General features: G+C 56.9%; 40 protein-coding genes (2 of these 40 cut by a window edge). 27 read left to right on the plus strand and 13 right to left on the minus strand.

Annotated elements, in window-relative coordinates; translation table 11 throughout:
* From OQE62_RS08200 to OQE62_RS08260, 13 genes are all read left to right on the plus strand, one after another.
* On the plus strand, nt 1–558 hold the 3' portion of the coding sequence (locus OQE62_RS08200) for an endo-1,4-beta-xylanase (RefSeq protein ID WP_265721532.1). It extends 2,520 nt beyond the left edge of the window; 558 of the gene's 3,078 nt are visible here — the last part of the coding sequence; its start codon lies beyond the left edge, outside the window; its stop codon occupies nt 556–558.
* Nucleotides 559–611: 53 nt separating this feature from the next.
* Nucleotides 612–2,210: a cellulose binding domain-containing protein gene (locus tag OQE62_RS08205; protein ID WP_265721533.1), complete on the plus strand. Its 1,599-nt coding sequence runs from the start codon at nt 612–614 to the stop codon at nt 2,208–2,210.
* A 161-nt stretch (nt 2,211–2,371) separates the two neighbouring features.
* Nucleotides 2,372–3,325 carry an alpha/beta hydrolase gene (locus OQE62_RS08210; protein WP_265721534.1) on the plus strand — a complete coding sequence of 318 codons (954 nt, stop codon included), beginning with the start codon at nt 2,372–2,374 and terminating at the stop codon, nt 3,323–3,325.
* 101 nt (nt 3,326–3,426) lie between these two features.
* Complete coding sequence (locus OQE62_RS08215; RefSeq protein WP_265721535.1) at nt 3,427–5,034, plus strand: glycoside hydrolase family 43 protein; 1,608 nt, start codon at nt 3,427–3,429, stop codon at nt 5,032–5,034.
* A gap of 159 nt (nt 5,035–5,193) precedes the next feature.
* Complete coding sequence (locus OQE62_RS08220) at nt 5,194–6,933, plus strand: IlvD/Edd family dehydratase (protein WP_265721536.1); 1,740 nt, start codon at nt 5,194–5,196, stop codon at nt 6,931–6,933.
* Between the two features lie 97 nt (nt 6,934–7,030).
* On the plus strand, nt 7,031–7,810 hold the full coding sequence (locus OQE62_RS08225; RefSeq protein ID WP_265721537.1) for an SDR family NAD(P)-dependent oxidoreductase: 780 nt from the start codon (nt 7,031–7,033) through the stop codon (nt 7,808–7,810).
* Nucleotides 7,811–7,976: 166 nt separating this feature from the next.
* Nucleotides 7,977–9,569 carry an aldehyde dehydrogenase (NADP(+)) gene (locus tag OQE62_RS08230; RefSeq protein WP_265721538.1) on the plus strand — a complete coding sequence of 531 codons (1,593 nt, stop codon included), beginning with the start codon at nt 7,977–7,979 and terminating at the stop codon, nt 9,567–9,569.
* Nucleotides 9,559–10,620, plus strand: coding sequence for an aldose epimerase family protein (locus tag OQE62_RS08235; RefSeq protein ID WP_265721539.1), 1,062 nt, complete (start codon nt 9,559–9,561; stop codon nt 10,618–10,620). The genes OQE62_RS08230 and OQE62_RS08235 overlap by 11 nt, the downstream gene beginning before the upstream one ends.
* A 200-nt stretch (nt 10,621–10,820) precedes the next feature.
* A complete protein-coding gene (locus tag OQE62_RS08240; protein ID WP_265721540.1) occupies nt 10,821–11,768 on the plus strand; it encodes an ABC transporter substrate-binding protein in 948 nt (315 codons plus the stop codon).
* 1 nt (nt 11,769) lies between these two features.
* On the plus strand, nt 11,770–13,260 hold the full coding sequence (locus OQE62_RS08245; protein ID WP_265721541.1) for a sugar ABC transporter ATP-binding protein: 1,491 nt from the start codon (nt 11,770–11,772) through the stop codon (nt 13,258–13,260).
* Nucleotides 13,261–13,471: 211 nt separating this feature from the next.
* On the plus strand, nt 13,472–14,563 hold the full coding sequence (locus tag OQE62_RS08250) for an ABC transporter permease (RefSeq protein WP_265721542.1): 1,092 nt from the start codon (nt 13,472–13,474) through the stop codon (nt 14,561–14,563).
* A complete protein-coding gene (yjfF, locus tag OQE62_RS08255) occupies nt 14,563–15,531 on the plus strand; it encodes a galactofuranose ABC transporter, permease protein YjfF (protein WP_265721543.1) in 969 nt (322 codons plus the stop codon). The genes OQE62_RS08250 and yjfF overlap by 1 nt, the downstream gene beginning before the upstream one ends.
* Nucleotides 15,524–16,447 (plus strand): SMP-30/gluconolactonase/LRE family protein, encoded by a 924-nt coding sequence (locus OQE62_RS08260; RefSeq protein WP_265721544.1) that lies wholly within the window; start codon nt 15,524–15,526, stop codon nt 16,445–16,447. Before yjfF ends, OQE62_RS08260 begins: the two co-directional genes overlap by 8 nt.
* A 148-nt stretch (nt 16,448–16,595) precedes the next feature.
* Here OQE62_RS08260 and OQE62_RS08265 read toward each other — a convergent pair whose 3' ends face one another.
* A complete protein-coding gene (locus tag OQE62_RS08265) occupies nt 16,596–18,635 on the minus strand; it encodes a bifunctional 2',3'-cyclic-nucleotide 2'-phosphodiesterase/3'-nucleotidase (protein WP_265721545.1) in 2,040 nt (679 codons plus the stop codon).
* A gap of 71 nt (nt 18,636–18,706) precedes the next feature.
* Complete coding sequence (locus OQE62_RS08270) at nt 18,707–20,569, minus strand: hypothetical protein (protein ID WP_265721546.1); 1,863 nt, start codon at nt 20,567–20,569, stop codon at nt 18,707–18,709.
* Between the two features lie 290 nt (nt 20,570–20,859).
* Here OQE62_RS08270 and OQE62_RS08275 point away from each other — a divergent pair, with 290 nt between their 5' ends.
* The 3 genes from OQE62_RS08275 to OQE62_RS08285 all read left to right on the plus strand — a co-directional run bounded on the left by OQE62_RS08275 (nt 20,860) and on the right by OQE62_RS08285 (nt 25,829).
* Entirely contained in the window at nt 20,860–22,263 is a 1,404-nt protein-coding gene (locus OQE62_RS08275) for a family 43 glycosylhydrolase (RefSeq protein ID WP_265721547.1), read from the plus strand.
* A 321-nt stretch (nt 22,264–22,584) separates the two neighbouring features.
* The gene (gene ligB / locus OQE62_RS08280) at nt 22,585–24,324 is read left to right on the plus strand and encodes an NAD-dependent DNA ligase LigB (protein ID WP_265721548.1); all 1,740 of its coding nucleotides are present in this window, start codon (nt 22,585–22,587) and stop codon (nt 24,322–24,324) included.
* A 59-nt stretch (nt 24,325–24,383) separates the two neighbouring features.
* A complete protein-coding gene (locus OQE62_RS08285) occupies nt 24,384–25,829 on the plus strand; it encodes a hypothetical protein (RefSeq protein ID WP_265721549.1) in 1,446 nt (481 codons plus the stop codon).
* Between the two features lie 131 nt (nt 25,830–25,960).
* On the opposite strand, the gene OQE62_RS08290 is transcribed toward OQE62_RS08285, so the two are convergent.
* Nucleotides 25,961–26,863 (minus strand): NmrA family NAD(P)-binding protein, encoded by a 903-nt coding sequence (locus OQE62_RS08290; protein WP_265721550.1) that lies wholly within the window; start codon nt 26,861–26,863, stop codon nt 25,961–25,963.
* Between the two features lie 97 nt (nt 26,864–26,960).
* Here OQE62_RS08290 and OQE62_RS08295 point away from each other — a divergent pair, with 97 nt between their 5' ends.
* The 6 genes from OQE62_RS08295 to OQE62_RS08320 all read left to right on the plus strand — a co-directional run bounded on the left by OQE62_RS08295 (nt 26,961) and on the right by OQE62_RS08320 (nt 31,775).
* On the plus strand, nt 26,961–27,839 hold the full coding sequence (locus OQE62_RS08295; RefSeq protein WP_265721581.1) for a LysR family transcriptional regulator: 879 nt from the start codon (nt 26,961–26,963) through the stop codon (nt 27,837–27,839).
* Nucleotides 27,840–28,244: 405 nt separating this feature from the next.
* Nucleotides 28,245–28,622 (plus strand): Tse2 family ADP-ribosyltransferase toxin, encoded by a 378-nt coding sequence (locus OQE62_RS08300; RefSeq protein ID WP_265721551.1) that lies wholly within the window; start codon nt 28,245–28,247, stop codon nt 28,620–28,622.
* Entirely contained in the window at nt 28,619–28,852 is a 234-nt protein-coding gene (locus OQE62_RS08305; RefSeq protein ID WP_265721552.1) for a hypothetical protein, read from the plus strand. Before OQE62_RS08300 ends, OQE62_RS08305 begins: the two co-directional genes overlap by 4 nt.
* 266 nt (nt 28,853–29,118) lie before the next feature.
* Nucleotides 29,119–29,691 (plus strand): hypothetical protein, encoded by a 573-nt coding sequence (locus OQE62_RS08310; protein WP_265721553.1) that lies wholly within the window; start codon nt 29,119–29,121, stop codon nt 29,689–29,691.
* 39 nt (nt 29,692–29,730) lie between these two features.
* The gene (locus OQE62_RS08315; protein ID WP_265721554.1) at nt 29,731–30,465 is read left to right on the plus strand and encodes a response regulator; all 735 of its coding nucleotides are present in this window, start codon (nt 29,731–29,733) and stop codon (nt 30,463–30,465) included.
* Nucleotides 30,466–30,740: 275 nt separating this feature from the next.
* Nucleotides 30,741–31,775, plus strand: a complete 1,035-nt coding sequence (locus tag OQE62_RS08320; protein WP_265721555.1) for an IS481 family transposase — start codon at nt 30,741–30,743, stop codon at nt 31,773–31,775.
* Nucleotides 31,776–31,976: 201 nt separating this feature from the next.
* On the opposite strand, the gene OQE62_RS08325 is transcribed toward OQE62_RS08320, so the two are convergent.
* The 8 genes from OQE62_RS08325 to OQE62_RS08360 form a co-directional block, all read right to left on the minus strand.
* A complete protein-coding gene (locus OQE62_RS08325; protein ID WP_265721556.1) occupies nt 31,977–34,181 on the minus strand; it encodes a hypothetical protein in 2,205 nt (734 codons plus the stop codon).
* A 587-nt stretch (nt 34,182–34,768) separates the two neighbouring features.
* Nucleotides 34,769–36,403, minus strand: coding sequence for a TIGR04141 family sporadically distributed protein (locus tag OQE62_RS08330; protein ID WP_265721557.1), 1,635 nt, complete (start codon nt 36,401–36,403; stop codon nt 34,769–34,771).
* A gap of 1,115 nt (nt 36,404–37,518) precedes the next feature.
* Nucleotides 37,519–38,763, minus strand: a complete 1,245-nt coding sequence (locus OQE62_RS08335) for a hypothetical protein (RefSeq protein ID WP_265721558.1) — start codon at nt 38,761–38,763, stop codon at nt 37,519–37,521.
* Between the two features lie 66 nt (nt 38,764–38,829).
* On the minus strand, nt 38,830–39,471 hold the full coding sequence (locus OQE62_RS08340) for a Shedu anti-phage system protein SduA domain-containing protein (RefSeq protein ID WP_265721559.1): 642 nt from the start codon (nt 39,469–39,471) through the stop codon (nt 38,830–38,832).
* 256 nt (nt 39,472–39,727) lie between these two features.
* Nucleotides 39,728–41,170 (minus strand): argonaute/piwi family protein, encoded by a 1,443-nt coding sequence (locus tag OQE62_RS08345; protein WP_265721560.1) that lies wholly within the window; start codon nt 41,168–41,170, stop codon nt 39,728–39,730.
* Complete coding sequence (locus OQE62_RS08350) at nt 41,160–42,581, minus strand: SMEK domain-containing protein (protein WP_265721561.1); 1,422 nt, start codon at nt 42,579–42,581, stop codon at nt 41,160–41,162. The genes OQE62_RS08345 and OQE62_RS08350 overlap by 11 nt, the downstream gene beginning before the upstream one ends.
* A gap of 533 nt (nt 42,582–43,114) precedes the next feature.
* Nucleotides 43,115–43,774, minus strand: a complete 660-nt coding sequence (locus OQE62_RS08355; protein ID WP_265721562.1) for an NAD(P)H-binding protein — start codon at nt 43,772–43,774, stop codon at nt 43,115–43,117.
* A 209-nt stretch (nt 43,775–43,983) separates the two neighbouring features.
* Complete coding sequence (locus OQE62_RS08360; RefSeq protein ID WP_265721563.1) at nt 43,984–44,382, minus strand: RidA family protein; 399 nt, start codon at nt 44,380–44,382, stop codon at nt 43,984–43,986.
* Between the two features lie 182 nt (nt 44,383–44,564).
* Between OQE62_RS08360 and OQE62_RS08365 the strand changes: the two genes are divergently transcribed.
* From OQE62_RS08365 to OQE62_RS08385, 5 genes are all read left to right on the plus strand, one after another.
* The gene (locus OQE62_RS08365; protein WP_265721564.1) at nt 44,565–45,164 is read left to right on the plus strand and encodes a TetR/AcrR family transcriptional regulator; all 600 of its coding nucleotides are present in this window, start codon (nt 44,565–44,567) and stop codon (nt 45,162–45,164) included.
* Between the two features lie 121 nt (nt 45,165–45,285).
* The gene (locus OQE62_RS08370) at nt 45,286–46,368 is read left to right on the plus strand and encodes an efflux RND transporter periplasmic adaptor subunit (RefSeq protein WP_265721565.1); all 1,083 of its coding nucleotides are present in this window, start codon (nt 45,286–45,288) and stop codon (nt 46,366–46,368) included.
* Nucleotides 46,361–49,501, plus strand: a complete 3,141-nt coding sequence (locus OQE62_RS08375; protein WP_265721566.1) for an efflux RND transporter permease subunit — start codon at nt 46,361–46,363, stop codon at nt 49,499–49,501. The genes OQE62_RS08370 and OQE62_RS08375 overlap by 8 nt, the downstream gene beginning before the upstream one ends.
* A 421-nt stretch (nt 49,502–49,922) precedes the next feature.
* Entirely contained in the window at nt 49,923–50,849 is a 927-nt protein-coding gene (locus OQE62_RS08380) for an ROK family protein (protein ID WP_265721567.1), read from the plus strand.
* 231 nt (nt 50,850–51,080) lie between these two features.
* Nucleotides 51,081–52,694: a carbohydrate-binding protein gene (locus OQE62_RS08385; RefSeq protein WP_265721568.1), complete on the plus strand. Its 1,614-nt coding sequence runs from the start codon at nt 51,081–51,083 to the stop codon at nt 52,692–52,694.
* Nucleotides 52,695–52,740: 46 nt separating this feature from the next.
* Here the strand turns inward: OQE62_RS08385 and OQE62_RS08390 are convergent, their stop codons facing one another.
* The gene (locus tag OQE62_RS08390) at nt 52,741–55,563 is read right to left on the minus strand and encodes a TonB-dependent receptor (protein WP_265721569.1); all 2,823 of its coding nucleotides are present in this window, start codon (nt 55,561–55,563) and stop codon (nt 52,741–52,743) included.
* A gap of 347 nt (nt 55,564–55,910) precedes the next feature.
* A protein-coding gene (locus OQE62_RS08395) for a glycoside hydrolase family 127 protein (RefSeq protein WP_265721570.1) crosses the window boundary here: on the minus strand, nt 55,911–57,671 show its 3' portion. Its footprint extends 624 nt past the window's final position; the window shows 1,761 of its 2,385 coding nt (coding positions 625–2,385); its start codon lies off the right edge, out of view; the stop codon is at nt 55,911–55,913.

Here is a 57,671-nt window from a genome sequence, read left to right on the forward strand (position 1 = left end):
GATTACTGTGCGCGCTACCCGGACACCCAGATGATCGACGTAGTCAACGAGGCCACTCCAGGCCACGCGCCAGCCGGTTATGCGCAAAGCGCCTTCGGCAATGACTGGATCATCCGTTCCTTCGAACTCGCCAGGCAGTATTGCCCGGATGCCATTCTGATCCTGAACGATTACAACGTGTTGAGCTGGAATACCCAGGAGTTTATCGACATGGCCAGGCCGGCGGTCGAAGCCGGTGTGGTGGACGCCATCGGCCTGCAGGCGCACGGCCTGGAAGACTGGTCCCTGAATGATGTCCAGAGCAAGCTCGATGCGGTGGCCGCGCTCGGCCTGCCGATATACATCTCTGAGTACGACGTCGATCACGCCGACGACCAGATCCAGTTGCAGATCATGCAGGAGCAATTCCCGATGTTTTTCAGCCATCCGTCAGTGGCGGGAATTACGCTGTGGGGTTATGTGGTCGGCGGGACCTGGGTTCCCAACAGCGGCCTTATCCGGAGTGACGGTTCGCACCGCCCTGCCATGACCTGGTTGATGAACTTCCTGGAACGATAGGTCTCCAGGTGATTATCGGGCCTGAGGGCCCACCATAATAGGAGAACGATCTGATGAAAATCTTATCCAGATTTGTCCTGTTGCTGGCCGGTGTTCTATCGGCGGGGCAGGCATTTGCTTCGTATAGTTGTTCCGTGGTTTCGAATGTCTGGGACAGTGCTTACCAGTTGGATGTAACGGTGACCAATGACGGCCCGGGCTCCATCGACGACTGGACAGTGCAGCTCACTTTCGACGAACCGGCCAATGTCACCGGCAGTTGGAATGTGATCGAGAGCGGCGGCAGTACCGCCACACCCTCGTTCAGCAATTGCTGTGACTGGAACGGCAACCTGGCCGAGGGGCAGAGCGCCACTTTCGGTTTGCAGGGAACCCATGACGGCAGCTTCGAACCGCCCGTCTGTATTGGCAACGGCGGACCGGATGGTGGCAGTTCGTCTTCCAGTTCTTCGGGTTCGAGCGGCTCTTCTTCCAGCAGTTCTTCGAGCTCGAGTAATTCTTCCTCCAGCGGCGGCGGCAACAGCATCGGCGTGCGCGCGCGTGGCACCACCGGTTCTGAGTCGATCACGCTGAGCGTGGGTGGCACCGACGTGCAGAGCTGGACGCTGGGCACCGGCTTTATGGATTTCAGCAGCAGCACCAGCCTGGAAGGCGATATCCTGGTCGAATTTACCAACGACAACGATGGTGATGCCGATGTTCAGGTCGACTACATTGTCGTCAATGGCATCGTCCGCGAGGCCGAAGACCAGAGCGAAAACACCGGCGCCTGGGACGATGAATGTGGTGGCGGTTCGAACACCGAATGGCTGCACTGCAACGGTTACATCAACTTCGGCCCCGTCTCCGGCGGCAGCTCGTCCTCAAGCAGCTCGTCCTCGAGCAGTTCGTCGTCGAGCAGTTCGTCGTCCAGTTCCGGCGGCAACGGATCGGCGGGTTGTGGTTTCGCCCCGAGCCTGGACAGCGGTCGGCACAGCCTCAACGTCGGGGGATTGGACCGGGAATATATCATCGATATCCCGGATAACTACGACGTGAACAATCCATACCGGCTGGTCTTCGCATGGCACTGGCGTGGCGGAAGTGCCGACAACGTTGCCAACGATTCCTATTACAACCTGAAGGGATTGTCGAACGGTACGGCGATTTTTGTGGCTCCCAACCGCGCCGAGGGCACCGACGGCTGGACGAACACCAACGGCCGCGACATGGACTTCCTGCGGGCAATGCTCGACCAGTTCAACAATTCGTTGTGCATTGACCAGGACCGGGTTTTCTCCGCCGGCTGGAGTTACGGTGGAATGATGTCATTTGCCGTGGGCCGCGAGATGGCCGAAACCTTCCGTGCCATTGCCCCGGCATCCGGTGCACTCTGGACGCCGTACAACGACAGCGGCCTGCCGATGGCGGCGTTGATAACCCACGGGACCAGTGACAATGTGGTCGGGTTCGGCAGCGGGGAGGAGGCGAGAGACCTTTATATATCGGCCAATAATTGCTCCAGCACCACTGTTCCCACGGATCCGTCACCTTGTGTGGAGTATCAAAACTGCGACGCGGGCCACCCCGTGGTTTGGTGCCCGTTTAATGGAGGTCATACGACGCCGTCCTTTTACTCCAGCGCCGTCTGGGATTTCTTCAGTCGGTTCTGAATCCAGGCCGGTCTCACGGGATGTGTGACCGGAGGGGCGCCCACCGCGCAGTGGTTCGTGCGGTGGGCGCCCGAAATTTTCCGTCTCTGTTTCGAAAATGGTCTTTGTGAGGCGGTCGATAAGTTCCAACGATCAATAACACAATAATTACTGGTGTATTTATGAAGCTGACCAGAAAAGCCTCTCTCGCATTGTCATTCCTGTTCACCGCAACTGCGTTCATGTTTACCGCATCCGCCACGGCGCAGGACGGCACCATCTACCCGCTTGAGGCCCCCGAGGAGCCGAATGCCATTCCACTGGGCACCGGTGGTGTCGACGAGCAGGCTGCCCCCGAGACCTGGTTCCGCCAGTGGGGAGATCCGATGGCGCGGAACATCTCAACAGCAACCCTTACTCCCTTCCTGCCCGAAGCGGACAAGGCGAACGGCGCGGCAGTCATAGTGGCGCCTGGCGGTGGTTTCCGGTGGCTGTCGGTGAAGAACGAGGGCTGGGAAGTTGCAGACGCTCTGGCGGAGCGGGGTATCGCCGCTTTCGTGCTCAAATACCGCCTCCAGCCAACTCCGGAATCGCTCGACGGTTTCAGGGAGTCGATGGAGCAGCTCTTCGCCGAGGCGGGCGCGTCTCCCGATGCGGAAAAAAATGGCGAAAAACCGTCGAGCCCGCCGCGCTGGGATCTGTCCAATCAACTCGAGGATGCCGAGGCCGCCTATGCCCTGATCAACGAGCGGGCCAGTGAATGGGGCGTGGATACAGATCGCCTGGGAATGATCGGCTTTTCTGCCGGTGCCGGTTTAACCATGCACTCGACACTCAATTCCGAGGTCATGGATCTCGCCTTTATCGGCCCCATCTATGGTGGCATGGGCCCGGTCGAGGTGCCCACGGATGCACCGCCCATGTTCAATGTTATCGCCGCCGATGATTTCCTCTTCCGCGGCCAGTTCGGCGCAATCGAATCCTGGTTCGAGGCGGGCCGGCCGGTCGAGTTTCACCTCTACCAGAATGGCGGCCACGGTTTCGGTCTCGGAAATCCGGACCGCACCAGCAATCGCTGGTTTGATGCCTTTATGCATTGGCTGCAAGTGAACGATTTTCTCGCCGCCAGTTCGTGACCCTGTATCGATCGATGAAAAGTAAAAGATCTGTAAAGGCCGGACGGTATGTCCGGCCGCTGCTTGGTGTTTCGGCAGCGATAGCCCTATCGCTCGGTTTAATGGCATGCGGGGCGGAAAGTTCAGGCAAGCGGGCAGCAGCTCCAGGTGACACGCACGAGAGGGCCGAAGATGGGCCCGGGCCCATCGAGGCGCGCAACCCCATCATATGGGCGGATGTGCCCGACGTATCGGTAATCCGCGTCGACGATACCTATTACATGAGCAGTACCACCATGCATATGAATCCGGGGCTGCCGATCATGAAGTCCCGGGACCTGGTGAATTGGGAGCTGCTGGGCTACGCCTACGACACACTGGTGGACAACGACCAGATGAACCTGAACGGGGGGCAGAACGCCTATGGCAAGGGTTCCTGGGCCAGCAGCCTGCGTTACCATGAAGGACAGTTCCATGTGTCCACTTTCTCCGCGACTTCCGGCAAAACCCATGTGTACAGAACGGGCGATATCCAGAGCGGGAACTGGCTGGAAACCGCATTCGAGCCGGACCTGCACGACCATTCCCTGTTCTTTGACGACGGCCGTGTTTATATGGTCTATGGCAGTGACGAGATCCGGTTGGTTGAACTGGAGTCCGATTTCTCCGGAATAAAAGCCGGTGGTGTCAATCAGGTGATCATCGACGATGCCAGCAAGCCGGCCGGAGAAGATATCATGCTGCCGGCCGAGGGGTCGCAGTTGTACAAGATCGATGGCCGCTATTACCTGATGAACATCACCTGGCCGCGACAGGGCATGCGCACGGTGGTGATCCATCGCGCCGACCGGCTCACCGGCCCGTACGAGGGCAGGGTGGCACTGCAATATCAGGGCATCGCCCAGGGTGGCCTGATCGAGACGCCGGAGGGTGACTGGTACGCGATGCTCTTCGGCGACCGCGGCGCGGTGGGCCGCATTCCCTATCTGGTGCCGGTAAGCTGGGAAGACGGGTGGCCGATGCTGGGTCGGGAAGGCGTCGTCCCCGAAACCCTCGACGTTTCGCTGGATGGAAAGCCGGTGGAAAATGCGAATGTTGCCGGCATCGTCACTTCGGATGAGTTCGACCGGCCTGAGCTGCCCCTTGCCTGGCAGTGGAATCACAATCCGGCCCCGGAATACTGGTCTCTCACCGACCGGCCCGGCTACCTGCGCCTGACCAATGGCCGTGTGGATCCGGACCTGCTGCAAACCCGCAATACCCTGACCCAGCGCACTTTCGGCCCGGAGAGCTCCGCCTCGGTGCGTGTCGACGTGTCGGCGATGCGCGCCGGAGATGTCGCCGGCCTGGCGCTGCTGCAGAAGCACTACGGCTATGTCGGCGTCAGGCGGGAGGGCGGAAAGCGTTTTGTCACCATGGTCAGCGCGGAAGGTGAGGTGCCGCGGGAGCTGGGCCGGGTGCCCCTGGAGGGGGAGACGGTATACCTGAAGGCGCAGGCCGATTTTCGTCAGGGGGCAGATACCGCCAAATTCTATTACCGCCCGGAAGGCGGGCAATGGAGCCCGATCGGCGGGCCCCTGGCAATGGAATACACTCTGCCGCACTTCATGGGCTACCGCTTTGGCCTGTTCAGCTTTGCCACCCGCGAGGCGGGCGGCGTGGCCGACTTTGACTACTTCAGGCTGGGGGATCCACTGCCTTTCCGGCGGGGACCGGTATTGCAGCAGTAGTTGCGGTCGCCGCTCCCGACTCCGTGGCGCCACTCAGGCTCCCCCTCCAGGGGGGCTACCGCTATCCCGGATCGCTCCCTATTTCGCGGGGGGGTGCTTGTCCTGCAAATTAATAAGTCATACAATAATAGTTATGAGAAAATAAGTGGGGTTCTAATAATGGCCAGTGATGATAAGAAAAAGACAGTCCTGCGGTCGGCCAATTGGTTCGGAACGCGTGACAAGAACGGGTTCATGTACCGCAGTTGGATGAAAAACCAGGGGATTCCCGATCACCACTTCGAAGGCAGGCCGGTCATCGGTATCTGCAATACCTGGTCCGAGCTGACCCCCTGTAACGCCCATTTCCGAAAGATTGCCGAGCATGTCAAGAACGGCATCCGCGAGGCCGGCGGCGTGCCGGTGGAGTTCCCGGTCTTTTCCAACGGCGAGTCCAATCTCCGCCCCACGGCCATGCTGACCCGCAACCTGGCGTCCATGGATACCGAAGAGGCCATCCGCGGCAACCCGATCGACGGCGTCGTATTGCTGGTGGGCTGCGACAAGACCACGCCGGCACTGCTGATGGGCGCCGCCAGCTGCAACCTGCCCACCATGGTGGTCACCGGCGGCCCCATGCTGAACGGCGATCACAAGGGTAAAGAGGTGGGCTCCGGCACTCTCGTGTGGCAGATGCACGAGGAGTACAAGGCCGGCAATATCTCCCTGCACGAATTCCTCAGCGCGGAGGGCAGCATGTCCCGTTCCGCGGGTACCTGCAACACCATGGGTACCGCCTCCACCATGGCCTGCATGGCGGAATCCCTCGGCACCAGCCTGCCGCACAATGCCGCCATCCCGGCGGTGGATTCGCGCCGCTACACCCTGGCGCACATGTCCGGCATGCGCATCGTGGACATGGTGCACGAGGACCTGACCCTGTCGAAGGTGCTGACCAAAGAGGCCTTCCACAACGCCATCCGCACCAATGCGGCCATCGGCGGTTCCACCAACGCGGTGATTCACCTGAAGGCCATCGCCGGCCGCATCGGCGTGGACCTGGACCTGGAAGACTGGTCGAAGGGCCGCGAGGTACCCACGCTGGTGAACCTGCAGCCCTCCGGCGAATACCTGATGGAAGAGTTCTTCTACTCCGGCGGCCTGCCCGCGGTGCTGCGCCGCCTGGGCGAGGCGGACAAGCTCAACCGGGACTGCCTGACCGTGAATGGCCAGTCCCTCTGGGAGAATGTGCAGGATGCTCCCTGTTACAACGACGACGTTATTCGCACCATGGACAATCCGCTGGTGGCCAGCGGCGGCATCTGTATCCTGAAAGGCAACCTGGCCCCGCGCGGCGCGGTGCTGAAACCTTCCGCGGCCAGCCCGGAGCTGATGAACCACCGCGGCCGCGCCGTGGTGTTCGAGGATTTCGATCACTACAAGCAGCGCATCGCCGACCCGGACCTGGATATCGACGAAACCTGCGTGATGGTGATGAAGAACTGCGGTCCCAAGGGTTACCCGGGCATGGCCGAAGTGGGCAATATGGGCTTGCCGCCGAAGCTGCTGAAAAAGGGTATCAAGGATATGGTGCGCATCTCCGATGCCCGCATGAGCGGCACCGCCTTCGGCACGGTGGTGCTGCACGTGGTGCCCGAGGCCATGGAACTGGGTCCGCTGGCCGCGGTACAGGACGGCGATATGGTGCACCTGGATGCGGATAACGGCATCCTGAACCTGGAGATCTCCGACGAGGAACTGGCCTCGCGCCTGGAGTCACTGAAACGCGACCATGTGATTGCCTCCACCGGTGGCTACCTGGAGATGTACCGAGAGCGTGTATTACAGGCGGACGAGGGCTGTGATTTCGATTTCCTCGTCGGCTGTCGCGGCGCCGAAGTGCCGCGGCACTCGCACTGACCGGACTCCGCCCCGTACTGTAGGAGCCTGCCGGGCAGGCTCCTACAAGGGTTTGCGGCAACCAATAAGCAGTCAATAAAGAACACAAGAGCGAGCGATGAACCTGACCAACCAATACCCCAGCCTGAATGGCAAAACCGTATTCGTGTCCGGCGGCGGCTCCGGTATCGGCGCCAGCCTGGTAGAGGCCTTTTTCCAGCAGGGGGCGAAGGTGGCCTTCGTGGATATCCAGCGAGAAGCCTCCCAGGCACTGGTGGAACGCCTGCGCGGCGAGCGGCCGGAGGACTCCGCGGCACAGGTGAGTTTCTACTACTGCGATCTCACCGATATCGAAAGCCTGCGCGCCACCATCTCCCAGGCCGCTGAAGAGCTGGGTCCCATCTCGGTGCTGGTCAACAACGCCGCCAACGACCTGCGCCACGACTTCCGCGAGGTAACGCCGGAAGAGTGGGACAGGCACACCGCCGTCAATATGCGCCACCAGTTCTTTGCTGCCCAGGCGGTGTATCCCTATATGAAAGAGCTCGGTGGTGGTTCCATCATCAATTTCGGTTCCATGAGCTGGCACGCGGCCCAGGGCGGCATGCCCGGCTACACCAGTTCCAAGGCCGCCATCGAGGGCCTGACCCGCGGCCTGGCGCGGGATATGGGGCCGGACAGCATCCGCGTGAACACCCTGGTGCCCGGCTGGGTCATGACCGAAAAGCAGCTGCGCCTCTGGGTCGACGACAGTGCCCGCGAGGACATCGCCAAGGGGCAGTGCATGAAGGGCGAGCTACTACCGGAGCATGTGGCCGCCATGGCCCTGTTCCTCGCCTCCGACGACAGCCGCATGTGCTCGGCGCAGAACTTTATCGTCGACGGCGGCTGGATCTGATACGAGTGACATAACGCGATGGTAGCGTTAACATTCCGGGGCCGGCCGGAGCGTCCTTCCGGTCCCGGTTGTGACCCGCATTTTCCACAGGGAGCCTGGGAAAGTGCGGCCCGATACCTGCAATTTTTATGTACCTCCAAGGTAACGAACACGAAGGAGACTCAACATGCCGCTTACAGGCAAACAACTGATCGCCGGTAAATGGCTCGACGGCCGCGCCGACACCTTTCGGGGTGTCGATCCCGCCAAGGGCGAAAACCTCGAACCGGAGTTCACCTGCGCGGACGAATTCCAGGTGACCGAAGCGGTCAACGCCGCCAGCGAGTGCTTTACCGAATTCGCCAACACCTCGCCACAGAAGCGCGCCGAGTTTCTGAACACCTGCGCCGACGAAATCATGGCCCTGGGTGACGAACTGCTGGAGCGTGTCTCCGCCGAGACCGGCTACCCGCGCGCCCGCGCCGAGGGTGAGCGCGGCCGCACCTGCGGCCAACTGCGCATGTTCGCCGACTGGATCGTGAAGGGCGAATACCTGGATGCCCGCATCGACACCGCGCTGCCGGATCGCCAGCCGATGCCGCGCCCGGACCTGCGCAGCTTCAACCAGGCCCTGGGCCCGGTGGGCGTCTTCGGTGCCAGCAACTTCCCGCTGGCCTTCTCCGTCGCCGGCGGTGACACCGCCGCCGCCTTTGCCGCCGGTTGCCCGGTGATCGTCAAGGCGCACAACTCGCACCCGGGCACCAGCGAACTGGTGGCCCAGGCACTGGCCAAAGCGGTCGAGAAATGCGAGCTGCCGGGTGGCGTCTTCTCGCTGATTCTCGGTTCCGGCAAGCGCGTCGGCGCGGAGCTGGTCAAGTCGCCGGGTATCAAGGCCGTGGGCTTCACCGGTTCCTTCTCCGGCGGTACCGCGCTGTTCAAGCTGGCCAACGAGCGCCCGGAACCGATTCCGGTGTTCGCGGAAATGGGCAGCATCAACCCGGTCGTGCTGCTGCCGGAAGCCCTGAAAAACTCCGCCGAGAGTGTCGCCGAAGGTTTTGTCGGCTCCCTGAACATGGGTACCGGCCAATTCTGTGTAAACCCGGGCCTGGTACTGGGTGTGGAAGGCGAAGACCTGGACCGCTTTATCAGCGCCACCAGCGATGCCCTGGCCAAGGTCGGCGCCGGAGTGATGCTGAACAAGGCCACCCAGCAGGGCTACCAGAGCGGCGGCGCCAAGCTGCGCGACCAGCAGGGCGTGGAAGAGGTTGCCACCGGTGAAGCCACCGGCGACGAGAGCGGTTTCACCTGCCAGGCGAGCCTGCTGACCGTCAGCGGAAAAGACTTCCTGGCCAACGGCGAGCTGCAGGAAGAAGTGTTCGGCCCCACCTCGCTGGTGGTGAAATGCCGCGATCGTGATGAACTGCTGCAGGCCACTGCCGCGCTGCAGGGCCAGCTCACCGGCACGCTGCAGTGCACCGAAGCGGAGCTGGGCAGCTACGGCGACCTGGTAGAGCTGCTGCGCCAGCGCGTGGGCCGCATCGTGGTCAACGGCTATCCCACCGGCGTGGAAGTATGCCACTCCATGATGCATGGCGGTCCCTTCCCAGCGGCCACCGATGCGCGTTTCACCTCCGTGGGTACCAAGGCCATCGAGCGTTTCCTGCGCCCGATCTGCTTCCAGAACTACCCGGAAAGCCTGCTGCCGGAAGCGCTGAAAAACGATAACCCGCTGGGTATCGCGCGCCTGGTGAACGGGGAAAAGACCAGCGATGCTGTCTGAACTGGCAATGCCCCGCGGTATCGAGTCGGCGACTATTCCAGTCGCCGGCGCCGAGCCGCTGCGCACGGTGACCCTGGCCAATGGCCGGGGCACCCGTGTGCGGCTGTGCGAACTCGGCGCCAGCCTGCTGTCAGTGGAGACCACGGATCGCTACGGTCACCGGGACAATATCCTGCTGAGCTACGCCGATCCGCAGCACTGGCTGGAAAACGACTGGTATCTCGGCGTCGCCGTCGGCCGCGTGGCCAACCGCATCGGCGGGGCGCGTTTCCGCATCGGCGAAACCGAATACCGGCTGCCGGCCAACGACGGCGCCAACCACCTGCACGGTGGTCCGGACGGCCTGAGTGGCAAGCGCTGGCAGATGGTGCAGAGCGAGTCCGGCGCGGCGGGCCAGTCCGTGACTTTCCGCAGTGAAAGCCCGGAAGGCGAGGGCGGTTATCCCGGCCGGCTGTCGGTGGAACTGACCTACCGCCTGGGCGAGGACGACACCCTGGCGCTGGAATACCGAGCCACCACGGACAAAGCCACGCCGGTGGCCCTGACCAACCACTGCTACTGGAACCTGGCGGGTCGCGACGGCATTCTCGAACACGAACTGGAAATCCACGCTGAGAAACTGCTGGCACTGAACAGCGAGTTGGTGCCCACCGGCGAATTGCTGGATGTGGAAGGCACACCGGTGGATTTCCGCAAACGCAAGAAAATCGGCCGCGATATCGATGCCTGGCCCGGCGGTTACGACAACTTCTGGGTAGTGGACGAAAACGCGGAAAAAATATTGAAGCCGATTGCAGAGCTCACCCACCCGGCCTCCGGCCGCAGCGTGAAGATCGTCTCCAGCGAGGCGGGTGTGCAGTTCTACAGCGGCAATTTTCTCGACGGCAGCCGCAACCGCGAAGACGGCTCGCCGATACAGCAATACGCCGGGCTCTGCCTGGAAACCCACGGTTTCCCGGACGCGCCCAACCACGACAATTTCCCGTCTGTGATTCTGCAGCCGGGAGAGGAATACCGGCAGACAACCATTTACAGCTTCTCTGCCGAATAAACTGTAGGAGCCTGCTTGCAGGCGAATGGCGGTGGCTTCGGGGTGGCTCATGCCCAAGCAGCCATCCCTGGAGCAGCCGCCGGCCCGGCCATCCATGGCCGGTCGCAAAACTGCGCAACGAGCATGCTCGTTATGCGCGCAGTTTTGCCCATCAAAAAACAAAATAAATATAAACAGATCCTTGTGATGAGGAGAACAACATGAGAATCCCACCGTTACTGACCGGTGCACTCGCGCTGGCTCTCAGTTTCGCCCAGCCCGCGGCCGCCATCACCGTCGGCTTCGCCCAGGTCGGTTCCGAAAGCGGCTGGCGCACCAGCTTCAGTGAATCCGTCAAGGCGGAAGCCAAACGCCGCGGTATCGATCTCAAATTCTCCGACGCACAACAGAAGCAGGAAAACCAGATCAAGGCCGTGCGCAGCTTTGTGGCCCAGCAGGTAGACGCCATCATGATCGCGCCGGTGGTGGAAACCGGCTGGCGTCCGGTCCTGCGCGAGGCCAGACGCGCGGATATTCCCGTCGTGATCCTGGACCGCAATATCCGCGTAAAAGATCCCTCCATGTACCTGACCCGCATCGCCTCGGATTTTGTCGAGGAGGGGCGCCGCGCGGCCGAGTGGCTGATGCAGGAGACCGGCGGCAACTGCGACATCCTCGAGCTGCAGGGCACCGTCGGCGCCACCGCCGCCATCGACCGCATGAAAGGCTTCAAGGAAATCATCGGCGAATACCCGAACGCCGGGATCGTGCGCAGCCAGACCGGCGAATTCACCCGCACCAAGGGCAAGGAAGTCATGGAAGCCATGCTCAAGGCCGAGGGCGGTGGCGAGGAACTCTGCGCGCTCTGGTCCCACAACGATGAAATGGCCATCGGCGCCATCCAGGCAATCAGGGAAGCCGGCCTGAAACCGGGCGAGGATATCCTGGTAGTTTCCGTCGACGGCGTACCGGATTACTTCAAGGCCATGGCCGAAGGTACGGCCAATGCCACCGTGGAACTGACTCCGCACCTGGGCGGCCCGGCGTTCGACGTAATCGATCGCTACCTGGGCGGCGACCGGGATATCGACAAGCAGATCACCACCACCGGCGATCTCTACACGCAGGAAACCGCAGCGGAAGAATACAGAAAACGTACGGGTGGCTGATATGAGTTTGTTGAACCTGAGCGGAATCGAAAAGCAATACCCGGGCGTCAAGGCGCTGGACGGCGTCGACTTCCAGTTGCGCGAAGGCGAGATCCACGCGTTGCTGGGGGAAAACGGCGCGGGCAAATCCACCCTGGTCAAGGTGATGACCGGCGCGCTGGAGGGCGACGGCGGTTCCATGGCCTACCTGGACAAGCCGCTCAAGCTGAAGAGCACGGCCCAGGCGCAGTCAGTCGGCATCAGCACCGTCTACCAGGAAGTGAACCTGCTGCCCAACCTCAGCGTGGCGCAGAACCTCTACCTGGGGCGCGAGCCGAAAAAGTTCGGGCTGATCGACTGGAAGCGCATCTACAGACAATCCCGCGAAGTCCTGAAACGTTTCGCCCTAGATATCGATGTCACCCAACCGCTGTCCAGCTACTCCGTGGCCATCCAGCAACTGGTGGCCATCGCCCGCGGCGTGGATATGTCGGCGAAAGTACTGGTGCTGGACGAGCCCACCGCGAGCCTGGATGCCGGTGAGGTGGAGCAGTTGTTCGACGTCCTGCGCGAACTGAAATCCCAGGGTATCGGCATCGTCTTTATTACCCACTTCCTCGATCAGGTTTATGCGGTTAGCGATCGCATCACCGTGCTGCGCAATGGCGGCCTGGTGGGCGAGTTCGAAACCGCGGGCCTGCCGCGCGAGGAACTGGTGGGCCATATGCTGGGCAAGGAGCTGCAGGCCCAGGCGCACCGCGCCCCGGAACGGGACGACCGCGCCGCGGGTGAACCGCTGCTGGAACTGGACGACGTCGCCGTGCGCGGTTCCCTGCAGCCGACTTCCCTGACCGTTAAACGCGGCGAGGCCGTGGGCCTGGCCGGCCTGCTGGGCTCCGGGCGCTCGGAAGTCTGCCGCGCGGTGTTCGGCGTGGATAAAAAATCCTCCGGCGCACTGACATTCTCCGGCCGCGAACGCAGCTTCCGCAAACCGGCCGAGGCCATCGAGGCCGGCCTGGCACTCTGCCCGGAGGACCGCAAGGCCAGTGGCATCGTCGGCCCGCTGTCCATCCGCGAAAACATCGCCCTGGCGGTACAGGCCCGCCGCGGCTGGTGGCGGCCCATGAGCCGCACCGAACAGCAGGAATTGGCAGAAAAGTTTATCGCGGAGCTGCAGATCGCCACCCCGGACGCGGACAAACCCATCGAACAGCTGAGCGGCGGCAACCAGCAGAAAGTCATCCTGGCCCGCTGGCTGGCCACCAATCCGGAACTGCTGGTGCTGGACGAACCCACCCGCGGCGTCGATATCGGCGCGCACGCGGAGATCCTGAAACTGATCAAGCAACTCTGCGGCGAAGGCATGTCCCTGCTGGTGACCTCATCCGAACTGGAAGAACTGGTGGCCTTCTCCGACCGCGTAGCGGTCATGCGCGACCGCAAGAAAGTGGCCGAGATCGAAGGCGAGGAAATCTCCGAAAACCGAATAATGCAAGCCATCGCCGAGGCCTGACCCCTGGGTGCGCGGAGCTCCAGCTCCGCAAGCGGCCGGCGGCCGCTCCCTGGATACCGGCCTCCGCCGGTATGACGAGTCGCATTGTAGGAGCCTCGTCATTCCGGCGCAGGCCGGAATCCAGAGAAGGGCCACGGAGCTAAAAACCGGCACAAACAAAAAACAGATCAACCAAAACAAAAGCGAAACCAAATAAAAAAAGAGGCGAGATGTGAACAACCTACCACCCGCTGCCGCCAAAGAGCAGCCAGTTTCGCCGGCCGGGCCGCGCGGCCTATTGCCGCCGCTGAACGGCCGCTACCTCTGGCCACTGCTGGGCCTGGTCCTGCTGCTGGCCATCAACCTGGTGCTGTCACCGGAATTCTTCCAGGTAAAACTCGTCGACGGCCGGCTCTACGGCAGCCTGATCGATGTGCTTAACCGCAGCGCCCCGGTGGCCCTGCTGGCCATCGGCATGACGCTTGTGATTGCCACCGGCGGTATCGACCTGTCCGTGGGCGCCACCATGGCCATCGCCGGCGCCGTCTGTGCCAATATGCTGGTCGGCGGCGTGGACAGTATTTTCCTGGTCGTCGCCGGCGGCATGGCCATCGGCATCCTGATCGGCGCCGTCAACGGCAGCCTGGTGAGCTTCCTCGGTATCCAGCCCATCGTCGCCACCCTGATACTGATGGTAGCGGGTCGCGGTATCGCCCAGTTGATCAACGCGGGCCAGATCGTCACCTTCCAGAACGAAGCCTTTACCTTTATCGGCACCGGCTCCGTATTCGGTGTGCCTTTCCCGATCCTGCTGGTGCTGATGGTGTTCGCCGCCATCCAGCTTCTGATGCGCAAAACCGCACTGGGCCTGTTTGTGGAATCCGTTGGCTGCAATGCCGGCGCCAGCCACTACCTGGGGGTCAATGCGCGCGCGGTAAAAATGATGGTCTACTGCATCGCCGGCCTCTGCGCAGCGCTGGCGGGTATGATCGCCGCGGCGGATATCCAGGGCTCCGATGCCAATAACGCCGGCCTGTGGCTGGAGCTGGATGCCATTCTGGCAGTGGTGATCGGCGGCGCCTCGCTGATGGGTGGTCGCTTTTCGCTTGTGCTGTCGCTGGTGGGTGTGCTGATCATCCAGTGTCTCAGCACCACCATCATCATGAGCGGCGTGCCGCCGAAATATAACCTGGTGATCAAGTCGCTGGTGGTCGTTTTCGTACTGCTACTGCAGAGCCCGCGCTTCCAGGCACAGATGGGGGCGCTGATTGCGCTGGCCAAGTCGAAAAGCAACAAATCCGTCGGGGAGAGGGCAGAGGCGTGATGAATTCCAGATTTACTTCCCTGTATGTGACCGGCGGCCTGTTTATGCTGCTGTTCCTGATCGGCTCGCTGCAGTTCGATCACTTCGGCAGCACCCGCGTGCTGGCCAACCTGTTTACCGACAACGCCTTCCTGGCGATCACCGCCATCGGCATGACCTTCGTGATCATCTCCGGCGGTATCGACCTGTCCGTGGGCGCGGTGATCGCGCTGACCGGCGTCGCCTGTGGTGTACTGATCGGCGAGGCGGGCCTGCATCCGCTGGTGGTATTCCCGCTGGTGCTGATCGGCGGTGGCCTGTTCGGCGCCACCATGGGTGCATTGATTCACTATTACAAGTTGCAGCCGTTTATCGTCACCCTGGCCGGCATGTTCCTGGCCCGGGGCCTGGCGACCATCCTCAGCGACAAGTCGGTCCCCATCGATCATTCCTTTTACGACGCCGTGGCGGATTTCGGTACCTTCCTGCCCGGAGACGCCTGGGTAGGGGCTTCCACCCTGATCCTGGCGCTGGTGGTGGCGGGCGCGGTTGTGCTGGCCCACTACAGCCGCCTGGGTGGCTATATCTACGCGCTCGGCGGCAATGCCCAATCCGCCCGGCTGATGGGGGTACCGGTGGCGCGCACGACCATTTCGATCTATGCCATCAGCGGATTCCTGTCCGCGCTGGCGGGAATTGTCTACTCGTTTTATACCTTCTCCGGCTATTCACTGGCGGCCGTTGGCATGGAACTGGATGCCATTGCGGCGGTGGTCATCGGTGGCACCCTGCTGACCGGCGGCTCCGGTTATGTCATCGGTACCCTGATCGGCGTTTTGATCATGGGCATTATCCAGACCTATATTTCATTTGACGGCACCCTCAACAGCTGGTGGACAAAAATTGTTATCGGCCTGCTGCTGTTCGCATTTATCGCCATGCAGCGACTGCTTACAGCGCGAGGCAACAGGGGAATGGCGCATGCTTGATGTACAGCTCATCGATATCATTGATGTAGAAAATACCCTCGGCGAAGGGGTGCAGTGGAACCACCGGGACAACAGTGTCTGGTGGACCGATATCCAGGAGTGCAAACTCTACCGGCTGCAGTGGCCGAGCCGCGAGCTGGAAGTGTTCGAAACCCCGGAGCGTCTCTGCGCCTTCGCTTTTACCGACCGCGAAAACTGCATCGTCGCCGCGTTCGAAAGCGGTTTCGTTCTCTACGATTATCGGCAGGGTGAAGTGCTGTGGCAGAAAACCCTGCTGCCGGAGAATTCCGGTATGCGCTTTAACGACGGCCGCATCGACCGGCAGGGCCGCTTCTGGGCCGGCACCATGGTGGAAGATGGCTCTGATCGCGCCGACGCCGGTCTCTTCCGCCTGGACACCGGTGGCGGTGTGACGCAGATGGCGAGCGATATCCGGATTTCCAATGGCTGTGCATGGGATCCCCGGGGCGAACACTTCTACTTTGCCGACACGCCCAGAAGAAAACTGTACCGCTACGACTTCGATGCAAAGACCGGTGATATCAGCAACCGCCAACTGTTCAACCGCACCCTGATGCACCGCTATCCGGACGGCGCTACCGTAGACGCCGATGGCCACCTCTGGTCCGCCCAGTGGCAGGGTGCGCGGGTGGTTCGCTACGACGCGAACGGGCGCACCGCCGGTGCCGTGACACTACCGGTCAGCCAGACCACCTGCGTCGCCTTCGGCGGCGAGAATATGGACCTGCTGTTCGTGACCTCCGCGCGCGAATCCCTGAGCGAATGGACCCTCGACCGCGAACGCTGTGCCGGCGGCCTGTTCGTACTGCAGACGCCGTTCAGGGGGGTACAGGACCCGGTGTTCGATAGCAGCGCGTTGCTGGAATCATCCCGGAACATCAAACAGACCGCGTAACCCTCTTGTAGGAGCCTGCTTGCAGGCGAATGGCCGTTGAGCCCCATTCCTGTTCGCCTGCAAGCAGGCTCCTACGATGTACCGTAGGGTGCGCCGCGCGCACCGCCCCGCTCTGGGGTTCCCGGTGCGCACGGCGCACCCTACGCGTTCACTGAAGATTCAATTCGTAAACCGCTTCGCCGTTCTCGTTCACCTCCAGGAAAATCGCCTCCGGCGCCTGGGTGGCCACGAAGTTGTCGGTCCGGTCGGTGTCGGGTGTGCGGAAAACGATCTCCAGGTCGGTGGCGCTTTCAATCGGCGCGAATGACCAGTTGCCGTCGGCGGTGGGGGTTACCGGGCTGTTTTCCTTGATGTAGTCCGCCAGCACCGTGCGGTTTTCGTCCGGGGACTCGATGACGATATGATCGCCGCCGGTGCCGGCAAACTTGCCGCCGCCGGCGCGGTAGTTGTTGGTGGCGACCAGGAATTCGTCGTCGTCCGCTACCGCGTTGCCCTGGTACTGCAGGTTTGCGATGCGGTTGCCGTCGCTGATCTTCGCGCAGTCGCCGTCGTAGCGGGCCGGCTGGGTCACGTCTATCTGGTAAGTCACACCGTCGATCACATCGAAATTGTAGGTGGGGAAACCGCTGAAGTTCACCAGTTCCTGGCGTTCGGCGGAATCGATATCGATCTGGTGGAACTGGGAGGCGGAGCATTCCAGCCACTGGGTCAGTTCCGCGCCGTTCAGCTTCACCGCCATCAATGTGTTGGGGTAGAGGTAGAGGTCCGCGGCGTTCCTGACCTTGAGTTCGCCCTCGGGCACCACGGTAAAGCTGCTCTCGTCCGAGCAGATGCCGTCGCGGGTGCAGGCCTTGAAGGGCGCAGCGGCGGAGAGTACCGGCAGGTGCTGCAGGTTGACGTCCCCTTCAATCAGTTCTTCCACATAGGCTTTCTGCGCGTCGCTGATGATCTGTACCGAGGGATCGTCTTTTACGACGGCCAGGAAGCTGAAAATATCGTCGGTGGATTCGCCGATGGGCTGGTTCATATAGTCGATGGTGGCCTGGTGATCGTCGGCCAGCATGGCTACCAGGTTCGCATCCGCCTCCACGGTGGGCGAGTCGTCGGTGACAATGGCCGGGGTGGAGACGGCGCTGTCGGCGATGCGCCAGCTATCCGCGCCTGTGTCGTAGTCGAGGGCCAGGTCGATCACGCCCAGGTGGCTGCCCCAGTAGCCGGGCATGACCGCGGGCACGCCTCTGATGGTGCCGGCTTCGATATCCACTTCGGCAGTGTCGGCGAAGTTGTCGGAAGGGAACAGCAGGTGGCTGTGGCCGAACATGATGGCATCAATGCCCTCCACATCCGCCAGGTACCAGCTGCTGTTTTCCGGTTTGTCGGCTTCGGTGTAGGCGGTAGTGCTGATGCCGGAGTGGGGGATGGCGACGACGATATCCGCTCCCTGTTCCCGCATTTCCGGTACAAAGCGCTCCGCCATGGCCTTGATATCGCGGGCTTTTACCTTGCCTTCCAGGTTGCTCTTGTCCCACTGCATGATCTGCGGCGGCACGAAACCGATAAAGCCGATGGTGATATCCCGGGGATCGCCGTTGCGGTCCAGCAGGGTTTTATCGATCAGCTGGTAGGGCTCGAAGTAGAGCTGGTCGTTGCTGTCATCCGCATCGCCATCGTCCTTGAAAATATTGGCGCTGATGTAGGGGAAGTTGGCGTCGTTGATACTTTCCGCCAGGTAATCCAGGCCGTAGTTGAATTCGTGGTTGCCGTAGTTGGCTACGTCGTAGTCCAGCTCGTTCATGGCCTTGTACACCGGGTGCACCTGGTCGGCGGTAAGGCCTTCCGCCTGGCGCCAGTTGCCCATGGGGCTGCCCTGAATCAGGTCGCCGTTGTCCACCAGCACGCTGTTGTCCGGGTTTTCCAGCTCGGCGCGGGCATTTTTTATCAGGGTTGCGGTGCGCACCAGGCCCACCGCGGTATCGGGCGCGTCGCCGTAGTAGTTGTAGTCCATTACATTGGAATGGATATCCGTGGTTTCCATCAGGCGCAGATCCACCTGGACGGTGCCATCGCTATTGTCGTTATTGCCCTGTGCGGGAGAAACGAATCGTTCGTTGTCGCCGCCGCTGCAGCCAGTGATCAGGGCAGTGCCGGTTATGGATATTGCGAGTAGTGTTCGAAAACAGGACGTCATTATTTTTCCTTCTTTCAATAGAAAAAGGACGGCGGCAGTGCCGTCGTCCGGGTGAAAAAGATTAAAAACATTCAGGGGCAGTTGCCGATCTCGGTCAGGCTGCTGACCGACTCCAGGCTCGGGTAGTTCATATAGAGGTCGCGCACTCCCTCCACCTCGAGGGTTTCGCCCACTATGGAGGGGTTGTTGGCCGGGCTGAATTGGGCGCGTTGGCCGGATTCCAGCTTCACGTAGATGGTGGTGCCGCTGTTCAGGTCACCCAGTTCCAGGGCGTAGGGATCGTTGATTCCGCCGATCACTTCCCCCACTACCGTCAGCGCCGTGCCCTGATCACTGGCGTAAGCGGTGCCTACGGAAACCGCCCCGGTCGAACCGCAGGAGCCGCTGCCGCCACCGCCGCTGACCAGTTGCATGTCGGTAACGTATTCGATGCTGGGCTGGCTCATGTAACTGTCGCGGGTACCGCTGACATTCAATGTCTCGCCGATCACCGCCGGATTGTTCTGGGGGCTGAACTCGGCGCGGTACTGGCTTTCCAGTTTTACGTAAAGCGTGCTGCCACTGGCCGGGTCTTCAATTTCCAGGGCGTATTCGCCGTTGATGGCTTGGGTGATTTCCCCTTCCACCGTGACCTGGGTGCCGTTGGAAAGGGCCAGCGCCTCGCTTACGGAGAGGGTTTCGCCACCACCCCCGCCACTGCCGGCGGGGCCGTCCGCCGCGCCGTAGGCGCCGTAATCGAAGGTGCTGGCATCCCAGGGGTTGTAGCCGTTGGAGGGGCTGCTCCAGGGCTGGCCGTTATCCGGATCGTCCTGTTCCACACTGGCCATGGGATTGGGCGTGGCGGTACCCGCAGGGTGGGCGCTGCTGTCGAAATGGGTATAGCTTTCCGGCGTCGCCAGCCAGTCGATCAGGTTGAGGCTGAGCTGGGCGGCGTTGCCGGCGTCGGTCCAGCCGGGGTAGGTGCTTTTGCTATTGCCGTTGTCTTGGCGCTTGTACTTGGGGGAGGCGTCTTCGATGGGGCTGGAATCGCCGATAAACGCCGCCTTGCCCGGGCCGGATTTGGCGATGGCCACATAGGGCCCCTCGTCGCTGCCGCCGAAGTAGAGACCGGAATCCACCGCGTGGGTCCAGGGGTCGGGATTGTCGCTGCCGGAGAAATACACCAGGCCCTTGGCCCGGTTCGGATCGGTGATGGCGAGCGTGGCGCCGCCGGCCATCAGTACCGGGCCCACGCCGTCGGTGAGCCCTTCCACCTGCGACGACGGTTCTATGCCGCTGACGCCGCTGTGCCAGTCGATGGCGTTGAAGCGAAAGCGGATACCGAACTCCCCGGCCAACCAGCCGCTGGCGCTGCCGGGGTTGCGCAGGTCGCCGTAGCTGCCGCCGACATTGAACTGGAGCAGGGTGGAGCGGTTGTAGCCGTTGAACACCTCGGTGCTGTCCCAGCTATTGAGGTTGCGGTCCGCGTTGTAGTGGTCGGCGATAAAGAAAATACCCTTGCCGTCCGCAACGAAGTCTTCGAGCGCCTGCTGTTCCACCTGGGTGAAGGGGCGGTTGCTCTCCGCCAGCACCAGTACGTCCGCGTGGCTGATGGCGGCGTGGGTGATCACCGCCTCGTTGGCATTGCTGTTGGCGGTGCCGGGGTTGGTGTAGTCGTCCACGAACTGGATGACACCGTCGCCGTTTTTGTCCAGGCCGCGGTACTCCTCCACCGTGTAGCCGGCGGCCACCAGGTCGTCGGCGAAATCGGAAAAGGCGCCGTCGATCACCCAGTCCGCATTGCCCTCGGTGCCGCCGTGGGAAACGTCGAAGAGCACCACCTTGCCGTTGTCGTTGGCGCCCGGTGTCAGGGCCGGTGCCGGGTAGTTCCATTCGTAGGGGGCGGCCTGGGCCAGGCCGCTGAGGAGCAGGGTTGTCAGCACTATTCTTTTCATGGGGGCGTCCTTGTTCGGGATTGTAGCTGCAGCCGGAGGGTGACCGACGGAAAAGAAAATCTGGCTAAGAATTGGTGACGATTTCGTTAAATTTTCCCGGCGAGAACAGCGGCCCGCTTGGCAGATCCCGTGATTCTATGGCCCAGAGGAGGTTTTTTGCGCCAGTTGGCGCCAAATAACCCGGGTTATGGCTGGATCTTCTGTCGCTAAACGCCTACTCTCTAATTGCATACAATAATACAAATAAGTGTATGCGCTCATTTTTCAAATAAATATAAAAGGAAAGAGCGATGATCCTACGTACACCCCTGTCAGGGCTGTGCACGCTGTTGCGTGCCCTGTTACTTGCCTGTATCAGCGTCAACGCCTTCGCCGTCACCATGACGGGCCTGGACAACTCCCACGACCCCGCTGCCATCGTCAAGGACGGCGGTACCTACTACCACTTCACCACCGGCGGCGGTATCTGGTATTCCACCTCCCAGAACATCACCCACTGGGAAGCCGGCCCCGAGCCCGTATTCCCGAGCGGCTGGCCGGCCTGGATCGACAGCGCCGTGCCGGACTTCGAGGGTGAATTCTGGGCGCCGGACGCCATCTATATGGATGGCTATTACTATATCTACTATTCCGTCTCCACCTTCGGTTCCTCCCGTTCCGCCATCGGCGTGGTGCGCACCCCGTCCCTGAACAACCCCGACTGGCAGGATCAGGGCATGGTGATCAGCTCCAACGGTGGCACCAACGAGAAAAACGCGATCGACCCGGCGCTGTTCCGCGACGACGACGGCCGCGTCTATATGAGCTACGGCTCCTGGTTCGATGGCATCGGCGTTGTGGAGATCGACCCGGCCACCGGCAAGACCATCGGCGGTGTCACCCACCTGTACGGCGGCGGCCACCAGAGTATCGAGGCCCCGTATATCACCAAAAACAATGGCTATTACTACCTGTTCGTCAATCGCGGCAAATGTTGTGAAGGCCTGGACAGCACCTATTACATCGAAGTGGGCCGCGCCACCAGCATCACCGGCCCCTACAGCGGCTGGCGCACCATACTGCCGAACCGCGAGGGCAAGTATCACGGCCCCGGGCATGTGGGGCTGCTGCAGGAGGGCAGTTGCAACTACGTCTCCACCCACTACTACGACGCCACGGACAATGGCGCGGCCAAGCTGGATGTGCAGCACATGACTTATGTCGACGGCTGGCCGTCCATGACCCGCGACTACACTCCCGGCGACTGCCCGGTGGTGGCCGGCCCGCCCGCCGACGGCACCTATGTGATCGAGGCGCGACACAGCGACAAGGCGCTGAGCGTGGAGAACAACTCCACCGAAAACGGCGCCGATGTGGAGCAGCGCGGCTACGCCGGTGACGCCGGCCAGCGCTGGCAGCTCACCGACCTGGGCAACGGCTACTACAGCCTGATCAATCAGGGCAGCAATCGCAGCCTGGATGTATGGGAGCGGTCGGAAGACGCGGGCGCCAATATCGCCCAGTGGGATTACTGGGAGGGCGAGGGCCAGCAGTGGCTGCTCGAAGACACCGGCGACGGCTATTTCATGATCCGCTCGCGCCTCAGCGGCCATGTGCTGGACGTGGAAGGCAAGAGCCAGTCCGACGGTGCCACGGTGCTCCAGTGGTCCGAGACCGGTGGCGGAAACCAGCAGTGGTATTTCCGCGCTCCCTGACACCAAGTGATCACCCGCATCAAAGGGCTGTGCCATTGCGGCACAGCCCTTTTACCAACCCAGAAAAGTCCGCTAAGGTAATCCCTCCCCAGAGAGCAGACTCCTCCCCCCGTAGGAGCCGGCTTGCAGGCGAGAAAAGGTAGACCCTCGCCCCAAAACCAACTCCCCGCAAGAAACCCATGTAGGATGGGTAAAGGAGCGCAGCGACGTGCCCATCAAAAAAATCGGGGCCCAGAAAGTCAGCGACCCACACAGCTGTAATCGCATGTAATACAAGGAAGTACAAATACCACCAGCAAAAAACATAAAAAAGCCAGACAGATGGAATTGTCACAACCCGGACCAGAAGAAAAACCCAATCACCGCCGCAGCCTATTCCACCTTGCGGCACTGTGCCTGTTACTCGCCGCCAACCCTCCAGTCCTCGCCGCCACCGCGGACTGCCCAGACTGGAAACCGCCGCAGGCGAAGCAGGAAATCACCAGCCTGAGCCAGAAAGTCCAACGCTGGGACAACGCCTATTACCTCGAGCATCGCTCCGTTGTAGAAGACGCCGTCTACGACAAGGCCCGCACAACCCTGGCGCACTGGAACCGCTGCTTCCCGGATCTGGCCCGGAACCCGAAACCGCCGGACCGCCAGTCCACCGGTACCGTCTCCCACCCGATCCCCCAGGCCGGCCTGCAAAAGCTCCGCGATTCCGAAGCGGTCGCCCGCTGGCTGGATCACCACAAAGACACCTGGCTACAACCCAAGGTCGACGGCGTGGCCGTAACCCTGGTCTACCGCCACGGCAAACTACACAAGATGATCAGCCGCGGCAATGGCCGGCGCGGCCAGGACTGGACCCGCCACGCCCGCCGCATCCCCGCCATCCACAAAACAATCCCCGACAAACGCGCACAACTGGTCCTGCAGGGCGAGATCTACTGGCGCCTGCAAAACCATATCCAGGCGGAGGGCGGTGACAAGGCCCGCGGCCGCGCCAGCGGCGCCATGGCCTCCGACACCCTGTCCGCCGAACAGGCCGAGTCCCTGGCCCTGTTCGTCTGGGACTGGCCCAACGGCCCCGAGACACTGCCCCGACGCCTGCGCGCCCTGGAAACCCTGGGCTACGACACCACCGCCTACACCCACCGCGTAAATACCCTGAAAGAGGCGCGCCGCTGGCGCCGACACTTCTACCGCCAACCCCAGCCCTTCGCCACCGACGGCATCGTCCTCAAACAGAGCCGTCGCCCCGCGGCGGAAAAATGGCAACCCGAGCCGCCCCACTGGACCGCCGCCTGGAAACACCCGGCGGCCACCGCGCTGGCGACAGTGACGGGCGTTGAGTTTCCGGTAGGCCGCACCGGCAAAATAGTGCCGGTGGTAAAAGTGGAACCGACCCTGCTCGACGATCGCAAAATCCGCCGCGTCAGCAGCGGCTCCTTCCAACGCTGGCAGTCCCTGGATATCCGCCCCGGCGACCGCCTCCGCCTGGCCCTGGCTGGCCAGACGATTCCACACATTCGCGACGTGATCCTGCCCGCCGCAGAGCGCGTCCAACTGCCGGTACCCGACCCGGCTGACTACGGCCCGCTCAGTTGCTGGCATCCGGCGCCGGGCTGTGTGGCCCAGTTCCTGGCGCGGGCCGAGTGGCTGGGAGACAAGCTGGGATTTCGGGGAATGGGGGAGGCGCGGTGGCGTTCTCTTTACGAGGCCGGGCTGTTGCCGAATCTGCTGGCCTGGACTTCGTTGACGCGGGGAGAGCTGATGGCGGTGCCGGGGATTGGGGAGAAGAGGGCGGATAAGTTGTTGGGCAACTTTCGGCAGGCGCGGGAGCGGGACTTTCGGAGTTGGATGACTGCGTTGGGGATGCCCTCGGCAAGCCTGTTGCCGGAAGAGGTTTGGCGCAACGCGACATTTTCGGGTTTTGCAAAACACGGTGAACTACATTGGCAACAGCTTTCCGGTATCGGACCTGGCCGTGCTGCGAAGATTGGCGGTTTTTTGCAGCATGAAAAAGTGCTGGCACTGCAAGAAAGATTGCAAGCACTTGGCATAGAAGGTTTTCAGTAGGTTGAGAAGAGGTATTCATATAACTGCCATTACTTTGGCGTAAGATAGGAGAAATATTCATGAAGAAGCCCGAATACTTGGTGTCTGGCGAGTTTGCTCGCCTGATTCCAGTAGCAACAAAGCCCGAACTCCGGAACACCTGCGTTACCTGTGCCATGCTCATGGCCGTGGAAGAATTCGCCGAATCTCTATTGGGGACATTAGGAGCTCCCACAGGAAAGCGTGCCAAGACCAGGGCTTGGGTAGAGCCTGTTTTCAAGTCCTCCAAAAATGATAGTAAAGATCGACCGGATGCATTGATTGTTGTTGACAACGGTCGAAGGGAGTGGCGTGCCCTGGTGGAGGCAAAATCCAGAGGGGCGGACCTCGATTCGGTACAGGTAGATCGCTATTTGGATATAGCGAAGGAGCACGGTGTTGACGCCGTTGTCACCATTTCCAACCAGTTCGTCTCGACGCCTACGCAGTCGCCCTGCGATATCAATCGTCAGAAGTTAAAGAAAGTTTCCTTGTTTCACTGGTCGTGGTCATATCTTAAAACTGAAGCGAAGATTCAGATTTCGAAAAGTACTGTTTCGGATCCAGATCAGTCCTATATGCTTGAAGAATATGTCCGCTATCTGGAGCATGACTCAGCCGGTGTCAGCGAATTTGAGCAAATGGGAAAGGAGTGGGTTGAGACCTGCAAGCTTTACTTTGCCAAGTCGAAAGTGGATAAGAAATCGCCGCTGGGTGCCGCTGTAGTGAGTGACTGGGACGAGCTGATGCGATGCACAGCTCTCCGTATGAGCCGGGATCTGGAAACAAACGTGACTACAGTCTTGAGTGCCAAAGAGAGAAAAGACCCAAATGGTCGGCTGGAAGCACTACAGAATACTTTCACTTCTACTGGTGAACTTAAGAGTCGCCTGAATGTTCCAGGTGCGGCCTCACCTATCTCGGTTGAGGCTGATTTGACCCGGCGTTCAGTAACAGTGTCGATGACGGTAGATGCTCCAAGAGACAAGAAGCGAGCTCCGGCAACCGTTACATGGTTACTCCGTCAATTGTCCAAGACTGAGGACGGCAGTATTATGATCGTTGCTAAATGGCCTGGTCGAACGCAGGAGACATGCGCAGAGCTTGTTCAGATTCGAGAGGATTCCGAAATTCTGGTAAGGGATAGGAAAGGGCAGCTGCCTCGTACCTTTGAAATACGCGCAGTTTCCGATCTGGGTGGAAAATTTACACAGCGGCGAAACTTCGTTCCGGAGTTAGTATCCTGTGTAACCCGATTTTATGAAATAGTAGGCCAGCATGTTGTGCCGTGGCAGGCGCCGCCACCGAAGCCAAAGAAAGTAAGGTCAGCCGATGAAGAAGCTATAAAACCTGAATCTGTCGATGAAACTGAGGAGAAAAACTCAGAACATCTTGACGATGACGACCTTAGAACCATGGATTCCGGGTATACTGAGACTCCTGAAGAAGTAAGGCCGATCCCAAGTTTCGAAGAAGTGGACACATGATATTGCATTGTGGATCACGTTGTTGATCCTGAGGCATAGCAATGGCGATGTGGGCTCTGTCTGCCAGTTTTATACAGCCAGGCCACGCTTCCCGACAGATGAATGTCGCCGAGGAAGCGTGGCCTGTCCCTTCAACCTTCCCGATCCAAGGGTATATGCGCCTGCGCCCAACTTGCGAACTTTCCTGGGCTTGAACCGGCAATGGTTTCAGCCAGCTTAATCTGCTGACGATAATTGCCTCCCAGATAGCCATACGCTTCAAACCAGGCCATCATCTGTGCCAGTTCACGTGCACCCGGAAACCCCTCCTCAAAATCCTTTGCTGGTACCCGGGTAAATGTCAGCGAATGTCCCTGTTTCCTCAGGATTTCGATTATCTGGTTAAAACTCAATCGGTCGCCCACCAGAGGGAGATAAATTCCATCATCCGCCTTTTCGGGCTGATGGAAGGCTCCCGCCACCAGTTTGCCCAGATCCGCAATGTCCGCCATTTCTATCTCTACGGCCGGGTCGAGTGGTAGGGCCCAGCCCCGCGTGCCATCCGCCTGGCTGGTAGGGGTAAGAGCCTGGATGAAATTCTGGTAATAGAAGCCAGGCATAACAAAGGTATGAAACTTAAAGCCGGCCGCTGTGACTTCCCTGTCCATTGCCGCCTTGTTACTGAAGTGAGGCACATCAAAACGGTTGGCGCTGATACCGGCTACGTCCGGCAGGGTGGACCAGATAAAATGCGTGACGCCGGCGCCCCGGGCGGCGCGAATGGCGGCCCGGCACTGTGCGGCTTCGTCCGTGCCCGGCTGCCAGGCATTGGTGACCGCAAACACGCCATAGGCGTCCCGAAAAGCACTGACCAGGGTGTCCGGGGTATCCAGGTCGGCGTACACCACCTCATCTGCCGGCCCTCGGTAGTGTTCGGGGGCGCGCGTCAGTGCCCGTACCCGAAAAGTGCCGCTGGCCTTCAATGCCGTCACTACGCCCGCGCCCTGTTGGCCGGTTGCTCCGACCACCGCGATCAGCTTCTTTTCTCGACTCATATCGTTGCTCCTTGAAAGCAGTTTCAGTGTAGGGGCCAGCTTAGGGTGTTACCATCTGGAACGTAATCCTTATAGATGAAACAGGATTGTATTGAAAATGGAACAGTCACCGCTGGACATGAACGGAATGGCGGTCTTCGTCGCCGTGGCGGAAACCGGTTCCCTGACGGCGGCCGGTAGGCAGCTCAACCTTCCCAAGGCTACCGTCAGCCGTCGGCTGAAAAGCTATGAAGCGGTACTTGGAGTCACGCTGTTTCGGCGTTCGACGCGCTCGCTATCCCTGACCGATATGGGACAGCGCCACCTGCAGCGCATACGGCCGTTGGTGCATGAAGCCCGGGAAGCGGTGACGGAGGTCCGGGAACAGCGGGAGGCGCCGAGTGGGCTGGTTCGCATCAGCACTTCGGTGATATTTGGTGAGCACTACCTGGCTCCGGTAATCTGGAACCTGGCCAGAAGCTATCCGAACCTGCGGTTCGATCTGGTGCTCACCAATGCCCTGGTGGACATTGTCCGGGAAGGCATCGACTTCGCCATCCGCATGGGAGAGCCGGAGGACTCTGAACTTATCGGTCGGGTGATCGGCAGGGCGCGGCAACTGCTGGTGGCGAGCCCCGATTGCATGGCACAGTATCCGGTGCCGGAATCCATTGCCGATCTGGACCATCTCCCCACTATCGTGTCCAGTAGCGGCCGTCGTCACTGGAGTTTTGCCAATGGCGAAGTGTATCGATGCAACTGGAAAGTATCGGCCGGCAGTATCGGCGCCAGTCTCGATGCCTGCCTGCATGGATTGGGCGTAACCCTTGTTCCGGAAACCATGGCCCGGCCCCACCTGGAAAGCGGCGCGCTGGTGCGGGTATTGGCAGATTGTCCCCTTAGGGAAGTACCCATCACGCTTCTTTATCCACGGATGCGCCATCAATCGATGTTGACGCGGGTGCTGGTCGATGCTCTCAAAGACGTACCGCTTTAGCGGATAATGATGCTACATTTTCCGGCTTTGCTGCGCGTAGTGAAATGGAATGGCAGCAGTTACCCGGTATCGGGTCTGATCGTAGTAAAGATCTGGTCGGCTTTCTGGAAGACGGGGAGGTACTGATACTGAGTGAAAAGCTGAAAGCGCGAGGAGTGTCAGGTTTTGATATAGCTGGGGCGAAGTAGGGCTTTTGGGTGCATATCTCCATCCGGTATCATGGTTGCCGTGAATATCAGCGGTCAACAGTTGATCAATATAGGCCCAGAGTGACCGGGTCCTACCTATAGATTTGATGGATTGAGTGACCGACATCAATCTACCCTTTAGATATGGGGGATAAAGAGTTGGAATTTCAGGCCATGATTTAAGTCGTCACTTTCTAACTATGAAAAGGAGATCACCATGTTCCCAAAGGAGTTTTACATACTGCCCGAGGAATTATTCAGGTTGGGAAATTCTACAAGCCCCCGGCTTTCCAATGTTCGTCCGAGAGATGTCGATACAATGGAGGTTAATGGAATTAATATGATTATTGCCAACGGCAAAGGGATCAGTGTGTTTGATATTGATGGCATTAATGAATCGCCAATGACGGGTTGGGTCTGGAAGTTTTCCCCAAATACCAGACCGCCAGTGGGACTGAAGATGGTCCAAGACAAGGCACATCACTACTGCATTTCACCAGCTCAGAATATGCCTTTGGATAAATACAAAGGGTTATTGGAGGAAATGGCTCTCTCCGCTACCCGGGTATTCAAGAAAGAAGGTAAGGTTGTATGAAAAATTTTGAAGTGAATTTAGCGGAGTCAGAACTGAAAATCGTTCTGGAGGCGCTCACTGAGCTTGAGCAAAAAATGGCAAGGATCTGTGAATCATCTGAAGACGAAGATGAGATTTCCGACGTTGGGAATGATCTTATTGAAGTGCGATTGCTTCTTAAGCCTCTTAAAAAAAGGGCAATTGATATGTACGGAGATAATATAGTCAATTTCTCGCGAGAGGCGTTGTGAGGTTAGATTTTATCTGATATTTGTGAGACTCAGACAGTCGTGTACACCCTTGGGCTGAAAGTTAGAGACCTGAGGCCACTTGATCAGTGGACGCGACAACTTTTTTGACAAACATCGGTCTTGCGCTTTCTTGTTTCACTAATTGCTATCATCACTCCAAGAGTGACAGCTTAAAATACTGTATCTAGGCCGTCTCAAATCTGAGGACCGTTATTTCGGGACATTATAGATACCATGACTCAGAAAAGCAGAAAGCGTTTAGGATTATGAGCCACTACCGGATCAAGGCTGATAAAGATACTTACGGCTGGTTTGAGCTGGACATGGAGAAGGTTCTGAAAATCCTGGGCCGGAAAACTTACTCAAAATTTACAAAAACAGATATGTCCATCTCGGAAAAGTGGGATGACTTCGATGCTCGCTTTGAACCGCCAGATGGAGAGGTGGTCGTCAGCGATCATCCCGACATAACCACCTGGGGGACTAGTTGCCGTCTGGTCTTGAACAACAAAGCCTATGATGTTCTGGGATCGGTATTGTCTCCCTATGGTGAGTTTTTGAGTGCGCCCTGCGAAGGTCAGCAGTATCGGGTTTTCAATTGCCGCACTACCAAGCCGGCCGACGAATCCAAAAGCGAAAGAAAAATTGTCGATGGACTCCAAGAAGGAATCATCAGTCTCGATTTCAATCCGAAAGATATAGCCGGTTCCCCCGTATTTAAGACTGACTTTGATTTGTTCCGATCTCTCTACTGTGATGAACGTTTCAAAAGCCTGGTCGAAGAATACGGATTGAAAGGAATTGAGATACGCGATGACCTGGAGACAAGTCCGTTGTAGTAGAATTCACATCTCGTTAGTTCAGGGAAGACAAGATCAATGAATATACTGATAGCCGAAGATGATCCAGCCATACAAGTATTCGATCGTGCGTTGATGAGTAAATGGAACTTCGATTTCGATCTGGCTTCAGATGGAGAGGAGGCTGTCAACTATGCATTGAAGAGCAGGGGAAGATACGACTTCTGTTTGATGGATGTGGAAATGCCGGGAGTAAATGGCATTGAAGCGACACGATTTATTCGAAGAGAGCTTCCATACTTTCCGATAGTTGCAGTCACAGCCAATCCCGGCTACAGAGATCAGTGTCTATCTGCGGGAATGGATGATTTTATCCAGAAGCCCTGTACCCCTGGACGGTTATTCGAGGTGATTAAGGATTTATCTGTAAAGCCATTGCTGGTAAAGTTTGGGGAAGATGAAATTTTAGTTATAGAAGGCAGGACAATGAATCCCAAGGAAATGCAGGAGTTGAGAGAGCTTAGAAAGCAAAGCCTTACCAAGCTAAAGCTTGTGGGCTTGGATCACTCCTTTGTTGTACATAAAAATATACAGAATAAGATTTCTCACGACCTTATTGGTGAAGGAAAGGAGATTTCTGAGTTTATAGACCGATCACCTTCGGAGCCTGGTCGCTGCCAGCTTTACAAGGCTAACCTTTATGTGACAAAGGATATGCTTCTTCCAGAAGAGCTGGAAGAAGAAATTTGGAAAGAGAATGAGGGTGTAGAAAAGTACAGCAGTCCAGCCGAAAGGTATGCTTCCGATGAATGATTATAAGGTTACTTGTAGTGGCTAAGAGTTGGCCTGACAGGGTTTTTCTGAAAGGCCGGTAACTGTCGAATCAAGGAGTTATGCTGACGCTCAAGCGGTGAAGTGTGAACTCTAAAGTGCCGGGCTGAGCTGGTCTTCGAAGTTGATGACGACCATGACGACCTGGCTGTAGCTGGATTAGTTCAGACCAAATCTGACAACCCCCTTGAAAAGAAGGGGTTTACCGGTTTTGATGAAGGTGACCAAACCTGAAACCAAAACCAAGGATAAACCCCATGATCCATACTAACGATCGCATCATCAAACACAAGACCGGATTGCTAAATCTAGCCGAGGAGCTCGGTAACATCTCCAAGGCCTGCAAGATGCTGGGCGTCTCTCGGGACACCTTCTACCGGTACAAAGAGGCCGTTTCAGATGGTGGCGTAGAGGCGCTGCTGGAGAAGAACCGGCGGGTGCCAAATCGCAAGAATCGTGTAGATTCAGGTGTTGAGGAGGCAGTACTGGCGTACGCCCTTGAGGAGCCTGCTCATGGGCAGGTGCGGGTATCTAACGAACTGCGCAAGCGCGGTGTCTTTGTCTCTCCGAGTGGCGTTCGCAGTATCTGGCTACGGAACGATCTAGCCAACTTCAAACTGCGCCTGAAAGCGCTGGAAGCCAAGGTGGCGGAAGAAGGCCTGATCCTGACGGAATCGCAGGTGCAGGCGCTGGAGCGCAAGCGTCACGATGATGAGGCCTGTGGTGAGATTGAGACCCAACACCCAGGCTATCTGGGCTCCCAGGACACGTTCTACGTAGGGACTTTCAAAGGGGTTGGTCGTGTATACCAGCAGACCTACGTTGACACCTATGCGAAAGTAGCGCACTGCAAGCTCTACACAACCAAAACGCCAATCACTGCAGCAGACCTCCTGAATGACCGAGTCTTGCCGTTCTACGCAGCTCACGAACTCCCGGTGCTACGTATTCTAACCGATCGTGGAACCGAGTATTGCGGCAAACTCGAACAGCATGACTACCAGTTGTATCTGAGCGTGAATGAGATCGAACATACGAAAACGAAAGCCCGTCACCCGCAAACGAATGGTATCTGCGAGCGTTTCCACAAAACCATCCTGCAGGAGTTCTATCAGCCGTCGTTACGGCGTAAGATATACGGATCGCTTGAAGAGCTGCAGAAAGATCTGGATGAATGGCTCGCGTACTACAATAATGACCGCACCCATCAGGGCAAGAAGTGCTGTGGCCGGACGCCGCTGCAAACTCTTGAAGACGGCAAGAAGATCTGGTTGGAAAAGTTCGTAAACTGAACCTGACCTGACAGAGCACCTTCTGAAAAACCGGTAACTGTCAGATCAAGTCTGGACTACTACACTGTAGCTGTATTTTCTGAAATTTGGCATACGACCTCCCTTTGAGAGTCAAATTCTACCAAAAAACGCTGGTTTTTAAGAGTTTTTCTGCAGCCTGAACGTCGTACTCACCGGTAAATTAGGAGCGCTGTGACTAATCTATCCGCGTGCAGTGCCCTGTTCAGCTTCGACTTCAGATTGTGTAATGGTTCCGTATCTTCTACGCATTTTGTCACATTCATCCCTTACTCTTCTCTTTATTATATGCTCGGGAAGCCCCTCATTTTCGCGCCTCACACGCTCTGCAACTTCCAGAAGCTCTCTAGGCATGTGCTCAGCAAAATCCATATCTAAAACTACTGGCAAAAGCTGTTCGTGAGTCCTATCTATACTTCCTCGAGCAGGCCCAAATGAAAGACTATTAGCGAGAAAATCTAATGATATCAGTGGAGACATTGGTGGTGGATCAATTTCTTGTTTTAAGGTATTTCTGATTCTCCAGGCCAAGCTGTCGATAGTGAGCCACCAATGTCTATAGCCAAGGTCGCTTACATGCTCCTCTGCCCTTAACCCGATTATGCCAAGATAACTCTCGACATCATGTTGTATTAATGTGTCAGTAACCGCGGGATCTATATCAGATGAATTATTGCTTCTTCTTCTCTTATGGGCCTCTCGCCATAAGAATTCGACTGTATGCCGAATATCGTCGGCCACCTTTAGGGATGGATTTTCAAGAGATTCAACTATAATCCCATGTTGTATTTCTAAATACTGAGAAACATCATCTTCCGGCCTGCTATTCCCGCGAAAAACTTCGACAGAGCTTGAAAAAGCTGAAGGCGGGGCGCCTGATTCTAAATAGTGATAATATAAAAAAGGAATGCGCCCTTGCCATTCATTCGGCTTATGCCTTGAGCAGTTCTCGGAAATTCTTATGTGATGAAGAATTTCTTTAATAACTCCTTCCGTCACTCTCATATTGACACCACCATAGCTCAACGAGTTAACAATAGTAGTGAATTTTTTTCTATTTTCGTCTGGCGTAAAGGCTTCTGCCAAAAGGGGAAGAATAACGGTTGTGTCGAGCCATATCTTGGCGTGATTAAATATCTTCTTGGTTACTTTTTGAATATCAGGTGTTTCACGCAAAAAAGAAAACAAAGTATATGTATCGGAGACCTTTTTTAAGTGCTTGTTTATAGACTCTTTATTTGAAGAAAGAATTCGTGTGACTACGTTTATTGCGATGTCTGGAAAACTTCCTACATATTTATTTTCGCTAGGATGATCGTTCAAATCATTAAATATTGTGTCTTTCAATAGATTAGCGTCAGTTATTTCAATATTTCCTGAAACAACAGAAGAAGCAAAAGATTCTCCAGACTTCACCAAAAAAAGATCGACAATTCTTACAACTCTCTCAGCTATTTCAGGGATATCCTGTTCCTCAAAGTCATCACTTTCTTCTTTCTCATTTTCTACCAGCCTACTGACTTCATTTAAAAAATCTGATTCTTCAATCTCTGTTTCAGATAATTTAACATGAATTCTCTGTGATTCTTGGTGGGACAGACAAAATGAATCTTCGGTAGGCCAATACTTGAGAATTCCTTTTCGTTTTTCTGACAATCTTCTCAATGCAGAGTCGATATAAGTTTTACTTTCACTGGAGATGCTGGATGGAATATATGTAAAAATCCGGCTGTGGATCTCGTCTCTTGAAAGTCTTTTATCTGATTTTGTATGCCTTAATGCGGATCGTACTAATGCCTCATACACTATTTTCGTTAACCCTTTATCCGTGGACTCATCTTCCCATTGGAGTCCAATGTAGGTTAATGCAGCTTTGGCCTCCACTGAGGTCAGCGCGGGCCGTTTTTTTTCAATTAGTTCTTCTCCCTCTAAAAATGGACGGGCTATTAAATCAGACAAATAGAATGCAGCTTCATATTTGTTATCATCAGCCTCATATCGTTCCAAAAACCAATTTCTATCTCTAACATCTAAAAAAATACCGTAATCAGAAGTTCCTTTTCTCTTTAGATCGTCGGCCTTTGCTCCAACCACTTGGTTGCTCATGTATATTAAAACTTTCACACCCGAGAGCGCTTTCGAAATTCGATCAAAAGTATTCTTTACTTTTCTCTCCCAGTCCCCCGTAACGGAGTACTGAACGGCAATGGTGCTATCACCGATGGGAGAAAAAAGCTCTGAATCGCGCCCTCCATCACCGCTAGGACTTGCCATTGTTCTTAAAGATGAAAAATCTGATGACAAGAATGCTGAGCTCAATTCCTCAAAATGCTCCCAGTCAGATGGGCGGAGCCTTTCCAAAGCTAACTCAAAAAATTTTCTATTCATGACCATCCTTTCTAGTCAACGAAACCTGCAATAGCGTTGGTCGTCTGGTACAGCACTTGGTTATACGCTGGTGCCAGCAGTCCGCAACTTGCGGTACACGGTCGCAACAAACTTGCCGCCCAAAATCAGGGAGATCGAAATTACAAGAGCAGCGGCATACTCGTAATTTACAGTGTCCATAGCAAAAAGCTCACCAACGATAACTCTCACAGACTTTAGAGTCCAGTAGATCCCTATGAGAAATGTGCCAGCCACAACCAGTCCCTTCTCGGAAATAGCAGCACTCTCCTCGCTTGAACTGATCGTCTTATGAGCTATTTAGGGAGCCAAGGCCCAAAGGATTATGCCAGTAACCGGCGGAACTACTACCCATCCAATAACAGGAGTAACAGGGAGTGGTTCGCCGTTGCCCCAGGATTTTGGTGTAAGGAACAGAGGTAAGGTATTTCCAAAATTCTTTAGGACTAAATATGCTGATAAAATATTTATTGACAAATCTTAAAATTGCTTCATGGTTTTTACGTATAACGCTTTCTCACCGGAAAATTGGGAGCATAGCGAGCAATTTTTCCAAGTGCAGAAACTTGTTATGCATTTGGTTTTGGCTCCGTGCCAACACCCGATATGGTTACCTTAAATCCCCTTTGAGAAAGATTTTCAAATGCCTTCGATAGATTAACTTTGCTAAAGAATGGTAAATTACTCTTTAAGATTGATGAGTCCTCACCTAAAATCAAGAAGACGACCTCAACTCCATCACTTTTGAAGTTATCAAGCGGGACACTATCCTGCAAGCCACTGCTTAGTCGTCTCAAAACTGTTCTTGCTTTTTTTCTGAACTCTTTATCACCAAGTAAAATCTCAGCAGACACACTACCTTGGGCGAATAAATGACTTAAACCAGCCGAACCTCCTTTTCTATGCTTCACGTGAATAAACTGTTTGCTATTGGTCATTAAATCGCAAAGTTCGATAGGCGAAGTTGTTCTATTACTTTTTATTAGTTTCTTATCGAGCAAGTGGTAAGAGTGATTATTAGCAACCCTTGCGTTGTAATCGCCTTCGGTTTCAATTTTTGATTTTAGCTCCCCATCTTTATTTTCTTCCCATACGTAAACTTTTGGGAATGTCAAGGTTGATATATTTATTTTGGCAAGGACCGCATCAATTCTTGACATAAAACTATTGTCAATTTCATACCATAATCCTGCGAACAAAATATAAGTCTTATTTGGTTCTTTATGTTCAAAATAAATGCATTTATATATTTGATGTTCTGACTCGTTTTCGTAAACATCATATACAAACAGCCGATCGCGTTTGATTGAATCAATTGAAACCGATGCAGTATTTAAGTTGCCAAGATACTCACCCGCCTCAATTGTTGGCTTTATTGAGCTCTTAGAGCGAGTAAAGCTAAATCCATAAATTGCATCCCATTGAACAATCTCAGGAAGGGTGATAGTTATATCAGAACTTTTTAATTTAATCTTCTCAAGTAACTTTTCATCCAGATTATCGATTTCTGACCTTTCTTTAACCTTCCTAATATTGTCAACCCATGAAAATCCACTCTTATATGAATTGTTGCTATAGTAGCTAGAAAGCAAGTCCACCAAGCTTGATATTTCATCGACATTAATTTCTGTAGCAAAGGAGTATACAGAATCACCGCCTGAAATACTTTTTAAGTTCACGCCAGTTTTTGGCGATCCAGTAACAGCCCGCAGAACATCTCTGGAAATATCAATACCAAAAACGCCGATCGCTGATTCTCTCGATGCTTGTGACTTCTTCTGTACGGCTTGATCTTCTAACGTGAATAGGTCAACGCTGCGCAAGCTGTCATGATTAAGTGTATTGAGTGCAGTTTTGATTCCAAAGTCATGAACAAAATATTTTGTGTCTATCAAAAATCGACCATATCCGAAGGTAAAAGCCATTGTAGCCGTTGCTGTTTTTATAATAAGAACTGCAGAACTAGAGCGATTAGCAAGTTCATCGAGTGAAGTGCCTGTAATGTTCTCGGTAAATGCACTCCATTTGGGCTTCTTTTCTGTAGGTATTTTTACGAATAGCTTTCCTTCAAGTTCATGCTTATTGTCTAGATCATAAGCGTTCACCTGATATGCTCCTTTTAGGAAGTCGGATGCTTGTAGAGAAGCATGCTCACCCTTTGCCAAGAATGCGTTCAAATATACGTATGGCTTTCTCTCTTCCACTGAAATTAACTCCTTACTGATCCGCCGAGTAGCCAGGAGCCGTCACCGATTTCTAGCTCTCTAAGAACCGTAGGTGCGAGGTTTCCTCGCATACGGTTCAAGCCCTTCAAAGGCTCTGATTGAACCCGGTGGTTAAGCTCGCTATCATTGTTGTCCTGCACTTTACGACGCCAAGGTGCGCCCTGCAATATGGTGAGCCGCTGATGTACCTGGATATCATTGTAACGCTCTTGCCAAACCGCCTTCACGATACGCAATTGCAGCCGGAAAACATGCAACGGGCTGTCTCGATGGCCATTGCTGGCCTGTCGGTCTGGCTCGCCGTTCCCGCTGGGGGCGCACCGGCACTGGAACGCGGCCTGTCCGTTTCCGGGTGCTCCACGTACGCCGTTTTGCTTTCCCCCGCAAAACCGGTTCTCCAGCCTCTCTCGCGATGAGGCACCAGCTGGACGTCTGCTCGCTTTCGCGCCGGGCAAAGTTGGAACCCGTATCCGTGCCATTACAGCGCGGCATTCGCTTCTTCCAGCCTCCTACACCCGCACCGCAATCGGCTCGCCTCACGGTTCGCTTTCCGGTTGTCCGGTACGATACGGGGTCATCGTGTTCCATATAAATCTCGGGATAGGTTAGGTCCTGCCCGTCCTCCGGTGGAGCGATATCTGCGTGGCGAGACGTTATAAGCCCACCAGCCTGTCAGCACCTTTGGCTTCTTGCGCGTAACGGGAGTGCAGCAGTTCACCTGGGTTGACCATACTATCCATTCCTGCCCCTTGTCGTCCTAGTGCTGGCAGAGTTGAGAATGCCTCGCGGTTATTCTCTCCCGGGCAGAGCCCATAGGTTACATTGTCCCGACAGCTTAACACCCGGAAATTACTCCCCGCGCATGTGCCGGTAGGAAACCGATGGCAGAACATCGGGTTACATTGTTCTGAGAAATGACCTCCTGTAATTTTTCAGAGTGTGTAACAGAAATTTATATGACTTCATGTCGCAAATAACGTTGCGCTCTGGAGCAGTTTACTTTATGCGCCTTTGTGTGAGAATGCGAACGCAGCGAGCCACACAAAGGTGCATAAAGTAAACTGTCCCTCAGCAGCGCCTTGTCAAGTTTGACACTAGGTTTCTTTACCTTCAGCCTGCTTGATAACTTTGACAAGTTCTTTGATTTGTTCAACAACCTGAATATCTTGTTCTTTTATCTTAATTTTACTGAACGCGCTTTCACTGGCTATATTCCAATTTTCGAATATCTCAACCAGCTCACTTCTGTCCACTGCATTACCGTATATTTCAAAGTATAGCTTTCCAAAATTTATTGCGTGAGCCCTGTCAGATCTTTTGATCGCTTCGTGCATGTAAGCATTACTGACAGTAAATGCGTGTCTAGCCCATAACCCAAGAACACTTAATACCACAAGCCCTTTAAAAGACATAAAAATTAAAAGGGGCCAACCTATCTCTTCAGCCTTTTTATCAATTATCCCCGTGCCCAGAATGGATATCGCGACTGTAACTATTACGGCAGCAATCAGTACCACCGTACCATGTATGCTCCAGTTTCTAGCTTTTTCTCTATACTTGTTCTCTAGATTTTCTAGCACCTTTACTGCAGCACTTACGTATTCTGGAACTTTTATTTCTATGCGCTGTTGAACCTGCTTTTGATGTTCCTCATTCAGCTGTTTGATTCTTTGCGCCAAACTTTCTTCTTGCTTCTTTAATTCTTCTTCTCTCTCAGAAGTCTCGCTGAGCAGGGAGTTTAGCCTTTCCTTTGCATTGGCTATTTCGTCGTCCAAGTGCTTCTGTTTTAGGTTCGCTACTTGTTCAGCCTCAGCTAGAGCCTCTTCCTTTGATTTAATAGCCGAGGAAAGATCGTCAGCTATACGCTTTCGTTCTTCAACCAAAGACTCCTCAGCCTGTGTTGCGCTTTCCCTTAGCTCTTTAGACCTTTTTCTCTCCCTTCTTATATAATCTTCCCATTGTTGGCGTCGCTGTATAGGCAGAGACTTTAGAATTGTTTCGCGTCGCTTCTGATCAGCAGCGACATCAATAAGTTTTTCAATTAAAGAGTTTGGACTTGCTGCTGAAATTCTCTTCAAGGAGCTTAACGACGATGCCTGAACATACCATCTCAATGACTTTTCGGACGCAACACCCAATGCTCGCTTCAAAACATCTACTTTGACTTCGCTAGAAATCTTACGTAACGTAGCTTCCTTGGAGTTTTCAAGTACCTTATCGATTAGTTTTGGAGTCGCTATTCTAAGAAAATTTTCAACTTTTCCTGATTCTTGTTTTGAAAGGTATTCATCAACCTCAAATTTTGAGGTTTCTTCTAACCCAATCTCAAACTCTTTCATACATCCCTCTGAAAGCTAGCGCTAGCAGCAAGCGCGCCGATTTTGGTGTCGACTTGCCTGTTCTTGTTAGCTCTGCTCACGAATCCACGGTTCAGAATTTTGATACCTTATATCGACCAAGTCTTTAATTCGATCATAAGAAACGATCTCAATTCCATGCTTCGATGTATAAGTTGCCTTTCGTTTGTGAGACGCACGGCTAATGTTGTCACGCCTGCCAACTACGATATGAAAGCTCTCTTTTAGGTAGCTTTCAGGGTCTGCCAAGTAATCACCAGACATATTGCTTATGACATCAGTTGATGAATAACCAAGAAGATCCTTGCTCTTTGCCCATCGCACTAATTCTGATCTGACTTGGCTCTTGTGCATATCGAAATATTCAGCCCAATCATCAACTTGCTTAATTGCACCTGCCAAGCGCTTTGACGGTACTCCTTGCTGCGTAAAAACCTTGTCGTCAACCGGTTCCATTTCTATGAACATGACTTCCCATACACCAGAGTATGAATTCAGGATTACGAAGTCAGCTTTATATTGGCTTCCAAGTGGAAACTCTTTGAATAGAAATCGACAATGCCCGCCTGCTCTGCAAAACGTCCAATATAGCGTTTGAGGGCGATTAGAAAAAAACTCTAACGCCCCACGCTCCCCCGACTGTGCGTCAAGCCAGTTCTTAAAATCATTTGGATGAATATATTCACTCACAGCACAATTTCCAGTTGAAAGCTAACGAGGCTGTAGAAAAACTCCGGCCTCTTTTTCTGTTCATATTTCACCAAAAAATCGCGATTCTACGTGAATTCTGGGCCAGTTCTGCATTGCGAAAAGCATTTCAGGGCACTCTCCGCACGGAAAATTTACCTGCTTCGGGATTGCTCGAGTTTTTCTACAGCCTGAACGTCGCATTCAGCGGCTCGTCCGCTGCAATGCTTCGTTAGCAAGGCCGGGGGTAGGGAAAATGCTACATATAAAAGCTATAGCTAACCTGAGGTTTCTCATTTGCCTCAACATACTTCATGATTTCCCCAACTTTCCGCGAGCATTCCAGTGTGATCGGATACCGTCCGTCAAATTGCGTATTGTTCCAGTTCATCTTGGTCAGCCCAAGTGCTTCCTCACATAAATCTTCCAACGAGGAGTCGTGTTCAAAAGCCCTGATTTCGAGTGGGGACGGAACATACATCCCCGGATAAGTCTTGTAAAAATTGACAGCTCCTTTCGTATAAAGAATAGCCTTGCTTTCCGATAGTGACAGCAATGTTCCTCTCACGGGGGGATACTGTTCGTAGCTGTAGAGCCGTACTTTGGACTCCATAATGGTTACGAAGTCTTTCATTCGTATACCCTTGTTTTCTATTGCTCTGGTAAAACCCCGTATCTCTTCTTCCCGGAAGTTGCTGGACTTATGAATAACAATCCGCGCAGGCATTTGCATCAAAGCGTGGTCATACTCATTTAAAGCGTTCATCAACAACTCGAACGCTTGCTCTTCGTTCATGTAAGGTCGTCGGTCTCTTTTATCTAACTGAACTGGAGAGCCCCGGAGAATTACTCCATGACCAAACTCATCAAAGACCTGTGCCAAACTGGTCGATACGGTCTCATTGTCACGACTTTTATAAAATCCAATTCCGACATAGCAGGTCTTAGGTTTATGTGTTTCCTCCACCAATCGCCAAGGAATTGTCTTGTTTCCCTTGTAGTAAAGTGCCGTACAAAAGTTCCATGCTCTAGTCGCATCATCCTGCTGTCCTTTATTGCCGGTATCAATGGACAATGACTTCTCTAAAACAAGTTGTAACGGTTTTCCCAAATGCATGCTTTTCGCTTTCAGAAGACGGCGGAAGTTATGCTCCAATGAACTCTTGGCTTTATCATCGTCAGAGTCGCTATCATAGTTCTCTGGATCTTCTTCCTTTCCCATTTTCTTGGTCAAAGCATCGAACATGTCATTTGGGATGACGCAAATGATGACATCCACTGGTCGGTGTTCGGCAAGAAATCGGATTTGATCAAAGTACAGATCAACACATACCTTGACTCGCTGTTCCCTGGATTCGATTTTCAGTGTCTTATTTAACTCTGACTTTTGAATAGTTCTAGTTAGCGTCGGACCATATAAGAACTTCGCATAGAATCCATGATGCTGTGTGAACCCCCCGAAACCTCTGAAAAGATTGGAATATTTTGACTCTTTACCTTCGATTCCTTCCTGGCATTTTGCTATCCAGAGATCCAACAGATCGACACCTTCCCCGCGCCCAACGACTCCCAGTCTCAACTCGCTTTGCCGGAACTCATCGTTTTTGTCATACACGCCAAGTGTTTCAATGCCTGCCTTCGGGCAGATATGTGCTCCATTGGCAAACTCCAGATTTGGCTCATCAAGGATCTTAATCTGCACTGACATCTTCCTCTTCCAACATTTCTTCCAGCTCCTCGTTTTCTTCGAGTGAAATATTGGACAAACATTGGAATTCGACCAATTTGCCAAATGTGATCATATCATTATCGTTACGGCTATTGGCAAGGAAATACCCGACGAATCTTACTTGATCCCTAACGGAGTTGTTATGCTCAAGACGCTTCTGCTTTGAGAGAAGATCGTCATGAAATCGATTGCGTTTATACAGATTCCATGTGTAGTACCAGCTAGGGGTAACGGTGGAATACCACTGTGAGTCAACATCAATAAATGAGATATCAAATGCCAAGTGCTTAAAGAAGGCTACTTTCGTTGGGTCTTTCGTCTGGTATTTCTTCTCAAAAACTCTTCTTCTTGAGAGCTTTTTACCTACCCATTCTTCCCTTCTCTGCTCAGAGTCTTTTTCATCAGGCAAAAAGTAAAATTGCTTTTGTTGCTTGCTCCAATTCACATCGAAGGCTAGAAGTTGATCCCGGAGAGTATCTTTCATCAGATACTTGAATAGATTTTGATATTCAACGAGCTCATGTTGTGAAATATCTTCCGTCGTCAGCTCTTCGATACTTCCAACGTCTACTATGGACCTGAAAGCAGACTCACGTTCCATATCGTAGAACGTGAAAATGCGACTCTCAAATACCGCCCAGCCATGACAGTCTAACCCAGCAATCTGTAATGCCAACCGGACTAAAAGATGCTTATTAGGGCGCTTCCCCTTGTAATTTAAATCGCGCTTTGCGGCAGAAATTGTGCTTTCTTCGTCGATGCACAATTCGGCCACATACAATACATTTGGAGGTGTAACCTCAATGAGGTTTGAAACTAAGATATATGGGGCATTCTCAGGCGCGTTTAACTCTTTGACCGATGTCTCTACATCACCGAGTATTGCTCGAAACTCCTGCAACATTCTCTCTTGCGCCGGCAATCGTAATCCGGTGATTTGATTCAATATATCACCAGGATCAATGATGTTTTCCTTCGCATCGAAGCAAATTTCATCACCGATGACGTTATTAATCGCATCCTGAGAGTAGCTTTTCTGCTTCGAGCGCAGCATAAAAATATAGAGCTCGTCAAAGGCATTTTTGTAGTTGCGTTTCTTAAATTGCTCTAAGGTCGATTTGACCTTCGCAATGTCTGTGGACGAGGTTACTTGAAAGGCAACCCGATCCTGCTCATCCCCTAAATCAATGCTTGGGAAGTTCTTGTGTTTCCTATTCAGATTCACAAGATTTGGACACTGGTAAACCTCTTTCAGGATAGGTATCCAGGCATCTTCAGAAATAAGGTTAACATCAAGCCTTCCCTGCCTTGTTGCGAGATCAACTTCGGTTATCAACCTGCTGACAACCTCTCGTAACTGATTTTCAATATCAATCTGCTTCAAAAAGACTATTCCAGTTCTATGAATTTCGATGTATTTTTATTTGCTAACAGCTATATCGTGCTTCCCACGACCGATATCACCCCGAAACATATCCAAGGCTGAAATTAACGACAAGAATGTCTTCAGTTCCCCGTCACGTCAAGGTTTCCGCAGTATTGGAACTATCGTGTTATTTCCCGTAATCAATCCCAACGACTGATATTCCGGGTTTTCCAAGTTTACCCAAGACATTGATTTCCAAAAAGTTTCAGAAGTGTTTTGGCATATTCCCAAGATATCGGTCGCCGGGGCCGAAATGTCGGTCCTCTTTTGGTCATTTTGCGCTTCTGCATGATTTCTGATCAAGTAGGCGAGTAACGGTAAGAATCACCGGAATGCATCGCGACTCTGGCAGGGTGTGGTGCCCCCCCCCGTGGAGAGAGTAAGCTTCCCTCAAGTGATTTGTGGATCTTCACAAGGCTATCGAATGGACCTCTCGAAAATCGATAGCGCTTGTACGATCTAATGGGCTTTCCACCCAATCGACTGAATTCTCAGCGATACCTCATCGCTTGACATCTCACCGCATCTTCAATAGGCACGGTCCCCGTATTGAGCTCCAGGATCTGTCGGCTGATACCCGGCTCATGAAGCAGTTCAGCCAGCGTGCTGGCAACATCATCGCGAGCAACCTGATCGTGAAATTCCGCCGGTCCCAGTGACACGGTACCAGTGCCGGGGTCGTCCACCAGCAGCGATGGGCGGAGGATCAGCCAGTCCAGGTCGCTGCGGCTGACCATCACATCCGCGCCTTTCTTGACGGCGAAGTAGTACTCGACGTCGTCGCCCAGCGCTCTTTCCCGCCAGGATTCCGGGAGCACGGATACCAGGGCGAAGCGCCGGACGCCGGCGATGCGGGCTGCGTCGATGGCCTTTTCCACCCCGTCGCCATCAATGGCTTTGGTGATTTCCCGCCGACCGCCGTTCGAGCCGGCCGTGAAGACAACGGCGTCGGCATGGTCGAACGCGTCGGCCAGTGCTTGCGGAGTCATGTGGGCGAGGTCCGCGACCTGTACATCCACTCCTTGCTGCTGGAACTCTGCCTGCTGCTCACGGCGGCGGACGAGGCCGCGGACCCGGTCGCCCCGTGACTGCAATTTTTGCGCAAGCAGGCGGCCGATACCGCCGGTGATACCGATGATAAAGACGTGCATTGCGGATGCTCCTGCGTCTGGTTTGATCGATTCCGCTAGTGGGCCGTGCGTAAAGTTGTGTAACAAAGGAGCACAGCCAAAGCGTCCAGATCAAGGCGAGAAAGCGCTGGAATAGTGGTTCTATTTCAAGCTTTCTCAACGCAGAGCTGGGCGTTTTGGCGCCGCGAACTGTTACAGAACTTTGCGCACGGTCCACTAGATGGGTGTCGTCACGTGTTCGATGGAATACGCGCGATGACCTTGATCTCGAAGTCGAAGCCCGCCAGCCAGTTCACGCCCACGGCGGTCCAGTTGGTGTAGGGCGGCTCGCCGAAGGCCTTCTGCCGCTCAGCACTGATGGCATCCCATTGCGCTTCCGGGTCGGTGTGGAAGGTGGTGACGTCCACGATGTCGTCGAAGGTGCAGTCGGCGGCTTTCAGCACGGCAGCGAGGTTGTGGAAGGCCAGTTGGACCTGCTGTTGGAAATCGGGCTCCGGTGAGCCGTCATCGCGGCTGCCCACCTGGCCGGAGACGAACAGGAAGTCGCCGGAGCGGATGGCTGCAGAGTAGCGGTTGATGTCGTAGAGCGCCTGCCGGCCGGGAGGAAAAATAGCGTCGCGCTTGGTCATGGTTTCAGTTCCGGTTGTGAGAGAAGAGTTTCGAGAGGCCGGTCGACCGCCTGATACGGCATCTCCGGCCTTCCACAGGCTCGATATCCTTATTAAGATACGAGCCGTATGTCAGTATATTCTTACATACGCGGCGTATGTCAATAGGCATACGCCGCGTATGCGATTGATAGGGGAGCAGAATGGCCGCGAAACGAAGGGCCCAGATGGTGGAAGAAACCCGGGCCAAACTGATTCAGGCCGCCCGCAGGGCCTTTGCGGCCAAAGGTTATGCGGCGTCGTCCATGGACGACCTGACCGCCGAGGCCGGGCTGACGCGAGGCGCGCTCTACCATAACTTCGGCGGCAAGAAGGGACTGCTGCAGGCCGTGATCGACCAGATGGACGCGGAAATGCTCGTCCGCATGCGCGCGGCGAGGGAGAAGGCGGACAACGCCTGGCTGGGGTTCATGGAGGAGAGCATCGCTTATATGGAGATGGCCCTGGAGCCGGAAATCCAGCGCATCATGCTGCTGGACGGGCCGGCGGTGCTGGGCGATCCCTCGCAATGGCCCAACCAGAACGCCTGCCTGCGCACGACCATGGAAACGCTCCAGGGGCTGATCGACGAAGGCACGGTCCGTCCGGTGGACGCCGAGGCGGCTGCCCGATTACTGAACGGCGCAGCGCTGAACGCGGCGCTCTGGATAGCGGCTGCGGACGAACCCCGCGCTGTATTTGAAAAGGTGGTGGAGGCTTTCCGGTCCCTGGCCGAAGGGTTGCTGCGATCGGAATCCGGTTGAGCGGACCAGTGCGTCGCCTTTACATTTCTTGACCCTCCGGCGCAATGGCAATCGCAAATGCGAACCAGTAAGCTAAACGGCATCACCATTGGTATGACCACAACCGTTGACTGGAGACACTTTGAGACCAGCGATTGCAGGGCGCATTGCCCCGATTCGGGGCGCGGGTATCGGCGCTGTAGTACTGACCCTGGGCCTTCTCGCCGGCTGCGAGTCGGAGAGTGAAGTTGCCCCGAAACCTGAAATGACCATGGCCGAACCCGTGGTTATGGAAGCCGTGAACTGGCAGCCGCGCAAGGTGCGCGTGGAGGCCGTGGGCACGTCGCGGGCGGGCAAGAGTGTGACTCTGTATCCGGAAGTGAGCGGCGAGGTTGTCGAGGTTTTCTTCGAGGCCGGCGACCGGGTGGAGACCGGCGAGGCCATCGTGCGGCTGGACGATCGCGACCAGCGCCTGGCGGTGGACCTGGCCCGCGTGGAGCTGGAGGATGCCAAGCGGCTCTACAGCCGCTACGAGCGCACCAGGGAGTCCGGCTCGGTGACCGAGAATGCGCTGGACGATGCGCGCAGTGCGGTCGAGCGCGCGCGGCTCAGTCTCGAGCGGGCCAAGGTGGCCCTGGATCACCGCTCCATAGAAGCGCCGTTCGACGGTTCCCTGGGGATTACCGATCTCGACCCCGGCGCCCAGGTGACGCCCTCCACCGCCATTACCACCATCGATGACCGCAGCCGGTTGCTGGTCACCTTCCAGGTGCCGGAGCTTTTTCTCGGCCAGATAGAGGAAGGGCAGTCGATCTCCGTGGCCACCTGGGCCAACGGCAGCGCCAAACATACCGGCGAGATCACGGATATCGACAGCCGTGTCGATTCCCAGACCCGCACCTTCGCGGTGCGCGCGCGGGTAGACAACCGCGAAGATCGGCTGCGCCCGGGCATGAGTTTCCGGGTCATCATGGAGCTGGTGGCGGGCCGCTATCCGGTGGTGCCAGAGGTGGCGCTGCAGTGGGGCAACGACGGCGCCTTTGTCTGGGGGGTCGAGGAGAAAAAGGTCAAGCGTGTTCCCGCCACGGTGGTGCAGCGGCTGCAGGGCGCCATCCTGGTGGATTCGGATCTGCCCGAGGGCATGTCGGTGGTGACCGAGGGGACCCAGCGCATGCGCGAGGGGCTGCCCGTTGCCGACATTACGGGGCTGTATGCCGATGAGTGACGATTCGCCCAACAAGCCTGTCGAAAGCGGCCCCGCGGATATCCACCGCAACGACCTGGCATCGCTGGCCATCCGGCGGCCGGTACTGGTGCTGGTGTTGAACCTGCTGATCGCCATCGCCGGTATCGCCGCGTTTAGTGCCGTGGAAGTGCGCGAGCTGCCGGATGTGGATGTGCCGATCGTGTCCGTGCGCGGCGAGCTGCCCGGTGCCTCGCCGGAGACCATGGACTCGGAGGTGACCAGCATCGTCGAGGGGGCGGTGGCGCGTGTGTCCGGCGTCAAGCATATCCAGTCTTCCAGTGAGGAAAACAACTTCCGTATCCATATCGAGTTCAACTCGAGTATCGACCTGGATACCGCCGCGTCCGATGTGCGCGAGGCGGTGAGCCAGGCGGAGCGGGAGCTGCCGGACGATGTGGAGCAACTGGTAGTGGTGAAGGCCGCGGACCGGCCGGAACCGGTCATCTACCTGGCCGTCACCAGCGGCGAGCTGCGCGACGAAGCCCTGACCCACACCATCGAAAAGGACATCATTCCCGAACTCATCTCCATTCCCGGCGTTGCCGACGTGCCCATTTTCGGCCAGCGCCAGCGGGTGTTGCGCGTGGTGCTGGACCCGCTGCGCCTGACGAGTTTCGGCCTGTCCGTCAGCGACGTGGCCGACGTGCTCGAAGACGCGCCGCTGGATGTGCCCTCCGGCAGTTTCCAGTCGGTGGACCAGCAACTGCTGGTGCGCGCCGATGCGTCCACGGTCACCGAGGAACAGGTGCGGGATGTGATCATCAGCGGCGACGTCCGTATCGGCGATGTGGCGAGCGTATCCTTCGGCCCCGAGGATGTGCAGTCGCTGGTTTACCTGAACGACCGGCCGGTGGTCGGCCTGGGTGTGGTACGCCAGGCGCAGAGCAACACCATCGATATCAGCGACGGTGTGCGCCGCGCGGTGACGGCCCTCAACCAGCGTTTCGACAATCTCGATATCACCGTCACCGAAGACCGCGCCGTCTTTATCCGCGGTTCGGTGAAGGAAGTGGTCACCAGCCTGTTCTTTACGGTGCTGATCGTGATTGCGGCCATCTGGCTGTTTTTCGGCAAGCTGCGCACGACGCTGGTACCCAGTACCGCGATTCCGATTGCCCTGGTGGGCACGCTCGCCGGTATCTGGATGATGGGTTTTTCCATCAACATCCTCACCCTGCTGGCGATCGTGCTGGCCACCGGCCTGGTGGTGGATGATGCCATTGTGGTACTGGAAAATATCCAGCGCCTGCGGGGGCAGGGAATGGGCGCCCGCGCCGCCGCCGTGCTGGGTACGCGGCAGGTGATTTTCGCGGTGCTGGCTACCACCGCCGTGCTGATCAGTGTATTCATTCCCATCGCGCTGCTGCCCAGCACCGCCGGGCGCATGTTCCGCGAGTTCGGCCTGGTGCTGGCCACGGCGGTGGCGCTGTCGTCGGTGGTGGCGTTGACGCTGGTGCCGATGCTCACCGCCAGGATCACCCGCAATGGCGGAGACACGGATAAAAACCCTTTCTACGCGCGCCTGGAAAAAATCGGCGGGCATATTGGTGCGGGCTACCGGCGCAGCCTGGCCGCCTGCCTGCGCCGCGGCTGGCTGAGTTTTGCCGTGGCGCTGCTGCTGGCGGTGGGTGCGGGCCTTCTCTACCAGGGGCTGGGCAAGGAACTGCTGCCGTCGGAGGACCGCGGTGTCATCCGCGTGGACGCCACCGGTCCGGATGGTGTGGGCCAGAACTATATCGGCCGCCAGGCCGAACATATCGAGAATGTGGTGCGGCCGCTGGTGGCGCGCGGCGACGTCACCGATATCCAGACCGAAGTGGGCCGCTACGATCCCAACCGCGCGCGCGTCACGCTGCCGCTGGCGGACTGGGAAGATCGCTCCGTGTCGCAGCAGGCCCTGACGGCGGAAATCCTCGGGCCGCTGGAGGAAATCCCCGGTGCGCGCATCCGCGTCAGCAGCCCCAACAGCCTGTCCCTGCGCGGCGGCGGGGGCGGCATCGAGGTGGCGCTGGTGGGCAACGACTACCCCCGGATTTACGACGCCGCCCGGCAGATGAAGCGCGCCATCGAGGACCGGATGCCGCACCTGGAACAGCCGGACATCAGCTACCGGCCCACGCAGCCGCAACTGTCGATCGAGATCGACCGCCGCCGCGCGGCGGACCTGGGTGTGCCGCTGGACAATATCGCCACCACCTTGCGCGCGGTGGTCGACGGCCTGGATGTGGTGGACTTAAATGTCGGCGACGAGGCGGTGCCGGTGATGCTGGAAGCGGCCAGCACCACGGTTTCCTCCCCGGAAGACCTGGTCAATCTGTATGTGGAGAGCCACAACGGCGATCTGCTGCCGCTGTCGAGCATGGTCACGCTGCGCGAGGAGAGCGTGGCCGCCGAACTCGACCGCCACGGCCAGCGCCGCGCCATCGAAATCGATGCGGGGCTGGAGCCCGGCTATCCGCTGGCCAGCGCCGTCGACGAGTTGCGGAATCTGGCCAGCGAAATACTGCCGGACGATGTCGGCATCCTGTTCCTGGGCGAGGCGGACACCCTGGAGGAGAGCTCGCGCGAAGTGGCCATGACCTACGCCATCGCGGCGCTGGTGGTATTCCTGGTGCTGTGTGCCCAGTTCGAGGGCATCAGCAGCGCCGTGATCGTGATGACCACCGTGCCCTTCGGCCTGGCGGCGGCGGTCTACGCGCTGTTCTTTACCGGCACCACGGTCAATATCTTCTCGCAGATCGGGCTGGTGATGCTGATCGGCCTGATGGCCAAGAACGGCATCCTGCTGGTGGAGTTCGCCGACCAGTTGCGCGACCGCGGCCACAGCGTCTACGACGCGATTACCGAAGCGGCGCAGGTGCGCCTGCGGCCGATTGCGATGACCATGCTCTCCACCGTACTCGGCGGCCTGCCGCTGATTCTCAGCAGCGGCCCCGGCGCCGAGGCCCGCTCCGCCATCGGCTGGGTGATGTTCGGCGGCCTGGGCCTGGCCGCACTGTTTACCCTCTACCTGACGCCGGTGGTTTACCTGGGGCTGGGGCGTTTCCACAAACCGCGCTCCGTGGAAAGCGGCAGGCTCGAAGCGGAATTGCAGGCGGCTGCAGGGCGATAGTGGGTAGGGTGCGCCGTGCGCACCGGTATGTTTCGGGCCGCACTTGGCCAGGGCCGGTGCGCACGGCGCACCCTACGCTGTTGTTTTCGTCATACCGGACTCGATCCGGTATCCAGTGCCGGGGCCCGCTTGCCGCGCTGGAACTCGGCGTTGCCGGGAGGACAGCTTTCAGGCGGTAGGGTGCGCCGTGCGCACCGAGAATTTGCTGCCGGCACCAACTCGCGATTGGTGCGCACGGCGCACCCTACCCCTGCCGGGAAATTGAGAGGATTCAACCGTAGGGTGCGCCGCGCGCACCGCTCGGTAGCATACGGATACTGTACCGATGACTGGCAAGAATGCGAACAACGGCAAAGGGAANGAGGATTCAACCGTAGGGTGCGCCGCGCGCACCGCTCGGTAGCATACGGATACTGTACCGATGACTGGCAAGAATGCGAACAACGGCAAAGGGAACACAAGCCGCCTCCTTGGCGGGATCGAGGGCGGCGGCACCCGCTTCAATTGTGCCATCGGGCCGTCGCCGGACGAGATCTGGGCGAGAAACAGTTTTCCCACCACTGCGCCCGAAGAAACCTTTGCCCGTGTGGTCGAGTTTTTCAAAGAGGGCGAAGCCGAATACGGCGCGCTGAGCGCGATCGGCGTGGCCAGTTTCGGGCCGGTCGATTTGCAGCAACAGTCCGGCTACTACGGCCATATCACCACCACGCCCAAACCCCATTGGCGTTACACCGATGTGGTGGGGCATCTCAAGCGCATGTGGGATATACCGGTGGCATTCGACACGGATGTGAACGGCGCGGCGAGGGGCGAGGGGGCATTCGGCGCGGCGCGCGGGCTCGACAATTTTGTCTATGTCACCGTGGGTACCGGCATCGGCGCCGGGATAGTCGCGCACGGCAGGCCGCTCAACGGCGCCATGCACCCGGAAGTCGGCCATATGCGGCTGCCCCGCGCGGCGGAAGACCTGCATTTTCCCGGTTGTTGCCAGTACCACGGCGACTGTCTGGAAGGGCTGGCATCGGGGCCGGCCATCGAGGCCCGCTGGGGGCAGAAAGGCGAGACACTGCCGGCGGATCACCCGGCCTGGACGATGCAGGCGGAGTATCTGTCCATGCTGTGTATGAACCTCACCCTGTGTTACGCGCCCGAGCGGATTATTCTCGGCGGCGGTGTCATGGCCCGGAGGCAACTCTTGCCGATGATCCGCGAGCGCTTCGCGGCGTTGATGAACGGCTACACCGAACTGTCGGCGGTTTCGCCGCAGGATTACATAGTGCCGCCCTCCCTCGGTGAACGCTCGGGCGAAGTGGGGGCTTTGGTTGCCGCGGAGAGGTTGGCGGGTTAGTCGGCCGCCGATCAGCAGTGTGCCCAGCAGCCAGGCGCCCGGCACCGGCGGCGACGGTGTTGCCTCGGTTCCCGATACTCGAGATGAAAGAATCGGGACGGATTATCTTTTCACGACAGTGGTTTGCCGGAAGCGGGGCTGATACATTCGATCGTGGTTCGTGAGTACCAATCAAAAAACTTTCAACAATACTTTTTCACAACACACGGTTTCACAAACAAGGGACTGCCAATGAAAGCTTTCAATAAATCAAAAATATTCGGCAAAATGACAGCGCTGTCTGCTCTGCTGCTGTCAACAACGCTGGCGCAGGCGGCGGACAGGGTGGTGGGTTATATCCCCTCCTACAAGAATATGCCGGCGATTGTCGACTCGACCGATCTCGACAAGCTGACACATATCAATCTGTCTTTCCTGAACCCCGATGCCAGCGGTGTGGTGGCAGTCGGCGGCAACCCGGTCTGTATGGCCGGGCCCAACGGGGGCAATGTCAGCGGCGCGGACATTGCCTACGTTGTCGATCAGGCCCACCAGGCGGGCGTGAAGGTGCTGGTTTCCGTTGCCGGCGGGGTGATTCCGGCCTGCTCGGGGAGTTGGCAGAGCCTGCTGGATCCCGCCAACCGGGCCAATACGGTGAACAACCTGCTGGACTTTGTCGCTACCCACAACCTCGATGGCCTGGATGTGGATATTGAAGGTGGTGTGCTCACGGAGATCGACAACGCCGGCAATTACACGCCGTTCATCCAGGAGCTGCGCAACGGCCTGCCCGCGGGAAAACTGCTGACTTCCGCAACCGCCTCTTACAACGGCGGTATGGTGCCCACCTCCTCGCTGCCGTATTTTGATTTCGTCAATATCATGTCCTATGACGCGGTGGGCCCCAGCTGGGGAACGCCGGGAATAGAGCATTCCAGCTACGAGCAGGCGGTATCGCATATCGACACCTGGCGGGCGCGCGGCCTGAGTGCCGACAAGCTGGTTCTCGGTGTTCCTTTTTACGGCTACGGTTTCGGCAGCTATGCGCCGAGCTACTCCATCGCCGATATCGTGGCGCAGTTCGGCAGTGCCGCGGCCCAGCAGGATGTGATCGGCAGTCTTTGTGCCAACTGCAACTACATTACCTACAACGGTATCCCCACCATTCGTGCGAAAACCCGGCTGGCCCTGGAGGAAGGTTCGGGTGTGATGATCTGGGAACTGTCGCAGGACGCGAGCGGTGCCAACAGCCTGCTGGGTGTCATCGACAGCGAAACGGGTAACAGCGGTGGCGGCTCCGGCGGCGATACTGGCAACTGCCCGCAGTGGTCCCAGGGCACCTCCTATGTGGCCGGCGACGTGGTCGCCTACCAGGGCGGTTACTATATTGCCGAGCACGACAACCCGGGTTACGACCCCACCATCAGCACCTACTTCTGGGAGCCGACCACGGCGGATGCCTGTGACGATTCCAACCCGGATGGCTTCAGCCTGCACACCGAGGCCGAAGATTATTCCAGCATGAGTGGCGTGCAGCTCGAGGCGACCACCGACACGGGCGGTGGCGAAAACGTCGGCTGGATCGAGACCGGGGACTGGATGGCCTACGCGGGTATGAGCCTGCCGGCGGCAGGTACCTATCGGATCGAGATGCGTGTTGCCAGCCCCAGCGGCGGGAGTGCCTCCCTGGACCTGAATGCGGGCCAGACACAACTGGGCACCGTGAATATCCCGGCAACTGGCGATTGGCAGAACTGGCAGACCGTCAGTATGGAAGTGCAGCTTCCCGCCGGCCCTTTCGATTTCGGGATCTACGCCGCGCAGGGCGGCTGGAATATCAACTGGTTTACTGTAACCCGGCTCTGATGCCGGGCCGCCCCCGGTAGCTTTGCTGCTACCGGGGATGGGGGAGTCAGAAACTCCCGCGAATGCCCAGGGTGTACATGGCGCCGGGGGAATAGCTGTTGAAGGTCTGGCTGTTGTCCAGCTCCATGTAGCTGGAGATTTTCTCGTTGGTCAGGTTGTAGGCATCGAAGGTGATACTGAGATCGTTGTCCGGCAGGAACGGTAGTCGGTAGCTGGCGGACAGATCCAGCTGGCTGCGATCCCGGCCGGTAACGGGCGCACCCCAGGAGTCGAACTGGTGGGCTCCCTCCTGGTGATAGTAGGTCAACCGTACCTGCACGATGTCGTTTTCATAGTAGGCGGTGCCGCTGTAGGAATCCGAAACCCCCGATATTTCGTCTCCATTCTCGTTGACGGCATCGATGAATGTGACACTGGTATTGAAGCCTAGGCCGGGCAGCAGGAACTCCAGCGGTTGCACCCAGACCGCCTCCCAGCCGTCCACCTCGGTGGCGCCGTTGATATTCTCCGTGGTTTCGACCGTGACGATACAATCGGGGGAACACAGGGACAGCTGGTCCTCCTGGGTCTGGCTCAGGTCGCTGGTATCGATGCCCCACTCGTCCAGGTCCTCGAAGTTGACCGGAATCGTCGAGGTGGCGGTAAAGCCGGTGACATCCTTGGTGAAGTAGGTGAGGCCCACATATCCCAGCTCATTGAAATACCACTCGCCGCCGATATCGAAGTTACTGGACTCGAACGGTTGCAGGTTGGGGTTGCCGGTATTGACGGAGTCGATACCGGAGCCCGCCCAGGCGGAGTTGGGGAACATGTCGGCGGGGTTGGCCCGGGTGAGGCTGCGGGAACTGCTGACGCGCAGCTTGATACTGTCGGTGGCATCCAGCACCGCACTCAGCGAGGGCAGTATCTTGGTATAGTCTTCGTTGGTGGCGCCGGTGTCGGTGGCCACATACTGGTCGGTGTCCACATAGCGGACGCCGCCGTTGGCGCGCAGCGGGCGGCCGGCCACTTCCGTCTCCAGGTTGGTCTCCACGAAGAAGGCCGTCACCTCCTCTGAAATCTCGGTGATATCGTTTGGCTGCAGGTTCATGCCGGCATAGTTGACGGCTTTCTTGAAGGCGTTCCAGTCGAGGTCACCGACACGGTCGAAGCCGTTGTAGTTGTCGATATTCTCGCCCATGTCGATGGGGGTGATGTAATCCCCCAGGGCCGCTTTCACGTTGTCGGCACCGTTGGCCGTCAGGTATTCGTCCAGGTCCGTGGGAATGTCGTAGAACCGGTGCCTGGACGATATCTCGTCCGAGGCGATCCCGAAGATGACGCCGTTGACATCCGCATCCTCCCCCCATTCAAGCTGGGCGTGAAAGCCCCGGGTTTCGGTTTCCCGGTCTTCGTGGCCGACGCGGAAATAGCCGCTGTCCGCCATCATATAGTCCTGGTAGTTATCGAAGCCGGTGTGCTCGACCGTGGGCACATCGCCATCGTCGGCGAAGGTCATGGTGCCCTCTCCGGTAAAGAAGAGGCCGTAGGGGTTGTCGCGCTCGAATTCGGAATCCGATTTGCTGGCCGATACATTCAGCTTCCAGGCATCGCTGATCTGCCAGTCGACGCTGGGCATGATGGACAGGTAGCTGAGATCTTCGTCGTAATCCCGGGAGCCGACCCAGGCGCGGTTGCCGTAGAAGGTGCCGCTGCGCAGGCGGTTGCCATTACCGTTATCCACCAGCTGGAAATTCTCCGGGATATAGGGTGTGTCGTAGTTGCGGCGATAGAAGTGCATGACCTCGGTGCGCACAAAGTCCGCTTCGGTATCGGCGTGGACGATATCCAGCGATGCCTCCATGCGGTCGTGGGGGCGATACTGGAACGACAGCAGGGAGGACAGGGATTCCTTCTGCCCCTGGGTGGTCATCACGCGGCCGATATAGGGCATGCCCGCACTGTTGAGTTCATCTTCCGAGAGACCGGCACTCTGGTAAATATCGATGGTATCGCCTTCGCTGACGCCGTCGTGGGCGGCGGCGTAGTCGGCGGAGGCCACGTCGGTGAAGCGGAAGGTGGCGCTGGTATCCGAATCGCGGCAGTCCACGCTGTCGGGCTGGTCGGTGATCAGGCAGCCGAACTGGGCGTTGTTGCCCACGGTTTCGTAGCCGTCCACATGCCGGTTGGCATCCTTGTTGACCACGGTTACCAGGGCCCCGAACTGGTCGTTGTTGAAGCTGTAGGTAAAGGCACCCTTGGGGCTGGTTTCGCCATTGGAGGCGCGGTAGTCGCTCTCCAGGGCGAAGCGGGTGTTGTGGCCGTCCCCCAGGTCGGAGGCGCGCATGGTGCGCATATTGACGTAACCGGTAACGCCGCCTTCCAGTTGCCGCGCGGTGGCCGTCTTTTCCACCGTGAGGCTGCCGAACAGCTCGGTGGGGAATATATCCAGGTCCACCTCGCGGCCGGCCAATTGGCCGCCGTTGCCGCTCTGGTTGAGATTGCCCATGGAGGCGATGCCGATGGAGTTGCCGTTGAGCGCAATTTTTGTGAAGGCGGGCCCCAGGCCGCGCACGGCAATCCGCTGTCCCTCGCCGCTGACTTCGCGGCTGATCTTGACCCCGGGAATCTGCGCCAGGGACTCGGCGAGGTTCTGGCTGGGCATCTTGCCCATATCGTCGGCGAAGACTTCATCCTTGAAACCCACGGAGTTCCGTTTCGCCGCGGTGGAGTTCAGCAGTGCGTCCCGGTAGCCGGTTACTTCGACTTCCTCGAGGGACAGGCTGTCGCTTTCGTCGGTGGTGGCTTCCTGTGCGAGCAGTGACTGGCTGCCGAGGCCGGATGCGACCGCGGCGATAATGACATGGGCGAGTCTGTTTCTGGCAAACATCGTGGTTCCTCTCATCGCTTTTATTATTGATATGCGCCGGCGATCCCGACCGTACAGCTCCGAGAGCGCCCCAGTGGCGCTGGCTACTTATTATTGTTAGCGGTTACCGTTTTTCTGGTAGCGCTACCATATTACATTTACGCCGATTTCAGGGGCTTGTCAACGCCTTTGCCGGTGCGTTGAGAGAGGTGTCAGTAGGGGGCAGGAATGGGAGGTGTGGTAGGGAAAAACTGTCCGTAGCAATGTGCAAACAGAGCACCGTAAGAGCCTGCCGTGCAGGCGAAAAAGATCGGGGTCCGTTGACCATTCGCCTGCAAAGCAGCTCCTACGGCAGTCCGGCTGCGGGGCTATTCCCGCAGTAATCGAACGCCGTAAATACCGCCGGCCACGGAGCCGGGTTCCGCCTCGAAGCGCAGTTCCAGCGCCGCATCCTCGCGATCCCGCAGCGCGGCCGGCAGTGCGTAATCCACGCTGAAAAACTCGTCCCCTCTGTCGCCCTCGAGGGAGACATCGGCCAGCTTTGTGCCATTCAGGAGGATATCGAATTCGCGACCGTCATCCAGGCCGTAATAGGTGATACGCAGTGTCTGCGCCTCGCGCTGCGGATCCCTGAGCCGGTAGCTGAACCAGTCGCTGGCGTGGCGCCAGTGGCGGCCTTTGTGGATACCGGCTTCGGTATCGCCGCCGGCGAAGAAGTGGTCGGATTCCGGTTGCTGTTCGCCGGGGGAGACACTGTCGATGGTCTGTTCCGCCAGTGCCAGGCGCGCGCGGTCCGCTTCCGTCCCGGTCCGGCGGCGCTCGGCCAGCTTCTCCGGTGTGGTCACCGGCCAGTAGAGCATATAGCGCGCTTCGTGCAGGCGGAAAAACGGAATCAGCTCCAGAGCCCCCTGGCCCTCGGTGCGCAGGGCTTCCGGTGCGGCGAAGCGCAGGCTGTCTCCGGGCAGGGGCTCAAGGTCGCGGATAAAACTGTGGTCTTCGCTGGCGAACAGCGGCGCACTCTCCAGTGCGCACATGGGGCCGCTGGCAATATGGCCCATGCGGCTGTCGTCGGCGAAGAAGTCCAGTTGCTCGTCGGCAAACGGCTCGGTTTTGGCCGCCAGCACCACCGGGCCGTAGACCAGTGCGAAGTAGTCGGACTGGTCCGGCATCTGTTCCAGTTCCGCGTGCATGGGCAGGTCGATTTCGATGCGGTCGCCATTTTGCCAGTGGCGCCTGATGGAAACATAGCTGCCGGCTTCGGCCCTGTGGGAAACGGCTTCGCCGTTGACGCGGATCCGGAATTCACCTTCCGATGCCCAGGCGGGGTAACGCAGGTGCAGCGTTGCCTCTGCGTCTCCCTGGATTTCCAGTGCCGTGTTTTCCGCGTCCGGGAAGCGATTGCGCTGGGTCAGGGTCAATCCGGTTTCGTGCCACTGCAGTCTCGACGGAATAAACAGGTTGACGAAAAGTTCGTCGCCGCGGTGGGCGTAGATCATCTCGCCGTATTTGCTGTGGTTTTCGATTCCCGAGCCGACACAGCACCACATGGCTTTCTGCGGTTGCGAGTAGATGCGGTAGTGCTGGGGGCGCATGGGGGTGAAGTACACCAGTCCGCCGGTGTCGGGGTTCTGGGAAGAGAGGATGTGGTTGTAGAGGGCGCGCTCGTAGTAGCGCACATAGCGAGGCTCCGGATCGCCCCGGTAGAGCAGCTCCGTGAGCTTGAGCATATTGTAGGTGTTGCAGGTTTCCGGCCCCTCCACTTCTTCCACCATCGGGGAGAAGTCGTCCAGTTCGTGGAAGTGCTCGCGCACACTGTTGCCGCCGATGGCCACGGTGCGTTCTTCCACGACCTGGTTCCAGAAGTACTCGGCGGCGTCCTGCCACTGGCTGTTGCCGGCCAGGTCGCCGACGCGTTTGTAACCAATCACTTTCGGAATCTGGGTATTGGCGTGCAGGCCGGTGAGGGCGTCGCGGTGTTCTTCCAGCGGTTGCAGAATCTGTCGGTGCGATAATCGCCTGGCTACTTCCAGGTATTTTCTGTCGCCGGTAATTTCGGCCACATCGGCGTAGACCTCGTTCAGGCCGCCGTGCTCGCTCCTGAGCATTTCCTGGACCTGTTCGTCCGACAG

This window comes from Microbulbifer halophilus (assembly GCF_026183675.1).
In the GTDB taxonomy this organism is placed as follows: domain Bacteria; phylum Pseudomonadota; class Gammaproteobacteria; order Pseudomonadales; family Cellvibrionaceae; genus Microbulbifer; species Microbulbifer halophilus.

Excerpts from the sequence above, each read along its gene's own strand:
- OQE62_RS08205 (WP_265721533.1), top strand. The coding sequence starts at position 612 with ATGAAAATCTTATCCAGATTTGTCCTGTTGCTGGCCGGTGTTCTATCG.
- OQE62_RS08210 (WP_265721534.1), top strand. The coding sequence starts at position 2,372 with ATGAAGCTGACCAGAAAAGCCTCTCTCGCATTGTCATTCCTGTTCACC.
- OQE62_RS08215 (WP_265721535.1), top strand. The coding sequence starts at position 3,427 with ATGGCATGCGGGGCGGAAAGTTCAGGCAAGCGGGCAGCAGCTCCAGGT.
- OQE62_RS08220 (WP_265721536.1), top strand. The coding sequence starts at position 5,194 with ATGGCCAGTGATGATAAGAAAAAGACAGTCCTGCGGTCGGCCAATTGG.
- OQE62_RS08225 (WP_265721537.1), top strand. The coding sequence starts at position 7,031 with ATGAACCTGACCAACCAATACCCCAGCCTGAATGGCAAAACCGTATTC.
- OQE62_RS08230 (WP_265721538.1), top strand. The coding sequence starts at position 7,977 with ATGCCGCTTACAGGCAAACAACTGATCGCCGGTAAATGGCTCGACGGC.
- OQE62_RS08235 (WP_265721539.1), top strand. The coding sequence starts at position 9,559 with ATGCTGTCTGAACTGGCAATGCCCCGCGGTATCGAGTCGGCGACTATT.
- OQE62_RS08240 (WP_265721540.1), top strand. The coding sequence starts at position 10,821 with ATGAGAATCCCACCGTTACTGACCGGTGCACTCGCGCTGGCTCTCAGT.
- OQE62_RS08245 (WP_265721541.1), top strand. The coding sequence starts at position 11,770 with ATGAGTTTGTTGAACCTGAGCGGAATCGAAAAGCAATACCCGGGCGTC.
- yjfF (WP_265721543.1), top strand. The coding sequence starts at position 14,563 with ATGAATTCCAGATTTACTTCCCTGTATGTGACCGGCGGCCTGTTTATG.
- OQE62_RS08260 (WP_265721544.1), top strand. The coding sequence starts at position 15,524 with ATGCTTGATGTACAGCTCATCGATATCATTGATGTAGAAAATACCCTC.
- OQE62_RS08265 (WP_265721545.1), bottom strand. The coding sequence starts at position 18,635 with ATGACGTCCTGTTTTCGAACACTACTCGCAATATCCATAACCGGCACT.
- OQE62_RS08270 (WP_265721546.1), bottom strand. The coding sequence starts at position 20,569 with ATGAAAAGAATAGTGCTGACAACCCTGCTCCTCAGCGGCCTGGCCCAG.
- OQE62_RS08275 (WP_265721547.1), top strand. The coding sequence starts at position 20,860 with ATGATCCTACGTACACCCCTGTCAGGGCTGTGCACGCTGTTGCGTGCC.
- ligB (WP_265721548.1), top strand. The coding sequence starts at position 22,585 with ATGGAATTGTCACAACCCGGACCAGAAGAAAAACCCAATCACCGCCGC.
- OQE62_RS08285 (WP_265721549.1), top strand. The coding sequence starts at position 24,384 with ATGAAGAAGCCCGAATACTTGGTGTCTGGCGAGTTTGCTCGCCTGATT.
- OQE62_RS08290 (WP_265721550.1), bottom strand. The coding sequence starts at position 26,863 with ATGAGTCGAGAAAAGAAGCTGATCGCGGTGGTCGGAGCAACCGGCCAA.
- OQE62_RS08295 (WP_265721581.1), top strand. The coding sequence starts at position 26,961 with ATGGAACAGTCACCGCTGGACATGAACGGAATGGCGGTCTTCGTCGCC.
- OQE62_RS08300 (WP_265721551.1), top strand. The coding sequence starts at position 28,245 with ATGTTCCCAAAGGAGTTTTACATACTGCCCGAGGAATTATTCAGGTTG.
- OQE62_RS08305 (WP_265721552.1), top strand. The coding sequence starts at position 28,619 with ATGAAAAATTTTGAAGTGAATTTAGCGGAGTCAGAACTGAAAATCGTT.
- OQE62_RS08310 (WP_265721553.1), top strand. The coding sequence starts at position 29,119 with ATGAGCCACTACCGGATCAAGGCTGATAAAGATACTTACGGCTGGTTT.
- OQE62_RS08315 (WP_265721554.1), top strand. The coding sequence starts at position 29,731 with ATGAATATACTGATAGCCGAAGATGATCCAGCCATACAAGTATTCGAT.
- OQE62_RS08320 (WP_265721555.1), top strand. The coding sequence starts at position 30,741 with ATGATCCATACTAACGATCGCATCATCAAACACAAGACCGGATTGCTA.
- OQE62_RS08325 (WP_265721556.1), bottom strand. The coding sequence starts at position 34,181 with ATGAATAGAAAATTTTTTGAGTTAGCTTTGGAAAGGCTCCGCCCATCT.
- OQE62_RS08335 (WP_265721558.1), bottom strand. The coding sequence starts at position 38,763 with ATGAAAGAGTTTGAGATTGGGTTAGAAGAAACCTCAAAATTTGAGGTT.
- OQE62_RS08355 (WP_265721562.1), bottom strand. The coding sequence starts at position 43,774 with ATGCACGTCTTTATCATCGGTATCACCGGCGGTATCGGCCGCCTGCTT.
- OQE62_RS08360 (WP_265721563.1), bottom strand. The coding sequence starts at position 44,382 with ATGACCAAGCGCGACGCTATTTTTCCTCCCGGCCGGCAGGCGCTCTAC.
- OQE62_RS08365 (WP_265721564.1), top strand. The coding sequence starts at position 44,565 with ATGGCCGCGAAACGAAGGGCCCAGATGGTGGAAGAAACCCGGGCCAAA.
- OQE62_RS08375 (WP_265721566.1), top strand. The coding sequence starts at position 46,361 with ATGAGTGACGATTCGCCCAACAAGCCTGTCGAAAGCGGCCCCGCGGAT.
- OQE62_RS08380 (WP_265721567.1), top strand. The coding sequence starts at position 49,923 with ATGACTGGCAAGAATGCGAACAACGGCAAAGGGAACACAAGCCGCCTC.
- OQE62_RS08385 (WP_265721568.1), top strand. The coding sequence starts at position 51,081 with ATGAAAGCTTTCAATAAATCAAAAATATTCGGCAAAATGACAGCGCTG.
- OQE62_RS08390 (WP_265721569.1), bottom strand. The coding sequence starts at position 55,563 with ATGTTTGCCAGAAACAGACTCGCCCATGTCATTATCGCCGCGGTCGCA.